The sequence below is a fragment of the Rhizobium sp. GCM10022189 genome, from assembly GCF_042656325.1.
GTDB lineage: Bacteria > Pseudomonadota > Alphaproteobacteria > Rhizobiales > Rhizobiaceae > Rhizobium.
In genome coordinates, this window is the sequence record NZ_JBHSOR010000047.1 from 765 (window position 1) to 55,470 (window position 54,706).

Genomic DNA, 54,706 nt, shown 5'->3' on the forward strand with positions numbered 1-54,706 from the left:
CGGCACCAGAACCGAAATGGCCCTCTCAATCCTCGCCTACAACATCATGCGCACCATCAACACCAAGCCGACACCCGCGTAGACGAAACACCCAATGCAAATAAGGCCCCGGTCAAAACCGAGGCCCCAAGAGGTTTTCACACAGCCTGATTGGCCGCCTTTCCGTTTTCAATGCAAGCCGCTTATTTCCGGTTGCCCATGAACTGCAGCAGGAACATGAAGAGGTTGATGAAGTCGAGGTAGAGCGTGAGCGCGCCTATGATGGCCTTGCGGCCGGCGACGTCATAACCGTCTGCCTCATAGTACATTTCCTTGATGCGCTGCGTATCGTAGGCGGTAAGGCCCGCGAAGATCAGCACGCCGATCACGGAGATCGCGAACTGCAGGGCGGACGAGGCCAGGAAGATGTTGACCAGCGAGGCGATGATCAGGCCGAAGAGACCCATGATCAGGAACGATCCCATCGCCGACAGGTCACGCTTGGTCGTGTAGCCGAACAGCGACAGCGCGCCGAAGGAGGCAGCTGTCACGAAGAAGGTCTGCGTGATGCTCGACTGCGTGTAGACCAGGAAGATCGACGACAGGGACAGGCCGACCAGCGCAGCGTAGACCCAGAAGGTCGTCTGCGCGGCTGCCACGCTCATGCGGCCGATGCGGAAGCTCAGGAAGAAGACAACCGCGAGGGGCGCAAGAATGACGACCCAGCGCAGCGGCGACTGGAACAGCAGGTTGCCGAACTGCGTCAGACGGCCGTCCTGAACGGCGAAGGTGAATGCGAAATAAGCGGCCAAACCAGTGATCGCCAGACCCAGCGCCATCAGGTTGTAGACCTTGAGCATATAAGCGCGGAGGCCTTGATCAATCACTTCGCCGGTTTGCACGCGGCTTTGGTAGTTACGAAGATCAGCCATAGTTTCCTCTTACAAGCTCCGATGGAAATACGGTGTCGGGTTCACGACCCGGGCGCCGCTGCGGAGCTCCAGCATGCCTGCTGACAATATGAGGCTTTCGCCCTTTTCAAACAAGGCCTTTGCAATCAGTCGTTCGGTTAAATCGCCGTAAGGTGAGAGGATTTGAGCCTCCCGCCCTCACAGCTCGCGCAAAACGGGTGCTGCCTTCTGCCCGAGGATGCGCCAGGTGCCGATGAGGCCGATGCCGACCGTCAGGACAAGGGCGGTCACAAGGGTCAGGCCCGCGACGTCGGGCATGAAGGTGTTGGGCAGGCGCATGATGCGGCTGACGATGAACCAGGCCGCGATGCTGCCCGCAAAGAGCGCGAAGACGGCGGTGGCGGCCCCAAGGATCAGATATTCGTAGCTGAAGGCGCGGATGAGCATGGCGCGGGTCGCGCCGAGCGTCTTCAGCACGACAGCATCATGGGTGCGTGCCCGGTTGCCGGCGGCGAGCGCTCCCGCCAGCACGAGTACCGAGGCGATCAGGGCAACGGAGGCCGCGGCCCGGATGGCGGTCGCAAGTTCGCCGACCAACTGGTTGACGATATCGATCGCATCCTTGACGCGCACACTGGTGATCGTCGGATAGGTGTTGGTCACGGATTTCAGGATCGCAGCGTCCTCGGCTTCGGTCGATGCCGGATCTGTCAAGGTCGCCAGCCATGCGTGCGGCGCGCCGCGGAAGGTGTTGGGCGAGAAGACCATGACGAAATTGATGGAGAGCGATTCCCACTCGACCCGCCGCAGATTGGCGATCCTGGCGGTGATGTTGCGGCCGAGCACATTGACGGTGACGGTATCGCCGATCTTGAGACCTAATTCATGGGCCTCCTCGGCCGAGAAGGAGACAAGCGGCTCGCCGCTGTAGTCTTTCGCCCACCATTGACCCTCGACGAGGGCCGAACTCTCGGGCAGGCTGTCCTCATAGGTGATGCCGCGGTCACCGTTCAACACCCAGCGGCCGGCGGCCGGCACGTTCATCTTCGTCACGTCCTGGCCATTGAAGGCGAGAATGCGGCCACGCAACATCGGCACTTCCACCAGCTTGCCGTTCGGCGACCGTGTACGGATCAGGTCACGGAAGGCATCGACCTCGGCGCTCTGGATGTCGACGAAGAAAAAGTTCGGGGCGCCCTCACTCATGCGACCCGTGAGCTGCCGACGGAGATTGCCGTCGATCAGCGTCAGTGTCACGAGCAGTGCAAGACCGAGGCCGAGCGAGAGCACGACGGAGGGCGTGAGCGCACCAGGGCGGTGGATATTGCCGATGGCAAGCCTCAGCGCCGGCGAGTTGACGCGCGGGCTTCTGCGCGCAAGCCAGGCGATCAGGGCCGCGACGAGGCGCAGGATGACGAAGGCGAAGATGATCGCGCCGACGAAGACCACGGCGATGAAGCGGTCATAGGCGGTCAGAACGGCAAGGCCGGCGAGGGCTGCCATGAAGAGCGCAGCCAGCAGCACATAGGGCCAGGAAGGCAGGTGGCGAGCCTCGAAACCCTGTTCGCGGAAGAGCGCGGTGGCAGGCACTTCGCGCGCATGGCCAAGCGGCAGGATGGCGAAGGCAAGCGTCGTCAGCATGCCGAAGAGGGCGGCAAGCAGCAGCGCGCCGGGATAGAGCGTCGGGTCGGTGGAAACCGGCAGGAACTGGGCGAGGAACTGCGCCGCCAGCATCGGGGACAGGGCGCCGAGCACGAGGCCGGTCAGAATGCCGCCCGCCGCGATGATGGCAATCTGGAACAGATAGATCCAGACGACGACGGCTGCCGGAGCGCCCAGGCATTTGAAGGTTGCGATCGTTGTCCGTTTGGCATCGAGGAAGGCGCGCACCGCGTTGGCGACGCCGACACCGCCCACGATCAGCGCCGTCAGGCCGACCAGGGTCAGGAATTGGGTGAAGCGGGTGATGTTCTCCGTCAGCGAGGGCGCGGCGCGATCGCTCGTTCGGATCGACCAGCCGGCCGCGGGAAATTCCCTGGAGGCGCGCGCCTGGATGCCGTTCATCGTGCGGCGGTCTTCCAGCTTGATCTTGTAGGCATGCTCGACAAGGCTGCCGGTCTGGATCAGGCCGGAGGCCTGAAGTGCCTTGCGGCTGACAACCATGCGGGGCGCGAAGCCGAAGCCTTCCGACAGCGCATCCGGCTCGGTCTTGACCGTGCCTGTGATGCTGAGCTTGACGTTGCCGAGCAGCAACTCGTCGCCGATCTGCAACCCCAGCCGCTCCAGCAGCAGCGGCGCGACGACCGCGCCGTAAGTGCCGCCTTCTCCTGATAGCAGGGAGGAGAGCGGATAATTCGGCTCTGCTTCAAAAGTGCCGTAAAGCGGATAGGCGTCGTCGACAGCCTTGACTTCGACCAGGGCCTGGTCCGAACCGTCGGGCTTGCGGGCCATGGAGCGCAGACCGGTGGAAACGGAAACCTCGCCCAAGCCGCGGAGGAAATTCATCTCCTGCGGCGTGGTCTCGCGGTTGTTCAGTTCGAAGCGGACGTCGCCGGCCAGAAGCTCCTGTCCCTGCGAAGCGATCGTATCGGTGATCGACTGCGACACGGAATTGACCGCGGCAATCGCGGCAGTGCCGAGTGCGATGCAGGCGAGGAAGATATAGAAACCTTTCAGACCACCGCGCAGCTCGCGCAAGGCCAGTCGGAAGGCGAGCGAGATGCGCGGGCTGACGATCGTCATGCAATCGCCGCCTCCGACTGGCGGACGGCACTGTCGCCTTCGATGCGGCCTGAGCGGACGCGGATCTGGCGCGAGCAGCGGTTGGCAAGGCCGATGTCGTGAGTCACCAGCAGCAGGGTCATGCCGCGTTCGGCCTGTTTGGAAAACAGGAGGTCGGCGATCTGCCGGCCCGTATCGGTATCGAGATTGCCGGTCGGTTCGTCGGCAATCAGCAGTGCAGGCGAGGGCGCAAGGGCGCGGGCGATCGCCACACGCTGCTGTTCGCCACCCGAAAGCTGGCCGGGATAGTGTTTCAGGCGCTCGCCAAGCCCGACGGATGTCAGCTCGCGCTGGGCAATCTCGAAGGGATTGGGAATATTGGCGAGCTCGAGCGGGACGGCGACGTTTTCCAGCGCCGTCATATTGGCGATCAGGTGGAAGGACTGGAAGACGATGCCGATGTTGCGGCCGCGGAAATCGGCGACCTGATCTTCGCTCAGAGCATGCAGGGGCGTGTCGTTGATATTGATCTCGCCGCTATCGAGTTTCTCCAGGCCGGCAAGCACCATCAGCAGCGTGGACTTGCCCGAGCCGGAGGGGCCGACGATGCCGACGGATTCGCCGGCGGCAATCTGGAGATCGATGCCCTTCAGCACATGCACGGAGGCCGCCGCATTCCCGAGCGTCAAATCGGCGTGTTTCAGATCGATAATGGTTTTGGCCAACAGAAATCGCCCTATATAGTTCCGTAACCGAATGGCCGCATAACGGCACCTAGCCAATCTAGGGAAAGCATTATGAGATTTAAAGTTGCCGCCCTTCACTTCGCTGTCATCGTCTTCTCTCTGGTTTTCTCGACGGTTGCGCAGGCACGCACGATCAATCTGGTCGGATTCGGCGACAGCCTGATGGCGGGCTATCAATTGTCGCCGGGAGACGGCTTTCCCGAGAAGCTGCAGGCGGCGCTGAAGGCCAAGGGGATCGACGTTTCGATTACCAATGCCGGCGTTTCGGGCGACACTACCACGGGCGGGCTTGCGCGAATCGACTGGTCCATTCCCGACGGCACCGACGGCGTCATCCTCGAACTGGGCGCCAATGATGCGCTTCGCGGCATCCCGCCGGAGCAGAGTGAAAAAAATCTCGATCAGATGATAAGCCGGTTAAAAGAGCGCGGCATTGCGGTGCTGCTTGCCGGCATGATGGCGCCGCCGAACATGGGCGCGGACTATGCCGAACGCTTTAACCCGATTTACCAGAAACTTGCGGAAAAACATGGCGTTGAACTCTATCCGTTTTTCCTCGACGGGGTGGTTCTGGATGCCGGTCTGAAGCTTGACGATGGCATGCATCCGAATGCCAGAGGCGTGGACGTGATGGTGGACAGGATGGAGCCGGCTGTCACAAAATTCGTCGAGACGATTTCTTCTGTGAAGAAATAGGGGCTTGCACAGGTTTGTAATGCGTGATTCCGTGTGAGCACCTGCAAAAGATTCGGGGAGTGCTCGTTATGCCGAGACTATTTACCGCCCTCGAAATTCCGCGCAATGCGGCGATGAGCCTGTCATTGTTGCGCGGTGGTCTTCCCGGAGCACGATGGATCGATGTGGAGAACTACCACATCACACTTCGCTTCATCGGCGATGTCGACGGACGCACGGCAGACGAAATCGTCGAGCGTCTCGATCGTATCGACCGGCCGGAATTCCAGCTCCGGCTTGAAGGCATCGGCTCCTTTGGCTCCAAGAAACCGCATTCGATCTGGGCCGGGGTTTCTCCCTCTCCGGAAATGTATGCCCTGCAGGGCGAGATCGAGCGGATCTGCCAGCGCATCGGCCTGCCGCCGGACCCGCGCAAGTTCACTCCGCATGTAACGCTTGCCCGGCTGAAATATTCCCGCGTCGATGATGTCGTTCACTACCTCGCCGGCCGCGGCAACTTCCAGACCTCGACCTTCAGCGTGCCGCGCTTCGTGCTTCTGTCGTCGCGTGAATCGGTTGGCGGCGGACCTTACCTGACCGAAGAGGTCTTCCCGCTCCACGAGCCGCTGACGGTGCCGAGCCTCTCGAGCAGTTTGCTGCAGCCGCTGAAGAGCCTGGCATAAACGAACTCGAAGTCTTCCCGGTCGCCATAATACGGATCGGGAATGTCTTCGCCGGTGCCGAGCGCGAAATCGCCGAAGAGATGGACCTTGTCTGCGTGCGGTGAACGCCGGCGCAGTTCAGCGACGTTCGAGTGGTCCATGGCGAGGATCAGATCGAAATCGTCAAAATCCTCGGGCCGTATCTTCCGGGCGCTCTGCCCGGCAATGTCGATGCCGTGGGCGACTGCGGTGGCGATCGAGCGTCGATCGGGCCGTTCTCCCTGATGCCAGCCGCCGAGACCGGCGGAATCGATGCGAAAAGCATCGCCAAGCCCCGCCTCGTCCGCCACGTGGCCGAATATTCCCTCGGCCAGCGGAGAGCGGCAGATATTGCCCATGCAAACAAAGAGGATGCTGATACGTTTCATCTGAAGATCCGGTGGAAGGCTGAAAGGAACATGGCATGAAAATGGAAAAGCTGGAAAGGCCGGCGATCGACCGGTTGCTTGGCGAGATTGCGGGCTGGACGCTCGATGATGCGGCAGGCTCGATTTCGAAGACGTTCAAATTCGCGAATTTCGTGGAAGCTTTCGGTTTCATGGCGGAGTCGGCGCTTGCGGCCGAGAAGCTCAACCATCATCCGGAATGGTTCAACGTCTATTCCCGGGTCGAGGTGAAGCTCAACACGCATGATGCCGGCGGGCTGACCGAGCTGGATTTCAAGCTTGCAAAAGCCATGGAGAAAGCCGCGGCGCGGCGGGCTGGCTGAAACGGCCGATTGAAACGGCCTTGGCCGTCACCATATGTTCGGAGCGACCAAAAGGGATATCGGGATGGACGAGGTCAAATACGGAGAAATCCTGTTGCCGGGCGACGAGGATACGCAGAATCGCCGCGAGAAGACGGTGCGACAGAAATTCTGGCCGACCTTTCGCCGCGCCGTGCGGCAGATTCCCTTCTCCCGCGATGTCGTTGCCGGATTCTATTGCGCGCTCGATCCGCAGACGCCAGCCCGAGTGCGAGGTGTTCTTCTGGCGGCCCTTGCCTACTTCGTCCTGCCGGTCGATATCGTGCCCGATATCTTTGCCGTCATCGGCTTTTCGGACGATGTCGCCGTCCTGTCGGCAGCCTTTGCGATGGTGAGGGGCAATATCCGGCCCAGCCACTACGAGGCAGCCGACCGCATTCTCGCTGACCGTTTCGAAGACGGCATGAAGACGATCTGACGCGCGTCGCGATTCTTCATATCCGCTCGCTGCGGTGGAGGCCTTTGCTCTTGCGCATGTCTTTATCGCAGAGCGGCCTGACAGTTTTGTGCGACATGGTTTAGACCTGTTCCCGCTCCAGCAGGTTTCGGAGCTTGCCAAAGGCAAGCCTGATACGCGACTTCACCGTGCCCAGCGGAAGGCCGGTCGCATCGGCGATTTCGGAATGGGACTGGCCGAGGAAAAAGGCAGCCTGCAGCAGCGCCCGCTGCTCCTCGGGCAACTGGCTGACGGCATCGCGCACCTGCGCATCGCGGTCGTCGTTGGCGACGATCTCATCGGCGCGCATCTCCTCGGGCGGCTGCAGCGTCGGGTCCTCGCTGTCGAGAATACTGACCTGGGCACGGCGCTGCTGGTCGATGCGCCGGTTGCGGGCGATGCGGAAAAGCCAGGTGGAAAGCGAGGAACGGGCAGGATCGTAGAGAGCGGCCTTATGCCAGAGAACGATCATGATTTCCTGGACGAGTTCCTCGGCCTCGCCTGATGTCATCTTCTGGCGCATCAGCCAGGATTTCAGGCGCGGCGCGAAATAGTCGAACAGGACGGAGAATGCGGACTCGTCGCGCTGATCGGCGACAGCCTTTGCGAGGGCAGCGAAACGCTGTCTTTCCTCGGCATCCATATCCCCTCACGCACTCCCTACGGCGAAGATTTTGTCCTGAATTTCCACACTTTAATGAGGTACAACGGATTTGAGAAAGGTCAAACTCTTGCCTGAATCTTTGTGTCTTAAATTCACCCGAACCGATGGCTCAGCCCATCACGGCAGAACGCGGCACCCGCGTCGCTGCCGGGTTCGGAAAGTTGACAGTCGGGCGAAAATGAAACAGGCAGATACAATTCGCAGCTATTGTTGACCATTTGGTAACCTGAATTAAGTCAAAATAAAGCAGATCGTGATTATGCGCCGCCCGCAATGATCGCTTCGGGCCTTGAACCGCAAGAACCGGCAGGAATTCCATGTTTGTAAAAAGTATCGTATCCGCTCTCGCCCTCACCATTGTCACGGCTGGAGTGGCGGAAGCACAGCAGGCGGCTCCGACCCGCATTCAGCAGTTCCAGGCATGGGGCGCTTATTCTTACAAGTCCGGCAATGCGACCGTCTGCTATGTGCTGTCTGTTCCGACCACCAAGCAGCCGGCCAATGTCGACCACGGCGACAACTTTTTCATCGTTTCCCAGCGTCCGGGGCAGAACATCTCCTATGAGCCGCAGGCGATGATGGGTTACACGGTCCAGGAAAATTCCAAGATCAACGTCACCATCGACAACAAGACCTTCGTGATGTTCACCAAGGACAAGGCCGGCTGGGTCGAGAATGCAGCTCAGGAGCCGGCACTCGTCGCGGCGATGAAGAGCGGCCATTCGATGACCGTCAGCGCCACGTCGCGCAAGGGCACCGGCACCTCCTACAGCTATTCGCTGTCCGGCATCTCGGCGGCGCTGAAGCAGATCGAAAGCTGCAAGTAAGCCGACGCCATGAAGGCAATGTTTCGAAGGCCGGCCTTGTGCCGGCCTTTGCCGTTTCCATCTATAGTGACGTGCGACAAAAATGATGCTAAAGCGGCGCGCAACTGCGGAAGGATGGCGATCTGTCGCCGCTCCGCCATTCATTTTCTGCAATCATGCGTCACCGGCCCCGTAAGTCTTCCGGCTTTCCGGGATGGTTGCCATGTTGAGTTCGGGATTAGAAAACTATGTCCGTCATGGATGTGATGACCGTCACCAAGCCTGCTCAGCGGGCGCCTCTCGGCGTTGAGCTTTCGCCGAAACCGTCGCTGATCGGCCTGACGCGGGAGGAAATGGGTGCGGCGCTGCGCGAGAAGGGTGTGCCGGACAAGCAGATCAAGATGCGCGTTTCGCAGCTGTGGAACTGGATCTATGTGCGCGGTGTCTCCGACTTCGACCACATGACGAATGTCGCCAAGGACATGCGCGAGATGCTGAAGCAGCATTTCACCATTGCCCGGCCGGAGATCGTCGAAGAGCAGATTTCCAATGACGGCACGCGCAAGTGGCTGTTGCGCTTCCCGCCGCGCGGCGCCGGCCGTCCGGTCGAGATCGAGGCCGTCTATATTCCCGAGGAAGGCCGCGGCACGCTGTGCATTTCCAGCCAGGTCGGCTGCACGCTCACCTGCTCCTTCTGTCACACCGGCACGCAGCGGCTGGTGCGTAACCTGACGGCCGAGGAAATCCTCTCCCAGCTTCTGCTCGCCCGCGACCGGCTGGGCGACTTCCCGGATCGCGACGTGCCGGTCGGTGCCGTCGTACCCGCCGAAGGCCGCAAGGTCAGCAATATCGTGATGATGGGCATGGGCGAGCCGCTCTACAATTTCGATGCCGTCAAGCAGGCCCTGCTGATCGCCACGGATGGCGACGGCCTGTCCTTGTCCAAGCGCCGGGTCACGCTTTCGACGTCCGGCGTCGTGCCTGAGATTCTTCGCACCGGCGAGGAAATCGGCGTCATGCTGGCGATCTCGCTGCATGCGGTACGAGACGACCTGCGCGATATCCTCGTGCCGATCAACAAGAAATATCCGCTGAAGGAACTGATCGAAGCCTGCCGGAACTATCCGGGGCTGTCGAACGCGCGGCGCATCACCTTCGAATATGTGATGCTGAAGGACGTCAATGACAGCCTGGAGGACGCCAAGGGGCTGATCCAGCTTCTGAAGGGCGTGCCGGCGAAGATCAACCTCATCCCCTTTAACCCGTGGCCGGGAACAAACTACCAGTGTTCCGACTGGGCGCAGATCGAGAAGTTTGCCGATTTCATCAATTCGGCCGGTTACGCTTCGCCGATCCGCACGCCGCGCGGTCGCGACATTCTTGCGGCCTGCGGCCAGCTCAAGTCGGAATCCGAGCGCATGCGCAAGACCGAGCGACTGGCCTTCGAGGCGATGATGATCGCCAACCACGGCGCCGACGACTGATCAGCAAGTTTGATCCTCATTACAACTCTGCGCGATTGATTAACGGGGACGCTTTTCCTAAAAGTGCCGCCAAAATCATCCTGGAGGACACCCATGCGCTCAATTCTTCTGGCCTTTGCCGCAACTCTGGCTCTGACGCTGCCGGCCAGGGCCGATGACGTCACGGTTGCCGTAACCGCGATCGTCGAGCATCCGGCCCTCGACGCGGCGCGCAACGGCGTGCGCGATGCGCTGGCGGCTGCCGGCTACAAGGAAGGCGAAAACCTCAAGTTCGTCTTCGAATCCGCGCAGGGCAATCCCGCAACGGCCGCCCAGATCGCCCGCCAGTTCGCCGGCGACGAGCCCAATGTCATCGTGCCGATCTCGACACCGTCGGCGCAGGCCGTCGTTTCGGCGACCCGCGATATCCCCGTCGTCTTCACGGCCGTGTCCGATCCGCTCGGCGCGCAGCTTGTCAAGAACATGGACAAGCCGGGCGGCAACGTGACCGGCCTTTCGGACATGTCGCCGGTTGGCGAGCATATCGCGCTCATCAAGGAAATCCTCCCGAACGTGAAGACGATCGGCTACCTCTACAATTCCGGCGAGGCGAATTCGGTCTCGCTATTGGCTGCGCTGAAGGCCGAAGCCGAAAAGGCCGGCATCACGATCGTCGAATCGGCCGCGACGAAATCCGCCGAAGTGCAGGGTGCTGCCCGTGCTCTCGTCGGCCGCGCCGATGCCGTCTACATTCCGACCGATAATACGATCATTTCGGCGCTTGAAGGTGCCGTCGCGGTTGCCGAGGAAAGCAAGCTGCCGCTTTTCACCGCGGATACGGATTCCGTCTCGCGCGGTTCGATCGCAGCCCTCGGCTTCAACTACTACGATGTCGGCAAGCAGACCGGCGAGATCGTCGTTCGCGTGCTGAAGGGTGAAAATCCCGGCGATATCGCGGTGAAGACTGCGGCCGGCAGCGACCTCGTCATCAACAAGGCCGCTGCGGCCAAGATGGGTGTCACCCTGCCGGAGAGCGTCGTTTCGCGCGCCAACAAGGTCATCGAATAATCGGCTGTCGTTCCAAGGTCTTAGTCAGGATCAGCCGCTCCCGTTTGCACGGGGGCGGCTGAATATATTAAAAGGCTGCGGTTTCGCGACGGGCGGAACGGAAACAAAAAGGGGCTGAAAGCCTTGAGCCAAATCGCATTCTGGGGGGCCGTCGAGCTCGGCCTGGTCTATTCCTTCGTCGCTCTCGGCGTCTATCTTGCCTTCCGCGTCCTCGATTTTCCGGATCTGACGGTGGACGGTTCCTTCCCGCTCGGAGCAGCCGTGACCGCCGTGCTGATCATCGCCGGCGTCAACGCGTGGCTCGCAGCGCTGATTGCGATGGGCGCAGGGGCTGCAGCCGGCATGGTGACGGCGCTCCTCAACGTGCGCTTCAGGATCCTCAATCTTCTCGCCTCGATCCTGACGATGATCGCACTCTTCTCCGTCAATCTGCGGGTCATGGGCAAGCCGAACGTTGCGCTCATCAACGCCGATACGATGATCAGCCCTTTCTTTGGTCATGGGCTCCGGGACTTCTATGTCCGGCCGCTTTTCGTCGGGGTTCTGGTGGTCGCGGCCGTCATCGTCGTCTGGCGTTTCCTTGAGAGCGATGCCGGGCTTGCGATGCGTGCAACGGGTGCCAACGCCCGCATGGCACGAGCCCAGGGGGTCGATACCAGCCGGCAGATCTATCTGGGCATGGCGATTTCCAATGCACTGGTGGCGTTTGGCGGCGCGCTCTTTGCGCAGACCAACGGGTTTGCCGATGTCACCTCGGGCGTCGGTACCATCGTCGTCGGCCTTGCCGCCGTCATTATCGGCGAGACATTGCTTGGCCGCCGCGGGCTGCTGATTGCGCTTGTCGGATGCGTGTTCGGCTCGATCATCTATCGCATCGCCATCCAGCTGGCGCTGTCGAGCGATGTCATCGGCCTGCAGGCCTCCGACCTTAATTTTGTGACGGCGGTTCTCGTGACTGTCGCGCTCATTCTTCCCCGCCTTCGCGGAGGTGCCGCATCATGATCAGCGTCAAGGACATCAAAGTCGTCTTCGGTCGCGGCACGCCGCTGCAGAAACAGGCGCTGAACGGCGTCAGCCTGACGATCGAGGAAGGTTCCTTCGTCACCGTCATCGGTTCCAACGGCGCGGGAAAATCGACATTGCTCGGCGTGCTCGCAGGCGATGTCCTGCCGAGCGAAGGCTCGGTGCTGATCGGCAAGACCGATGTTACGCGCAAGTCCACGTCGGCACGCGCCGGTCTGGTCGCCCGCGTCTTCCAGGACCCGCTGACGGGAAGCTGCGGCGCGCTGTCGATCGAGGAAAACCTTGCGCTTGCCGCCCGCCGCGGGGAGAAGCGCGGCCTTGCTCCGGCGCTCGGCGGCAACAGGCGCGATTATTTCCGGGAACGGATTGCCGAGCTGAATCTCGGTTTGGAAAACCGGCTGAAGGACCGTATGGATCTTCTGTCCGGCGGCCAGCGGCAGGCGGTTTCGCTCGTCATGGCGACGCTCGCCGGTTCGGAGGTGCTGCTGCTCGACGAGCACACGGCGGCACTCGATCCGGGCATGGCGGAATTCGTGATGAACCTCACGCAGAAGATCGTTTCCGAGCGCAAGCTGACGACGATGATGGTCACGCACTCGATGCGCCAGGCGCTGGACTACGGCCACCGCACAATCATGCTGCATGGCGGCGAGATCGTTCTCGACGTTGCCGGCGACAGCAGGAAGAACCTGCAGGTCGAGGATCTGATCGCCATGTTCCGCAAGATGCGCGGCCAGACGCTTGACGACGACGCCCTGCTGATCGGCTGACCGGGCCGCGTCGCAATCTTCGGATCGCCACGCGCTTCAGGTCTTCGTTTCACCCATGTCGTGCAGAACCGCCGCGCGCTTCTGCGCGACATGCCTAGCGTGCCTGGGTAAGCAGGATCTTGGCGGCGAAGACCGAAAAGACGCCGGCAAACGTATAATCCATGCCGCGCAGCACCTTCCTGTTGTTCTGCAGCCAGCTCGACAGCCAGTCGGCCGCCATGACGACGGCTGCGTTAACCGGCATGCCGATGACGATGAAGCAGAAGCCGAGGAACAGCAGCTTGTGAGTGACGGCGGGATCGTTAGCGCTGACGAACTGCGGCAGGAAGGTCATGAAGAAGATGATGACCTTCGGGTTCAGGAGGTTGACCCAGAAGCCCGAGGAAATGTTCGACAGGATCGTGCCCTTCGGGCCTTCCACCTTGGCGACGGTCAGCTTCGAGCCGTAGCGGATCGCCTGCACGGCCAGCCAGAAAAGATAGGCCGCACCACCGGTTTTCAGGATGAGGAAGGCGGTCGGCGAGGCGGTGATCAGCGCAGAGATGCCGAAAGCGACCAGCATCGTGTGCACGACGATACCAAGGCTGGTGCCGAGGACGACGAAGAGGGCCGCCTTCTTGCCCTGCGCCAGGGCACGGCTGATCGACAGCGTCATGTCGGGGCCGGGAGTTGCCGCCAGCAGCAGCGTGGCGGCGGCGAAGGCGACAAGCGTCGGAAAGCTCGGCAGGAAATCCATGGTCTACTCTGAAAGCCGGAAAAGATCTGACGATGTCTTACCCGGCTTTCAAAAAATTACCAATCAAACCTTCTGATGGCGCCGATTACTTCTGTTCGAGGAAGGCCTTGAACTTGTCGGCATAATCCTTGTGCCAGCGCGACAGGGGCGGGCGGTTCTCGATGATATCGCCGATTGCCCAGGCCATGCGGCGCTCGTCCACGGGACGGGCGACGTCGTTGTCCGGGCAGAGGATGTAGAAATCGCCGCGCTCCAGGCTTTCGACCATGAAGTCGACGGTCTGTTCCGGCGTCCAGGCGCCGGCAGGCTTTTCGAGGCGGTCGCCCTTGGTGAGGCCGGTGAAGACGAAGCCGGGAATCAGAAGATGCGCCGATATCTGTGAGCGATCGGTGTTGCGCAACTCGTGTTCGAGCGCTTCGGTGAAGACCTTCACGCCGGCCTTGGAGACGTTGTAGGCGGGGTTTCCGGGCGGCGTCGTGATACCCTGTTTGGAACCGGTATTGATGATGAGGCCGGGTTCGCCATGAGCGATCATGCCGGGGCCGAAAACTCTGGTGCCGTTGATGACGCCGAGGAGATTGACGGCGAAGATATTGTCCCAATTGGCCTGGGCGCTGAAGATCGAGGTTTCCGGGCCGATACCGGCGTTGTTCATCAGCACATGCACGCGGCCGAAGCGCTGGATGACGGCGCGCTCAAGTGCCTCGATCTGTTCTTTCTGGGAGACGTCGGTTTCAACGGCCATCACATGTTCCTGACCGGCGATCGCCTCCAGCTCGGCGCGGGCATCTGCCAGCCTGTTGCCGCCGAGATCGGCAATGACAACGCTCATGCCGGCCCTGGCAAAGTACTTTGCGGCGGCAAGGCCGATGCCGGAAGCGCCCCCGGTGATGACGGCAACATTGGATTTCTTGAAAATGGCTTGAATATTCGTCACGGGACTGGCCTCTCCTCTCAGCATTGTTCGGACGATGCCGAATATGGGCTGCCGTTTGCCACTGTCAAACCCTATCGGCCCTTATCGGCCCGGTTGCTGTCCTCGTTGCCCTTGCGTCACGCGCCAATCTCGCTAAAAGTGCCGCGATACCGGGCCTTGCGGGTTTGCCGCGGCCTCTATGCAACGGATCTCATCATCATGGCATCATACAAAGACGTGAAGAAAGTCGTGCTCGCCTATTCGGGCGGCCTCGATACCTCGATCATCCTGAAGTGGCTGCAGACCGAGCTCGGCGCTGAAGTCGTCACCTTCACGGCCGATCTCGGCCAGGGCGAAGAGCTGGAGCCGGCGCGCAAGAAGGCCGAGATGCTCGGCATCAAGGAGATCTATATCGAGGACGTGCGCGAAGAATTCGTGCGCGATTTCGTCTTCCCGATGTTCCGTGCCAATGCCGTCTACGAGGGCGTCTATCTGCTCGGTACCTCGATCGCCCGCCCGCTGATTTCCAAGCACCTCATCGATATCGCCAAGAAAACCGGCGCCGATGCGATCGCGCACGGCGCGACCGGCAAGGGTAACGACCAGGTTCGTTTCGAGCTTTCGGCCTATGCGCTGAACCCCGATATCAAGATCATTGCGCCGTGGCGCGACTGGGCCTTCAAGAGCCGTACCGAACTGCTCGAATTTGCCGAGAAGCACCAGATCCCGGTTGCCAAGGACAAGAAGGGCGAGGCCCCCTTCTCGGTCGATGCCAACCTGCTGCACTCCTCTTCCGAGGGCAAGGTTCTGGAAGATCCGGCGCAGGAAGCGCCTGAATACGTGCATATGCGCACGATCTCGCCGGAAGCTGCGCCCGACAAGGCGACCATCATCAAGGTCGGTTTCCGCAAGGGCGATGCCGTCTCCATCAATGGCGTCGAAATGTCTCCGGCCACGCTGCTCGCGACGCTCAACAATTACGGCCGCGACAACGGCATCGGCCGCCTCGACCTCGTTGAAAACCGCTTTGTCGGCATGAAGTCGCGCGGCGTCTATGAAACCCCCGGCGGCACGATCCTGCTGGCGGCGCACCGCGCCATCGAGTCGATCACGCTCGACCGCGGCGCTGCCCACCTCAAGGACGAGCTGATGCCGCGTTATGCCGAACTGATCTATTACGGGTTCTGGTTCTCGCCCGAACGCGAAATGCTGCAGGCCCTCATCGACAAGAGCCAGGAGCATGTCGAAGGCGAAGTGACGCTGAAGCTCTACAAGGGCAATGTCATGGTCATCGGCCGCGAGAGCGAAAAGTCGCTCTATTCCGACAAGCTCGTTACCTTCGAAGACGACCAGGGCGCTTACGACCAGAAGGATGCCGCCGGCTTCATCAAGCTCAACGCGTTGCGGCTGCGCACGCTCGGCAAGCGTAACCTGAAGAAGTAAGCCTCCTCGGATTGATCATCCATAAAGGCCCGCCGGTTTGAATTGCCGCGCGGGCCTTTTCTTGCCGTTTGATGCGCTGCCGACGCACGGCTTGACGCGGCAGGGGCATTGCATAAGCTGGACCTGTCATCACTGGAGCCTCTCCATGCCGCTTTCCCTGCTTCTCGGCGCCTTTCTGGCGGCGCTTTTCTATGTGCTCATCCCCGGTCCGGCCTTCCTGCAGCTCCTCGGCATCGGCGCCGGGCAGGGCCGCAAGGCGGGCGCTTTCTTCATGATGGGGCATCTCGTCGGCGATCTCGTCTGGTCCGGACTGGCTCTGGTTGCGATTGTCGGGGCCAAGACGATCGGCACCTTCGTCTTCGACCTGCTTGGGCTCGCCTGCGGTTTCTACCTCGCCTGGATCGGCTGGAGCGCCGTCAACGCCAGGCCGAAAGCCGGAGGGCAGGCGCTGCTGGTCGTGGAGCGGCCGTTCCGGCGCGGGCTGATTTTCGGCGTCACCAATCCGAAGGGTTATCCGGTGGCGCTTGCCACTTTCACCGCGCTGGTCGCGGGTTCGGCAAGCGCGCTCGATTTTGAAGCCCTGCCGATGTTGCTCAGCATTTCCTTCGTGGGCTTCGTCACCGCTGACGTCATCCTGATCGGCATCATCGGCGCCGGCGTCGTTCGCCGTTTCTACCGCGCCCATGAACGGCTGATCGTACGCTGCTCGGGGGTGCTCTTCATGGGCTTCGCCGTGCAGGCGCTGTGGCACGCCACACCCGGCCTGCTCGGCTGGCGCAAAGCCTGATCAGGCCTCGCTGGCAAGGAAACCGACGACCGATTTCAACGTCTGAACTTCGTTCGGGTCGCCGATCGACATGGCGATCTGAAGCTGGTTCTTGTAGTAGTCCAGGAAATTGAAGCTCGTGCCGTCCGTGACATTGGAGAGATCGATGACATTGCCGCGCGGATCGATCGCGTGCATGGGCAGGGGCTCGGATATCGCTGCAAAAGTATTCGGATCGATCAGGCCGTTGTCAAAGCTCTGGCGCGCATAGCTGCGCAATTCACCCGCGCTGACGGCTGTGAAATCGATCGTCTTGCGGCTGTCGAAATCTTCGATCTGAAATGAGCCCTGAGCGACAGTCTGTTTGGGCTCGATGGTAATATCAGCGGTCTTCGAACTTTTTGCGTTATTGTTTGTATTATTTTTGAATAGCAAACTCTGAGAAGACCGCAGGGAAAAAATTTCCATGCGCATGTCCTCTTACTTGAAGATTAAGGGGAAACTAGCGTCTTGGGCTGATTCGCGTCAATCGTTAACGATTGGTTAATTTTTATGTATCAATTCTTGCCCACAAGATTTAGCGGGGCGAGCAAAAGTCCAAGCCAACCACATATCAATTCTGTGGCGACCTTCCTATATTACCGATCCACTTGCCGGCATAAAGGACTCTCATATGTCTTCTCCCACTCCATTTAATCAGGCACTTGTCAACTGGAATGGCCTTCACGGCCTGCCGCGTTTCGATGCGGTTGCCGATAGCGATTTTGCCGCCGCCTTTGAAGCTGCCCTTGCCTCGCACGAACGGGAGATCGACGAGATCGCCGGCAACGGGCAAGAGCCGACATTCGAGAATACCATCGTTGCGCTCGAAATTGCGGGAGACGAGCTGTCCCGTGTTTCGGCACTCTTCTGGAACCGGGCGGGCGCTCACACCAACGAGGTCATTCAGGCGCTGGAGCGGGACATCTCGCCGAAGATGTCGCGGCACTATTCGAAGATCGGCATGAATGCCGATCTCTTCAAGCGCATCGACGCGCTCTGGGAGGCGCGCGAAACGCTTGGCCTGACACTGGAGCAGACGCGCGTGCTGGAGCGGCACTGGAAAGGTTTCGTCAGATCGGGCGCAAAGCTGCCGAAGGCGGAGCAGGAGAAGCTTGCGGCGATCAATGAAAAGCTTGCCGGCCTCAGCACCAGCTTCGGGCAGAATGTGCTTGCCGACGAAAAGGGCTGGTCGCTGATCCTCTCCGCAGAAGAGGAGCTTGCCGGCATTCCCGATTTCCTGCGCGACGCCATGGCAGCGGCCGCCCGCGAACGCGGCGAGGACGGCAAATATGCGGTGACACTTTCACGCTCGATCATCGAGCCCTTCCTGACTTTCTCCGAACGCCGGGATCTTCGCGAGCAGGCTTTCAAGGCCTGGGTGGCGCGCGGTGAAAATGCCGGCGCTACCGATAACCGCGGCATTATCCGTGAAACGCTTGCCCTGCGCGACGAAGTGGCAAAGCTCCTCGGATACGGTAATTTCGCAGAGCTGAAGCTCGACAACACGATGGCAAAGACACCCGAGGCCGTAAACGACCTGTTGCGCGCGGTCTGGGCCAGGGCGGTGAAGCGCGCCCGTGAGGAGGAAGCCGATATTGCCGGATTGATTGCCGCCGAGGGCAAGAACCATGAGGTCATGCCTTGGGACTGGCGCCACTATGCGGAGAAGATCCGGGCACAGCGGTTCAGTTTCTCCGAAGCGGAGCTCAAGCCCTATCTGCAGCTCGAAAAGATCATCGCCGCCTGCTTTGACGTTGCCGGCCGGCTGTTCGGCATTCGCGCCATCGAGAAGAAAGGCATCGCCGCCTATCACCCGGATGTGCGGGTCTTCGAGATCCGTGACCGGGACGACAAGCTGGTCGCGCTTTTCCTTGGCGATTATTTCGCCCGCAGTTCGAAGCGTTCCGGCGCCTGGATGAGCGCCTTCCAGTCGCAGCACAAGCTCGCGCTGAAGAACGGCCATCATGGCGAGTTGCCGATCATCTACAATGTCTGCAATTTCGCCAAACCCGCCGAAGGCAAGCCGGCGTTGCTCTCGCTCGACGATGCGCGCACGCTGTTCCACGAGTTCGGCCATGCCTTGCACGGCATGCTCTCCAACGTCACCTATCCCTCGGTGTCGGGAACGGCCGTCTCTCGCGATTTCGTGGAACTGCCCTCGCAGCTTTACGAACACTGGCTGACGGTTCCCGATATCCTGAAGGAATATGCGGTGCATTTCGAGACCGGGGCGCCGATGCCGCAGGCGTTGCTCGACAAGGTGCTGGCCGCCCGCACCTTCAATTCCGGCTTCAACACGGTGGAGTTCACCTCCTCGGCGCTGGTCGACATGGCCTTCCACACGCGTGATACGGTGGACGATCCGATGGCCGTACAGGCCGAGGTTCTCTCCGAAATCGGCATGCCGAAATCGATCGTCATGCGCCATGCCACGCCGCACTTCCAGCATATCTTCTCCGGCGGTTATTCGGCCGGCTACTATTCCTACATGTGGTCGGAAGTGCTCGATGCCGATGCCTTCGCCGCCTTCGAGGAAACCGGTGACGCCTTCAATGGGGAAATGGCAAGGAAGCTTCGGGAGAATATCTATTCGACCGGCGGTTCCGTCGATCCTGAAGACGCCTACAAGGCGTTCCGCGGCAAGCTGCCGAGCCCGGATGCGATGCTGGTCAAGAAGGGGCTTGCGACCTTCGAGGAATTGACAGGCAGCGACGCTTAAGACAGTTTGATGACATGGAGCCAAGCGGCATGGTGGACGCCATGCCGCAGCTTTCGCGTGCCACCCCCTTTCGCAAACGCGAAAAAAACGGTAAGAGCGCGCCAAACGTAAATGGCGCGTCCACTTGGCGTAGCGCCCCAGCCTCAGAGATTATGACATATGGCACTTCGCAACATCGCGATCATCGCGCACGTTGACCATGGCAAAACCACCCTCGTCGACGAGCTTCTGAAACAGTCCGGTTCGTTCCGCGAGAACCAGCGCGTCATGGAACGCGTCATGGACTCCAACGACATCGAAAAAGAGCGCGGCATCACCATTCTCGCCAAGGCGACCTCGATCGAGTGGAAAGACACGCGCATCAACATCGTCGACACGCCCGGCCACGCCGACTTCGGCGGTGAAGTCGAGCGCATCCTCTCGATGGTGGATGGCGCAATCGTTCTCGTCGACGCTGCCGAAGGCCCGATGCCGCAGACCAAGTTCGTCGTCGGCAAGGCGCTGAAGGTCGGCCTGCGCCCGATCGTTGCGATCAACAAGATCGACCGTCCGGATGCACGCGCCGAAGAAGTCGTCAACGAAGTCTTCGACCTCTTTGCCGCGCTCGACGCAACCGACGAACAGCTCGACTTTCCGATCCTTTACGGCTCCGGCCGTGCCGGCTGGATGAATTTCGACCCGGCAGGCCCGACCGATGAAGGTCTGGCACCGCTGCTCGACCTCGTCGTCAAGCACGTTCCGGCGCCGACGGTCGAAGAAGGTCCGTTCCGCATGATCGGCACGATCCTGGAAGCCAACAACTTCCTCGGCCGCATCATCACGGGCCGCATCGCCTCCGGCTCGATCAAGCCGAACCAGGCCGTCAAGGTTCTTGGTCAGGACGGCAAGCTGATCGAACAGGGCCGTATCTCCAAGATCCTCGCCTTCCGCGGTATCGAGCGCCAGCCGATCGAAGAGGCCCATGCGGGCGACATCGTCGCGATCGCCGGCCTCTCCAAGGGCACAGTCGCCGACACGTTCTGCGATCCCTCCGTTGCCGAAGCCATGAAGGCGCAGCCGATCGATCCGCCGACCGTCACCATGTCCTTCATCGTCAACGACTCGCCGCTTGCCGGCACGGAAGGCGACAAGGTCACGAGCCGCGTCATCCGCGACCGTCTGATGAAGGAAGCCGAAGGCAACGTCGCCCTGAAGATCGAGGAAAGCGCCGACAAGGACTCGTTCTTCGTTTCCGGCCGCGGCGAACTTCAGCTGGCGGTTCTGATCGAAAACATGCGCCGCGAAGGCTTCGAGCTTGCCGTTTCGCGTCCGCGCGTCGTCATGCACAAGGACGAGGCCGGCCAGCTGCTGGAGCCGATCGAAGAAGTCCTGATCGACGTTGACGAAGAACATTCCGGTGTCGTCGTCCAGAAGATGTCGGAGCGCAAGGCCGAGATGGTCGAGCTTCGTCCGTCGGGCGGCAACCGCGTCCGTCTCGTCTTCTACGCGCCGACCCGCGGCCTCATCGGCTACCAGTCGGAACTGCTGACCGATACGCGCGGCACGGCGATCATGAACCGTCTGTTCCACAGCTACCAGCCCTACAAGGGCGAGATCGGCGGCCGTGTGAACGGCGTGCTGCTCGCCAACGAAGCCGGCGAAGCCGTAGCCTATGCCCTGTTCAACCTGGAAGACCGCGGCCCGATGATCATCGACGCCGGCGAGAAGGTCTATATGGGCATGATCATCGGCATCCATTCGCGCGACAACGACCTCGAGGTCAACGTGCTGAAGGGCAAGAAGCTCACCAACATCCGCGCTGCCGGCAAGGATGAAGCCGTGAAGCTGACGCCGCCGATCCGCATGACGCTCGAGCGCGCGCTCTCCTGGATCCAGGAGGACGAGCTGGTCGAAGTGACGCCGAAGTCCATCCGCCTGCGCAAGATGTATCTCGACGCCAACGACCGCAAGCGCTTCGAAAAGTCGAAGGCCGCCCTCTAAGCGTTCCTCGTCATATCCTTCGAAAACCCCGGCCTTTGCGTCGGGGTTTTTTATTGTGCGCTGCGTCGATTCCGGCTTGTGACAATCGTTAAAAAAGCGTTAAAATTTGCTTGTCGTCCACATATCAAGCCTGTGGGCAATCGATCACCATGCGCTCGCCGCATATGGTTAATTGCCTCCGGCAGGACCAGAGTAAGCGTTATGAAGACGTTGTCGATCGATGTCCGGCGGGCCGAACCGCACGATGCCCGAGCCATTTCGGAAGCTCACCGGCTTTCCTGGCAGCATACTTATGCGGGTATCATTCCGCATCGCGCTCTGACCCAGATGATCGAGCGGCGCGGGGAGAACTGGTGGCGCAAAGCCACGCGCGGCCCGGCGACGCTGCTCGTTCTGGACGTGGCGGGAACCGTTGCCGGTTATGCCACCCTCGGTCTCAATCGCGCGCGCGCATTGCCTCAGGAAGGCGAAATCTACGAGCTTTATCTGCGCCCGGAATATCAGGGCATTGGCCTCGGCAAGCTGCTTTTCGGTGAGGCCCGCAGGCTGTTGAAGTCCCTCGGCTGTAATGGCCTGGTCGTCTGGTGCCTGGAAGAAAACGAAAATGCCGCCAGCTTTTATCGCGACCATGGCGGAATCGATTTCTGCGAAGGCATGGAAAATTTCGACCATAAGCAGATCAAAAAGATCGGCTTCATCTGGAACTGATTGCGGACGGCGCGGTCACCACATCTTCCATTAGAAAATATAGATATTGTAGCCCCTCGCATGTTAAGCATTGCTTGCGAGGTATGTTGCGTTGCGTCATGAAACCGATTAACTGGCTTCGAGCAATTCAACCTCCCGGGAGTTTCCTATGCGCATCGACGCCGTTTCAATCGGTAAGAATCCACCTGAAGACGTCAACGTTATCGTCGAGGTTCCGGTCGGCGGTCATCCGATCAAGTATGAAATGGACAAGGAAGCCGGCACGCTGGTCGTTGACCGTTTCCTCTACACGCCGATGACCTATCCGGGCAACTACGGCTTCGTTCCGCACACGCTTTCCGAAGACGGCGACCCGATCGACGTTCTCATCGCCAGCACCCGCCCGCTGGTCCCGGGCTGTGTGATCAACGTCCGCCCGATCGGCGTTCTGAAGATGGAAGACAATTCCGGCAAGGACGAGAAGATCATTGCCGTTCCCTCGCCGAAGCTGACGCTGCGCTACGAGAAGGTCAAGGATTACACCGACCTTCCGGAAATCACGCTGAAGCAGATCGAGCACTTCTTCGAGCACTACAAGGATCTGGAACCCGGCAAGTGGGTGAAGATCTACGGCTGGGGCGATTCCAAGGAAGCCGGCGCGCTCATCCTGGAAGCGATCGAGCGGGCCAAGAAGGAAAAAGCCTGATCTTCAGGCTGAGAGTGCTTCGAGCTTTCTGATCAAATCCTCCGGGTCGCCATCGATCCGGAGGATTTTTTTACGCGACGTGCCGCCGGAGACGAGTTCGATTGAGGATTTGGCGATGCCGAGCGATTTGGCGATGAATGCGATGAGCGCCTTGTTGGCTTTCCCCTTTTCCGGGACGGCGGTGACGCGCGCCTTTAGCAGCATTCCGCCTTCGCCATCGGATTCGATACCGTCGATGGCATCCCGCTCGCCGTTCGGCGTCAGCCGGACGGCGAGGCGGATATGATCGTCAAATTTCTTCCAGGGCGGGCTCAAACGACCAGCGGATAGATTGTCGTCCAGAGGAAGGAGCGCAGGAAGAAGATGATCAGCAACAGGATGATCGGCGAGATGTCGATGCCGCCGAGATTGGGCAGCAGGCGACGGATCGGGCGCAGTACAGGTTCGGTGACATTATAGAGGAACGTCCCGACCTGATTGACGAACTGGTTGCTGGAATTGATGACGTTGAATGCATAGAGCCAGGAGAAGATAGCGCTGGCGATCAGGATCCAGGTATAAATTTGCAAAGCCAAATCAATGGTTTGAAACAGCGCAATCATCGTCGTCTCCAATTCGTTGTTGACAGACATGTAGACATTGGCGACTAAACGAGCAAGTGCCGTGTGGAAGCCCACGGTGAATCATGTTTAACGGCCGCTTTTGCATGGCTTTTGGCGCCCGTTTCCTCGGAAAAAGCTTCATGCCGCTTTCGTCCTCCGGAGATCGTTTTGCCGCGTTCCGGCATCCGTCCTACACCCGCTTTTTCTTCGCGCGGTTCCTGCTTTCCTTCTCGCAGCAGATCGTCAGCGTTGCGGTGGGCTGGCAAATGTATGACCAGACGGGGAGCGCCATCTATCTCGGCCTGATCGGCCTTGTGCAGTTCCTGCCGTCTCTGGTGCTGATCCTTGTCACCGGTTCGGTGGCCGATCGGCACAATCGGCGCGCCATCGCTTCGATCTGCTCGCTCGTCAGTGCGCTCTGCACGCTGGCGCTCCTGGGGATGACGATTACTGGCAGCTTTTCACCGATCCCCGTCTTCGTCGTGCTCTTGATCTTCGGTGTCGAACGCGCCTTCATGACGCCGGCGGTGCAGTCGCTTGCGCCGAACCTCGTGCCGGAAAAGGATCTCTCCAACGCGATCGCCTGGAATTCGTCGTCCTGGCAGCTGGCGGCGATCACCGGCCCCGTGCTCGGCGGCCTGCTCTACGGCGTCAGCGCTTCGACGGCTTATTGGGTTGCCGTCATCTTCTCCGCGCTCGGCGCGATCCTGCTCTACATGATTCCCAAGCCGCCGCAGAAGACGACGGGCGAGGCCAAGAGCTGGGACATGATCCTCGGCGGCTTCCGTTATATCAGGGAGGAGAAGGTGGTGCTTGGCGCCATCTCGCTCGATCTCTTCGCTGTCCTGCTGGGCGGCGCGACCGCATTGATGCCGATCTTTGCGCGCGATATCCTGACGCTCGGTCCCTGGGGCCTCGGCCTGCTGCGCTCGGCGCCGGGTGTCGGTGCCATCATCATGGCGATCTTCCTTGCAGCCTATCCGCTCAAGCACAAAGCCGGCCTATATATGTTCATCGGCGTGGCGACATTCGGCCTGGGTACGATCGTGTTCGGGCTGTCGACCAATACCGAGGTTTCCATCGCGGCACTCGCCATCATGGGCGCTGCAGATATGATTTCCGTTTATGTCCGCGAGAGCCTGATCGCGCTCTGGACACCGGATCATCTGCGGGGACGCGTCAATGCCGTCAATACGGTCTTCGTCGGCGCGTCTAACGAGCTTGGTGAATTCCGGGCGGGTACCATGGCCTCGGTCTTCGGCGCCGTCCCGGCCGTCATCATCGGCGGCATCGGCACGCTTGCCGTGGCCGCCATCTGGGCAAGCAGTTTTCCCAAGCTCAGGAAGATCGATACTCTCGACGCGCCTATACGAGAAGCGGCGTAGCCGCTGCCGTCCTGCTCTCGAAAACGATATCCAGGAAATCGTCGAGCCAAGCCTTCAGCGGCGCATCGAACAGCATGCGGCCTTCAAGGTGTTCTCGTCCCTGTTGCGCGTTCGGCAGGATGAAGCGGTGGGCGCCGTGGACGACCCAGCGGTGCATCATTGCCCGCGTCAGCTCCGCGTGGAATTGCAGACCCCAGGCATTGCCATTGTAGCGGAAAGCCTGATTGGGATAGGCGTCGCCGGATGCCAGCAGCTCGGCGCCATGCGGCAGCTCGAAACCTTCCCGGTGGAAGTGGTAGACCATTTTCGGCCAGCGCATCAAAAGCCGGCCCTTCTCGGTGGAATGCAGCGGATACCAGCCGATTTCGGTCGATCCGTCACGATTGGCCGCGACCTTGCTGCCGAGCTGGCGCGCCAGCATCTGTGCGCCGAGGCAGATGCCGAGATAGGGACGGTTTTCCTTGAGCGGCACCTCCAGCCAGTCGATCTCGGCCTTGACGAATTCATCGGGATCGTTGGCGCTCATCGGGCCGCCGAAAATCACCGCGCCGGCATGGTCGTCGAGCGTGGAGGGCAGGCTGTCGCCGAGGACCGGACGGCGGATATCGAGATCGTAGCCTTTCTCGACGAGAAGCTGGCCAACACGACCGGGGCTGGAGCGCTCCTGATGAAGAATGATGAGAATGGGGCGCCTGTCGCCCCTTACGATCCTGTCAGTCGGCATCGTCCTGCACCACCTGTGCATCCGTGACCCGCGCGGCAGCCTCCTGCCGCTTCTGGATACGCTCGCGCGAGGAAACGCCCAGGAGATCGGCGATCCGCCAGATCACGTGATCTTCCATTTCGCTGCGCTCGCCATCGGCATAGACGATATCCCAGAGAATGCCGATCAGTTCCAGCCGCTGTTCGGTATCGAGATGTCTCTTCAGATCGGACGTGAAACGGAAATAGTCGACCGCCGTGCTTTCGGCTTCCAGTCCGGCGGCCATCAAGGCGTCGAGCTGTTTGCCGTCGAGCGCATATTGCTCCTTGAGCAGTTTGCGCAGCCGTTTCTTCTCGCTGTCCTTGATCTGGCCGTCGGCCTCCATGACCTGCATGCAGAGCGCGGCGACCGCGATACGCGGGTCATCGGGGGCAAAGCCTGATTTCGGACGGTCGGCGGTCAGATTCTGGAAGAATGCCTGAAAGCGTTCGAACATACGGTTTTTCGTTCCAATTCAGAAGAGGCGGAGCCGCGTCCTGGGTTCCGGTTCCATCTTGGGATCGCGGACGCCAGGGTCATCCGGCAGGCCGCCAAAGAAAGGTTTCGGTTCGGGCGCGGCGGGAGCCGGCCGGGAGGTGGACGGTTCGGAAGCCTTTGCCGATGCCGGCGTCGGTGCTGCGGGGCGAACGGCTTCGGCGATCGTCGCGGCCCGTTCGAGCTCGATGATGCGGTGGTCGTTGACCACGCTTTCCGGGCGGGTTTCACGCAGCGGCGGCAAGGTCTTCAGTGCCGTCTCGATCGAAACGGCCGACCCTTCCTCGACGGGGCCTTCGAGCTGGCCGAAAGGTGCCCTCCATTCGAATGCGTCGAGGCGACCGGTCACTGGCGAGACCGGCAGCCATTTGTCGGAAACAAAACCATCGGCAACCCAGGCCGGATCGCGCGGCGCCTTCAGCGCCTGTGCCAGCCAGTGGCGGACGCGGCCCTGATCGCCGGTTTCGGCTTCCTCGATATCGGCAAGCAGAAGGAAAGCGGCTTCGCGCGGTTCGATGCGGGCAGCGGCCTCTGCCTTGGCGCGGGCCTTGGCGAATTCCTGTGCGTCGAGCGCGGCTTGGGCAACAACGAGAAGGGCGTCGACATTGTTCGGCCGCATGCCTTCCAACCGCTCGGCGCGCTTCAGTCGATCGAGCGTGGAATCGCCGCTGCGGGCGCGGACATAGACGCGGCCGATCTCCGGATGCGGTCCGGCCTTCCACGCCTGCTCGAGGATGGAAGCGGCCTTGCGGATGCCGCCTTCGCGAAACAGCGCCTTTGCGGCGATAAGGGCGGCGGGCACGAAATCCGCGGACAGTTTCAGCGCTTGCAAGGCGTTATCACGGGCGCCGGCGGGATTGCTTTCCAGCTGGTCATCGGCGCGTGCAGTCAATAGCACCGCATGGAGACGGTTTGCCTCGGCCTTTTCGATCACCTTGGCAGCCTTCTGCTGTTCCAGCAGGCGGATGGCATCGTCCCAGCGGCCGGACTGGCTGCGATATTCGAGCGTCGCCTGCGCGGCCCAAGGCAGATAGGGCGCGTTGTCGGCGGCCTTTTCCGCATATTGGCGGGCGGCCTCGTTGGCGCCGAGGCGCTTGGCTTCAAGATAGAGGCCGCGCAGACCGAGCTCCCGGGTCTCCGGGTCGTTGGCCATGGCCTCGAACTTGGAGCGCGCCTCGTCGTGGCGGCCTTCGATAAGGGCGGCCTGCGCCTCCAGGAGATTGATCAGCGGCTCCTGATCGGCGCGGATGAGGCCGCGCGAGCGGGCCGCCATCTTGCGGGCGAGCAGCGCATTGCCGGCGCCGGCGGCAATGAGGCCGGTCGACAGGGCCTGGTAGCCGCGATCACGTTTGCGGGCGCGGAAATAGCGCGTCACGGAATGCGGCGAGGTCCAGATCAGTCGAACGAGCCACCAGGCCACCATGACGGCCGCGACCAGCGCAATGATGGCGCTTGCCGCGACGATCAGCTTGGTCTGATAGATCTGGCCCTCCCAGATCAGCGACAGATCGCCGGGGCGATCGGCAAGCCAGGAGAAGCCATAGGCGAGAATGAGGACGAGGAGTGCAAAGACAACCAGGCGGACCATGCTCATCCTTCCTTGCCGGTGCCGGAAACGGCCTTGGAGAGTGCGCTGCCGACGAGATCCTCGACGCGGATGCGGGCCTCGAGCGATTGTTTGAAGGCCGCGGACGCCTGTTTGGCGGCGGCGGGCAGGCTGTTCCATTCGGTGGCTGCACCGGGCAGATCGCCGTTCTTCACCTTGTCCTCCATGCGCGCTGCAATCGCCTCCACGCTTTCACCTTCGACATTGCCGACGGGGCGGACCGACACCAGGGATTTGGCGCTCGACATCAACCGGTCCGACCAGCTCTGGTTGGGATCGGGCTGGTTGACGGATTCGACGATGGCAGTGGCGACATCGGGCACCTGGCGGATCAGCTCGGCGCGCGAGGGCACGCCGGTTTCGGCAAAGCCGCGCAGATCGGTCGCGGCCGGATCATCCGGCGCGACGCCGGCGAACGTATCGAGTTCGGCGATGAAGGGACCGCCGCGGTCGATTGCGGCCTTGAGGGCCGCGGCTGCGATGGCGCGGGCGACCGCAACATCCTCGCGCGGCTCGTTCAGCTTCTTTTCGGCTTCGGCAAGACGGCTGGAAATATCGGCACCGCTGGAGGCCTGCTGCTCGGTGGTCTGCGCAAGGCTCGTCTTCAACTGGTCGATCTGAGCGGTCAGATCTGCAATCTTCCGGTTGAGTGCTTCGACATCGGCCGAGCCGGGCGATGCCCCGGGCACCGATGCCGGAGGGGCCGTTTCGAGGGCCGCGATACGCCTTTCGAGGGCGCTGTTATCGGCAGCCGGCGGATTGGCGGCAAGGCTTGCGACGGATTGCTTGAGGCCCTCGATCTCGCCGGAAAGATCGGCCATCTCGACCGCGTTGTCCGGCCGGGTGGAGGAGCCCGGCAGATAACCGGCATATTGAATGGCGCCGGCGCCAACCAGCGCGACGAGGCCGCCGAAGATGCCCGCGGCGATCAGGCCGGATGTCACCGCGCCCCTTTGTGGCGCAAGCGACTGCGCCGCTTCCGATGGTGGCGGCTCCTTGGACGCGGGCTCTTCCTGTGCGCCTGCCGCGCGCTCGCTCTCATGTTCCGACAGTGGTTCCCCCTGGGCTTGCGCGGTGGTTACGGCTTCGGTGGCAGGGGCACTTTCGGCCGCTTGCGGGGCTTCGTCGGCAGGTTTCCCAGGATCGTTCGCCGAGGCGAAGTCCTGCGCGTCCAGGTCGATCGTGACCGGTTCGTCGGAGCTCTTCGAGTGGCGTGGCGGATTTCCCGATACCATGAGGTCCTCATTATCCTGCATTGCAACGAAACTAGACAGGGATGGCAATTAAGGGAAGAGGTTAGATCAAATTTGGGCGGCTAAAGCCTTCAAAGCAGCGACAAAAGGCTTTTTTCATCCGGCAGCGGCGAAATCTCCAGGGCTCTCCTCAAAAGCGGTGGAACAGCTTCCGCAACAGTGTTGCTGAGGCAGATGAGACGGATCTTCGGCAGCCGCAGCAGAAGGGGTTCCACCTGCGGGATATTAAACAGATTTCCGGCCGTCTGACGCGAGTAGAAAAGAACCGCATCGGGAGGGTTGTTCGTCAGAAGAGCCGTCACGGTTTCCGGGTTGGGAGCAAGCGGCTCCATCCGGTAACATTCGGCCACGGAGAAATGCCGCCCGAGCTCCTTCAGTCGCGCCTCGAAGGTTTCGGCGCGGGGATTGCCGGCGAGATAGACGAGTCCGTCGATATTGTCTGCCGCGATCAAGTCGGCCAGTTCGCGGCCGCTGCCGGATGACGCCGTGACCGAGCGGAACCCCAGCCTGCGGGCCTCGTCGGCTGTCGTTTCGCCGACGGCAAAGACATGGCGCGAAAGGTGGCGTGAAAGTGCCTCGCCCAGGGGCTCCAAGCTGCGCACCGCTTCGGCGCTCGTTGCGGCGATCGGCCCGGCGGTTGTTTCCAGAGCCTGGCGCGCGGCTGCCATGTCGTGCACGGGGCGGGTAAGCGGCAGCAAGAGCGGTTCGTGGCCCAGCTCGCGTAAACGTTGAGCGGTTCGCTCGCCCGAATGCGCCGGACGGGTGACGAGCACGCGCATAAGGACTAGCTCCAGTCCTCGAAGAAGCTGCTGCCGGCCCTTGCACGCACATCCTGTCCGGCGCGGGTGCCGAGTGCAGCCGCATCGCGGCGATGACCGTCGATGGTGATCGCATGCTGGTGGCGGCCGTCCGGCGTGAGGATGAGGCCAGAGAAGCGGAGCTGATCGCCCTCGCAAACGGCATAACCGCCGATCGGCGTGCGACAGGATCCGTCAAGAGCGGCAAGGAAAGCGCGCTCGCAGGAGACGGTGTCGAAGGTCGGCGCATCGTTGATTGGCGCCAGCAGCTCATCGATCCTGGCATCGCCGATGCGGCTTTCGAGACAGATGGCGCCCTGTGCCGGGGCGGGCGGGAAACTGTCCGGATCGAGAATGTCGGTGATGACCTCGACCTTGCCGAGACGCTTGAGACCGGCAAGCGCCAGAAGCGTCGCGTCAACCTCGCCTTCCCGTAGCTTGCGCAAGCGTGTGTCGACAAGGCCGCGGAAGGTGATGACGTTGATATCGGGCCGCATGCGGCGGATGAGGGCCTGGCGGCGAAGCGAGGACGAGCCGACGGTTGCGCCATGCGGCAGGTCGATCAGCTTTGGTGCCGTGCGCCCGACGACGGCGTCGCGGATGTCTTCGCGCGGAAGGTAGGCGGAAAGGTAGAGGCCTTCCGGAAGGACCGTCGGCATGTCCTTGCTGGAATGCACGGCGAAATCGAGATCACCGGCGACGAGCTGCTGCTCCAGTTCCTGGGTGAAAAGTCCCTTGCCGCCGATCTCGGCCAGCGAACGATCGGTGATGCGGTCGCCCTTGGTCGTCAGCACGACGATTTCGAACATCTCCTCCGGCAGGTTGTGGGCTGCCATCAGCCGATCGCGGGCTTCGTGTGCCTGTGCCAGCGCCAGCGGGCTGCCGCGCGTGCCGATCCGGAAAGGTTTTGTTTGCATCCGCTTTGATCCGTTGTTACCGGAGTTCTCGTAAACGGGTTTAATCCCTATCGCAATCAACGAACAGGTTTCATGGCTCCCTTTCTGCGCATTCTCGGCATCGAGACAAGCTGCGACGAGACGGCCGCCGCAGTCGTCGAGCGCGATGCGGAAGGCCGCTCCAACGTGCTGTCGGATGTCGTTCTTTCCCAGCTGGACGAGCACAGCGCCTATGGCGGCGTGGTGCCGGAGATCGCCGCACGCGCCCATGTCGAGGCGCTGGACGAGCTCATCGACGAGGCGCTGAAGCGCGCCAATGTGTCGCTCTCGGATGTCGATGCGATCGCGGCGACCTCAGGTCCCGGCCTGATCGGTGGCCTGCTTGTGGGGCTTATGACCGGCAAGGCGATCGCCAGGGCGGCCGGCAAGCCGCTTTATGCGGTCAACCATCTGGAAGGCCATGCGCTGACGGCGCGGCTGACGGACGGGCTTTCCTTTCCCTATCTGATGCTGCTCGTCTCCGGCGGCCATACGCAGCTCATCCTCGTGCGGGGTATCGGCGATTATGAACGCTGGGGCACGACGATCGACGATGCGCTCGGCGAGGCCTTCGACAAGACGGCAAAACTGCTGGGCCTTCCCTATCCCGGCGGTCCGGCGGTGGAGCGGATGGCGCAGGCAGGCAATGCCGATCGTTTCAATTTCCCGCGGCCGCTGGTCGGCGAAGCACGGCTCGACTTTTCCTTTTCCGGCCTGAAGACGGCCGTGCGGCAGGCGGCGACCGAAATCGCGCCGCTGACCGATCAGGATGTCGCCGATATCTGCGCCTCTTTCCAGAAGGCGATCTCCCGCACGATGAAGGATCGTATCGGCCGCGGTCTGCAGCGGTTCAAGGCGCAATTCGCCAATCTGCCGCAAAAGCCGGCGCTGGTGGTTGCCGGCGGTGTCGCCGCCAATCAGGAAATCCGCAGCACCTTGCAGGCGCTGTGCGACACGAACGGTTTCCGCTTCATCGCGCCGCCGCTCAGGCTCTGCACCGACAATGCCGTGATGATCGCCTGGGCGGGACTGGAGCGTATGGCCAAGGGAGTTGCGCCTGACGATCTCGACGTGCAGCCGCGCTCGCGCTGGCCGCTCGATTCCAGGGCCGAGACGCTGATCGGCTTCGGGAAGCGAGGAGCCAAGGCATGAGCGAGCGCATCGCGGTCGTCGGATCGGGGGCTTTCGGCACGGCGCTTGCCGCCGTCATCGCCCTGACCGGGCGAAATTCGGCCGTTCTCGTCGGCCGCAATCCCGCGCTGATGGAAGATCTGAAGACCGAACGACGGCACGAGGCTGTGCTGCCCGGCATTCCGCTGCCTGAAGCATTGGAATTTTCCGCCGATGCGGACGCGATCGGAAGGGCCGGCATTGTGCTTTTTGCCGTGCCCTCGCAGGCACAGGCGGATGCCGCACGGCAGTATGGTCCTTATCTGGCTAAGGATGCGGTTGTCGTCACCTGCGCCAAGGGCATCGAACGCAAGACCGGCGCGCTTTTGACGGACATGCTGGAGCAGGAACTGCCCGATCATCCTGTCGGCGTGCTGTCAGGCCCGGGCTTTGCCGCCGATATCGCCAAGGGGCTGCCGACGGCCATGGCGATTGCCGCCGCCGACATGCAGGTGGCCGAGCGGCTGGCGCAGGCGATCTCCGGCCGCACGTTCCGGCTCTATGCTTCGGCGGACCGTATCGGCGTGCAGCTTGGCGGCGCTTTGAAGAACGTTCTGGCGATTGCGTGTGGTATCGTCGAAGGCAGCGGCATTGGCGATTCGGCGCGTGCCGCGCTGATTGCCCGCGGGCTTGCCGAGATGTCGCGCCTCATCGTTGCCAAGGGCGGCCATGCCGATACGGCACGGGGGCTTTCCGGCCTCGGCGATCTGGTGCTGACGGCAACCAGCCATCAGTCGCGCAACCTGCGTTTCGGCATTGCGCTCGGGCGCGGCGAAAAGGTCGATCCGTCCCGTGGCGAGCTGGTGGAAGGCGCTTTTGCAGCGGCGGTTGCCTCGCGGCTTGCCGGAGAACTCGGTGTCGAGATGCCGATCACCGATGCGGTTTCGGCGATCATCGAGGGCAAGCTTGGCATTTCCGAAGCCATCGAACAATTGATGACACGTCCGATTACGACCGAATAGGAGACAGACATGCTTTTTGCCCTTCTCTGCAAGGACAAGCCCGGCCATCTCAACGTGCGTATGGAAACGCGCCCGACCCATCTCGATTATCTCAACAGGCTGAATGCCGAGGGCAGGCTTGCCATGGCCGGCCCGTTCCTCGACGCGGAAGGCAAGCCGAACGGCAGCCTCGTAATCGTCCATGCCGAAACGGTTGACGAGGCCAAGGCGCTTGGCGCGGCCGACCCTTACGCGCTGGCCGGTCTTTTCGAAAGCGTCGAAGTGAAGCCCTTCAACTGGGTCTTCAACAAGCCGGAGGCTTGAGCGGGATGGCACACTGGCTTTACAAATCCGAGCCTTCGGCCTGGTCCTGGGAACAGCAGAAGGCGGCGGGCGAGAAGGGCACCGAATGGACCGGCGTGCGCAACTACCTGGCACGCAACAATATGCGGGCCATGCAGATCGGCGACAAGGGTTTCTTCTATCATTCCAATGACGGGCTGGAGATCGTCGGTATCGTCGAGGTCTGCGCGCTGTCGCATCCGGATTCGACGGCCAAGGGCGACGACCGCTGGGATTGCGTCGATATCCGCGCGGTTATGGATGTGCCGAAGCCGGTGACGCTGAAGGACATCAAGGCAAACGAGAAGCTGTCCAAGATGTCGCTGGTCACGTCGATGCGGCTTTCCGTGCAGCCGGTGACGGACGAGGAATGGGTTGAAGTCTGCCGTATGGGCGGCCTCGACAACCCGCCGCGCTGAGCAGCCGTGAAAACCGATCCGGAAATCTTCATCCGCGCCAATACCAGCCTGCTTGCGCCGCCGCATGTGCCGGAAATCCGGCTCTACCTGGCGAGCGAAGCTCATGAGCTCTGGCTGAAGACGGAAGAGGAGCTGGAGGCAATCGGCCTGCCGCCGCCTTTCTGGGCCTTCGCCTGGGCGGGCGGGCAGGGGCTGGCCCGCTATGTTCTCGATCATCCCGAGACGGTTCGCGGCAAGCATGTCCTCGATTTTGCGAGCGGTTCCGGACTGGTGGGAATTGCCGCGGGCAAGGCAGGAGCCGCAAAGGTGCTGGCGGCCGATATCGATCCGTGGGCGCAGACGGCGGTGCGGCTGAATGCGGCGGCCAATTCAGTTTCGCTGGATTTCACCGGCTCCGATCTCATCGGCCAGAACATAGACGCGGATGTCGTGCTTGCGGGCGATGTCTTTTACGACAAGGCTTTCGCTGCCGCGCTGATACCGTGGTTCGAGGCGCTGGCAGACGCTGGCAAGGACGTGCTTGTCGGCGATCCGGGGCGAGCTTATCTGCCGAAAGACAGGCTGGAATTGCGGGCAGTCTATGAAGTGCCGGTCACACGAGCGCTGGAAGACAGCGAGATCAAGAAGACGAGTGTCTGGCGGTTCAGGCCTCAGGGCCTGATGACGCAGACATTGGCTTCATAAGAGCAGGGATCGTCGGCAATCCCGACATCGATGACCTTGGCTCTCGGCACAAGCTCCCGTACGGGCGCGGCCGCACGATAGTACCCGTCGCCCCCGACATAGGTTCCGCCATCCGTCTGATAGGCATAGGAGGAACCGGCGTAGAGACCGTTGCCTGGGGTATTCCGATCATAGTTCGCAGACGGGGACGCGATGACGACGATATTGCCGCGGCCGTAACGGCTTACCCCCGGATAGTTGAACTGCTTCAGAAAAGGCGTTCGGGGGCGATAGCGGACGACGTGGTTGCGGGTGAAGTGCAGGCCATTCTCCCAATGGGTATGCCTGCCAAGGAACACGCCGTCGTTAAAGCCGCGATGGCGCGGAAAACGATGATCGGCATTGCGCTCTCCGGCCGCGGCAGGCAGTGCCGTCAGCACCGCAAGGACAACAAGGGCGGTCTTGGACAGACTGCGAAACATGGGCCAAACTCCGAAACGCTAACAAATCGTTAACGCCAGATTGCGCCAAAAGCCTGATCTTGTCCACGCAGGCGTGTGGTCAGCTTAAAAATTGAGCGAAAGAGACGAGTTTCGCGGTCATGAAAACTTCCCGGTAACGCGAATCGATTAAATTAAAAGCAGGCAGCAATTATGCTTGTCGTCAGGGATTTCGGTGATTAAACGTCGAGATTGATGCAACGCACACAGAATTTTGTCATTCGTGTGGTTGACAGAGAAAAGCCCCTGACATCAAGGGCAAAGAGAAGACGCCGCGAGGTTCTGATGGCGAATGTGACAAACCGGCCCCTGTCGCCGCATCTGCAAATTTACAAGCCAATTCCCACCATGGTCATGTCCATCGTTCACCGTATCACCGGTGGCGCTTTGTACTTCGGTACGCTGCTGGTCGCCTGGTGGCTGATCGCGGCCGCCACCGGCCAGGCCTATTACGACTGGGCCAACTGGGTGCTTGGCAGCCTTATCGGAAAGCTTGTCCTGCTCGGTTATACCTGGGCGCTGATCCACCACCTGCTCGGCGGCTTCCGTCACTTCATGTGGGACCTCGGATATGGCTTCGAGAAGGAATTCTCGACCAAGCTCGCCATCGCCAATATCATCGGATCGCTCTGTCTGACCGTGCTGGTCTGGGTGATCGGCTTCATCATTCGCTTCTGAAGGTCGCACTCATGGATATGCGCACTCCTCTGGGCAAGGTTCGCGGCCTCGGCTCCGCCAAGGAAGGGACGGACCATTTCTGGCGCCAGCGCCTGACGGCCGTCGCCAACGTGCCCCTCATCATCTTCTTCGCGATCTTCATGATCGTCTATGCCGGCGCGCCTTATGCCGATGTGGTTCGAGCGCTTTCGAACCCGTTCGTTGCCGTCGTCATGGGTCTGGTGGTCATCTCCGGCACCATTCACATGAAGCTCGGCATGCAGGTCATCATCGAAGACTACGTTCACGGCGAGATCGGCAAGCTGCTGCTCCTGATGCTGAACACGTTCTTTGCGGTTCTCGTCGCCGGCCTCTGTCTCTTCGCCATTCTGAAAATTGCATTCGTAGGATAACCGTATCATGGCACCGTCTTCACCCGCTCAGAATGGGAAGGCCTACACCTATGTCGACCATTCCTATGACGTCATCGTCGTCGGCGCCGGCGGCGCCGGCCTGCGCGCCACGCTCGGCATGGCCGAACAGGGCTTCCGCACCGCCTGCATCACCAAGGTGTTCCCGACCCGTTCGCACACGGTTGCCGCCCAGGGCGGCATTGCCGCCTCGCTGCAGAACATGACGCCAGACAGCTGGCAGTGGCACCTCTACGACACCGTCAAGGGTTCCGACTGGCTCGGCGATGTCGATGCCATGCAGTATCTCACCATGGAAGCGCCGAAGGCGGTCTATGAGCTGGAGCATTACGGCGTGCCCTTCTCGCGCAACGAGGAAGGCAAGATCTACCAGCGCCCGTTCGGCGGTCACATGCAGAATTACGGTGAAGGTCCGCCGGTGCAGCGCACCTGCGCTGTCGCCGACCGTACCGGCCACGCGATCCTGCACACGCTCTATGGCCAGTCGCTGCGCAACAACGCCGAATTCTTCGTCGAATATTTCGCGCTCGACCTCATCATGTCCGACGATGGCAGCCGCTGCACCGGCGTCGTTGCCTGGTGCCTCGACGACGGCACGATCCATCGCTTCGCCGCCAAGATGGTGGTGCTTGCGACCGGCGGTTACGGCCGCGCCTATTTCTCGGCAACGTCGGCCCATACCTGCACCGGCGACGGCGGCGGTATGATCGCACGTGCCGGCCTGCCGCTGCAGGACATGGAATTCGTGCAGTTCCATCCGACCGGCATCTACGGCTCCGGCTGTCTGATCACGGAAGGTGCGCGCGGCGAAGGCGGTTATCTCGTCAATTCCGAGGGCGAGCGCTTCATGGAGCGCTATGCGCCGTCGGCCAAGGATCTGGCGTCGCGCGACGTCGTTTCGCGCTGCATGACGCTGGAAATTCGCGAAGGCCGTGGTGTCGGCAAGAACAAGGACCACATCTTCCTGCATCTCGACCATCTTGATCCGGCCGTTCTGCACGAGCGCCTGCCGGGCATTTCCGAGAGCGCCAAGATCTTCGCCGGCGTCGATGTGACCCGCGAGCCGATCCCGGTCCTGCCGACCGTCCACTATAACATGGGCGGCATTCCGACGAACTACTGGGGCGAGGTCCTGAATGCCGACAGCGCCAATCCGGAACGCGTCATTCCCGGCCTGATGGCTGTCGGCGAAGCCGGCTGCGCCTCGGTTCACGGCGCAAACCGCCTCGGCTCCAACTCGCTGATCGACCTCGTGGTCTTTGGACGCGCCGCCGCTATCCGCGCCGGCGAGATCATCGACCGCAACGAACCCGTGCCGGCGCTGAATGTTGCTGCCTGCGACAAGATCATGGACCGTTTCGACGGCCTGCGCTACGCCAATGGCGGTACGCCGACGGCGGTGCTGCGCGAGAAGATGCAGCGCGCCATGCAGGAAGACGCCGCCGTGTTCCGCACGCAGGAATCGCTGGAATCCGGCTGCCGCCGCCTTTCGGAAATCTGGGGCGAACTCAAGGACATCAAGGTCACCGACCGCTCGATGATCTGGAATTCCGACCTTGTCGAGACGCTGGAACTGCAGAACCTGATGGCCAATGCCATCACGACGATCTACGGCGCCGAGGCGCGCAAGGAAAGCCGCGGTTCGCATGCCCGCGAAGACTATACGTCCGGTCCGTTCGCCGGCCGCGACGACGTCAACTGGCGCAAGCACACGCTCGCCTGGGTAAACGAGGCAGGCGACGTGAAGCTCGACTACCGGCCTGTCCACACCGACCTCATCGCAGACGGCATCGATCCTCACAAGATCGAGCCGAAGGCGCGCGTATACTGATCAGAGGAACCTGACATGGTTGAACTCGCTCTCCCCAAGAATTCCCAGATGCGCGAAGGCAAGGTGTGGCCGAAACCGGCGGGTGCCAAGAACACCCGCGAGTTCCGCGTCTATCGCTGGAGCCCGGATGACGGCCAGAACCCGTCGATCGACACGTTTTATGTCGATGTCGACGATTGCGGGCCGATGGTTCTCGACGCGCTCCTCTACATCAAGAACAAGATCGACCCGACGCTGACGCTGCGCCGTTCCTGTCGTGAAGGTATCTGCGGTTCCTGCGCGATGAATATCGACGGCACGAACACGCTTGCCTGCACCAAGGGCATGGACGATATCAAGGGCACGGTGAAGATCTACCCGCTGCCGCACATGCCCGTCGTCAAGGACCTGGTGCCGGATCTCAGCAATTTCTATGCCCAGCATCGCTCGATCGAGCCCTGGCTGAAGACGGTTTCGCCGACGCCGGCCAAGGAATGGAAGCAGAGCCATGAGGACCGTCAGAAGCTCGACGGCCTCTACGAGTGCATTCTCTGCGCCTGCTGCTCGACCTCCTGTCCGAGCTACTGGTGGAACGGTGACCGTTACCTCGGTCCGGCCGTGCTGTTGCAGGCCTATCGCTGGCTGATCGATTCCAGAGACGAAGCCACGGGTGAGCGTCTCGACAATCTAGAGGATCCGTTCCGCCTTTATCGTTGCCACACGATCATGAACTGCGCCCAGACCTGCCCGAAGGGTCTGAACCCGGCCAAGGCAATCGCCGAAATCAAGAAGATGATGGTCGAGCGCCGCGTGTGAGTGCCGCCATATCAGCCGGCATCGATGGTTTTGATCCCGAGGCGGTTGCCGAAATTCGTTCGCGGCTCGCCTCGGTCAAACAGCAGGGCATCCGCATCGGTTTCGCGATCGAAAGCGGAAGCCGTGCCTGGGGCTTTTCCTCGCCCGACGGCGATTATGACTGCCGGTTCATCTATGTCCGCCCGATTGGCGATGAACATGATGGAATGTCTGTCAGGCGTCGTTATCGATGAGGCATTGCGCGAGGCAATCCACGATCTGGTGATCGTCAAGGGCCGGACGCGGGAGATGGGCGAGGGCCTGCCGCCCAAGCGCATCCAGTCCTTTCTGGCCGCGTCGATTGAACGCCATGCAGATCTTGCCGAGCGTATCAAACCTGATCAGGATGCGGACAGTCGGGCACATCACCGTGCTGACATATTTTATCAGCAAGAAGTCCAGCGCGCGCTTGGTTGAATTGTGCCGGTTTCGCCATAGGTGTCACGAAGGCCGATTTGCATTGTGCTGACTTGATTAACCAAAGTGAAATACGGTAATTCGAACCCAGAATTGAAATATCTCTGCGGTTGAAGCGGACATTCGGGAGCTTGATGATGCAGTTTCGATATGTGGTGACGGGTCTAACGGCCGCTCTGGCCCTGGCGGGATGCCAACGCACCTCATATGATTACAGCAGTAACAGCGCACCTCCACCGCTCACCGCGCAGCCCGTACCTTCCGTGCAGGGCGGCCAGCTTCCGCCTCCGACCGGGCAGTTTCCTGCCGCCCCGACCTCGACAGCGCCGATGGCCGGTGTCCAGCCGGGCGGTGCTGCACCTGCGACCGCCATGGACGTCACCAAGGAATCGATGGTCGGCAGCTGGCGCGTCAACGGCAGCTGCGACATGTTCCTGACGCTGACCAATCTCGGCAGCGGCTCGCGCGGCGGTACGCGCGGCTGTGTCGGCGAATTGACGGCGATGGGCTCCTGGGAAGTGTCCGGCAAGCAGGTTCTGCTCAAGGACCGCAGCGGCAACCAGATCGGTTCCGTCTACAAGGTCGCCGACAACAGCTTCAGCGGCCAGACTTCGACCGGGCAACCGATCAACCTCAGCCGGTAAGACAATCCGGCGGGTTCCCGCCGGTTACGCATAGGCGGACAAGCCCTCATGCAGCCAATGCCAGACTATTCGCTCAGCGTCACCGAGCAGCTCAAATCGCTAACGGTTTCGGGGACGTTGCAGGTCGATTCCGCCCAGATGGATGTGGCCAAATGCCTCGACCGGGTGCTCGCTTCCCTTAAACAGAAGCGGCCGGCCGCCAAGAGCAGCGCGCTCGGCTGGCTGTTTGCCTCCAAGAAGAAGAACGAGGCCGGCATCCGGGGCCTCTATATTCATGGCAGCGTCGGGCGCGGCAAGACGATGCTCATGGACATGTTCTTCCAGATGGCGCCCTGCCGGAAAAAACGACGGGCGCATTTCCATGAATTCATGGCCGACGTGCATAACCGCATCGCTGCCCACCGCCAGAAGCTCAAGAACGGCGAGGCGAAGCAGGCCGATCCGATGCCGCCGGTTGCCGCCCAGCTTTTCGAGGAAGCGGAACTGCTCTGCTTCGACGAATTCACCGTCACCGACATTGCCGATGCGATGATCCTGTCGCGGCTGTTTTCCGAGCTTTTCGCGCGCGGCTGCGTGCTGGTGGCAACCTCGAATGTCGAGCCTGACAATCTCTACAAGGACGGTCTCAATCGCGGGCTTTTCCTGCCCTTTGTCGGCCTCCTCAAGAAACATGTCGAGATCGTCACGCTCGATTCGCCGACCGACTACCGGATGGAAAAGCTGGACAGCCAGCCGGTCTATCTCGTCCCGATTGACGAGCGCACCGACATGGCCATGGATGCCTCCTGGACGCAGGCGCTGCATGGCCGCAAGGCGCAGCCGATTGAGATTGCGATGAAAGGGCGGGCGATCCATGTGCCGCTCGCCGTCGATCGCATGGCGCGCTTTTCCTTCTCCGATCTCTGCGACAAGCCGCTGGGTGCGGCCGACTTTCTGGCCATCGCCGAAAGGTTCGACACGGTCTTCGTCGATCACGTTCCCTTGCTTGGCCCGGAAAAGCGGAACCAGATCAAGCGTTTTATCATTCTCATCGATACGCTCTACGATCACGGCGTCCGCCTTTGCGTTTCCGCCGCCGCCATGCCCGAAGACCTGCTTGTCGAAAGACGCGGCACGGAAGGCTTCGAATTCGACCGCACGGCATCGCGCCTGTTCGAGATGAGAAGCGCGGAATATCTGGCGGCGCACCATGAGCGGCGGGCTGCCGAGTAACAGTTTGGTGACAATTTGTCTTACGTTTACGTAAGAATTTTAGTATCTAAACGATTGAAATTGCTGCACCAAAAATAATGGATTGCCATTTTTGGGCTTTAGGTCTATGCGATTGCGGCATTGGGCGATGCCCGCGCGTCGCCCGACGGATTTTGATCGCAAAGGAAAAGCGAAATGGCGCGTAACAAGATCGCACTCATCGGTTCTGGCATGATTGGTGGCACGCTGGCGCATCTCGCCGGCCTGAAGGAGCTGGGCGATATCGTCCTCTTCGACATTGCCGACGGCATTCCCCAGGGCAAGGGCCTCGATATCGCACAGTCCTCCCCGGTCGAAGGCTTCGACGCCAATCTGACGGGCGCCAGCGACTATTCCGCGATCGAAGGTGCCGACGTCTGCATCGTCACCGCCGGCGTTCCGCGCAAGCCGGGCATGAGCCGCGACGACCTTCTCGGCATCAACCTGAAGGTCATGGAGCAGGTCGGCGCAGGCATCAAGAAATATGCCCCGAACGCTTTCGTCATCTGCATCACCAACCCGCTCGACGCCATGGTCTGGGCGCTGCAGAAGTTCTCCGGCCTTCCGGCCAACAAAGTCGTCGGCATGGCCGGCGTTCTCGACTCCTCGCGCTTCCGCCTTTTCCTCGCCAAGGAATTCAACGTTTCCGTCCAGGACGTCACGGCCTTCGTTCTTGGCGGCCACGGCGACACGATGGTGCCGCTTGCCCGCTATTCGACCGTTGCCGGCATTCCGCTGACCGACCTCGTCACCATGGGCTGGGTTACCAAGGAGCGCCTCGAAGAGATCATCCAGCGCACCCGTGACGGCGGCGCCGAAATCGTCGGCCTGCTGAAGACCGGTTCGGCCTATTACGCTCCGGCCGCTTCGGCGATCGAAATGGCTGAATCCTACCTCAAGGACAAGAAGCGCGTTCTGCCCTGCGCGGCCCATCTCTCGGGCCAGTACGGTGTCAAGGACATGTATGTCGGCGTTCCCACCGTCATCGGTGCCGGCGGTGTCGAGCGCATTATCGAGATCGATCTCAACAAGACCGAGAAGGAAGCCTTCGACAAGTCCGTCGGCGCCGTTGCCGGTCTTTGCGAAGCCTGCATCAACATCGCGCCTGCCCTCAAGTAATCGGCGCGCTGACCCAATCGAAATAGGGACAAACCCATGAATATTCATGAATATCAGGCCAAGGCTCTGCTGAAGAGCTACGGTGCGCCGGTTGCGGAAGGCGTTGCTATCCTCAAGGCTGACGAAGCCGAGGCTGCCGCCAAGTCGCTTCCCGGTCCGCTCTACGTGGTCAAGAGCCAGATCCATGCCGGCGGCCGCGGCAAGGGCAAGTTCAAGGAACTGTCGCCCGAAGCCAAGGGCGGCGTGCGTCTCGCCCGCTCCATCGAAGACGTCGTTGCCAATGCCAAGGAAATGCTCGGCAATACGCTGGTAACGGCCCAGACCGGCCCGGCCGGCAAGCAGGTCAACCGCCTCTACATCGAAGACGGCGCCGACATCGCTCGCGAACTCTATTGCTCGCTGCTGGTCGACCGCTCGGTCGGCAAGGTCGCTTTCGTCGTTTCGACCGAAGGCGGCATGGATATCGAGGCGGTTGCCCATGACACGCCGGAGAAGATCCACACGATCGCCATCGATCCGGCTGCGGGCGTCACCGCTGCCGATGTCGAGAAGATCTGCAAGGCGCTGGCTCTTGACGGCGCTGCCGCCGAAGATGCCAAGTCGCTCTTCCCGATCCTCTACAAAGCCTTCGACGAGAAGGACATGTCGCTTCTCGAAATCAACCCGCTGATCGTCATGACCAACGGCCACCTGCGCGTTCTCGACGCCAAGGTTTCCTTCGACGGCAACGCGCTCTTCCGCCATGACGACGTCAAGGCGCTGCGTGACGAGACCGAAGAAGACACCAAGGAAATCGAGGCCTCCAAGTGGGATCTCGCCTATGTGGCGCTCGACGGCAACATCGGCTGCATGGTCAACGGCGCAGGCCTTGCCATGGCGACGATGGACATCATCAAGCTCTACGGCAAGGAGCCGGCGAACTTCTGCGACGTCGGCGGCGGCGCCGGCAAGGAGAAGGTTGCTGCGGCCTTCAAGATCATCACGGCCGATCCCAAGGTCGAAGGCATTCTCGTCAACATCTTCGGCGGCATCATGAAGTGCGATGTCATTGCCGAGGGCGTCATTGCCGCGGTCAAGGAAGTCGGCCTCAAGGTTCCGCTCGTCGTGCGCCTTGAAGGCACCAATGTCGAGCTCGGCAAGAAGATCCTGAACGAGTCGGGTCTGGCCATCACCGCGGCCGACGACCTGGACGACGCGGCCAAGAAGATCGTCGCAGCGATCAACGGCTAATTTGAAGGATCTGAAAGAATGTCTATTCTCGTCAACAAAGACACCAAGATCCTCGTTCAGGGTCTGACCGGCAAGACCGGCACTTTCCATACCGAACAGGCGCTCGCCTATTACGGCACGCAGATGGTCGGCGGCATCCATCCGAAGAAGGGCGGCGAAACCTGGACCGGCGCCAAGGGCGAAAGCCTGCCGATCTTCGCGACCGTTGCCGAGGGCAAGGAAAAGACCGGCGCAGACGCGACCGTCATCTACGTTCCGCCGGCAGGCGCAGCCGATGCGATCATCGAAGCGATCGACGCCGAGATCCCGTTCATCACCTGCATCACCGAAGGCATTCCGGTCATGGACATGGTTCGCGTCAAGGCTCGCCTCGACCGTTCCAAGTCGCGCCTGCTCGGACCGAACTGCCCGGGTATCCTGACGCCGGAAGAATGCAAGATCGGCATCATGCCGGGCTCGATCTTCCGCAAGGGTTCGGTCGGCATCGTTTCCCGTTCGGGCACGCTGACCTACGAAGCCGTCTTCCAGACCTCCAACGAAGGTCTCGGCCAGACGACGGCAGTCGGTATCGGCGGCGACCCGGTCAAGGGCACCGAATTCATCGACGTGCTCGAAATGTTCCTGGCCGACGAAGCCACGACCTCGATCATCATGATCGGCGAAATCGGCGGTTCGGCTGAAGAAGACGCTGCCCAGTTCCTCAAGGACGAAGCCAAGAAGGGCCGCAAGAAGCCGATGGCCGGCTTCATCGCCGGCCGCACCGCGCCGAAGGGCCGCACCATGGGCCATGCCGGCGCTGTGGTTTCCGGCGGCAAGGGCGATGCGGAATCGAAGATCGCGGCGATGGAATCGGCTGGCATCAAGGTGTCGCCCTCTCCGGCGCGCCTCGGCAAGACGCTGGTTGAAGTCCTCAAGGGCTGAGCCAACCTATATATCCCGGGCGGAGGAATGGCATCCCGGCCTCCGCCCGGCTCTCCATTTTAATGCGGATGCGCCGCGGACAGGCGGCAATCGGAATGCGGCAGCCGGCGATGAAGCCGGCAAATTCATCTAAGTCAGGAGGCGGGCGGAAGCGTCCGCATATCACCATGGCACGGCAAGAAGCCAACGAGCAATTTCAGATCACTTCGTTTCTGGATGGCGCCAATGCTGCCTATATCGAGCAGCTTTACGCCCGCTATGAAGACGATCCCAACTCGGTCGACGACCAGTGGCGGTCCTTCTTCAAGGCGCTGGAGGACGATCCGAACGATGTGAAGAAGGCGGCCAAGGGCGCTTCCTGGCGCAAGAAGAACTGGCCGCTGCAGGCAAGCGGCGATCTCGTCTCGGCGCTCGACGGCGACTGGGGCATCGTCGAAAAGGTCATCGAGACCAAGGTGAAGGCCAAGGCCGAAGCTGCCGGCCAGCCGGCCAGTACGACCGACGTGCTGCAGGCGACGCGCGATTCCGTCCGCGCCATCATGATGATCCGCGCCTATCGTATGCGCGGCCACCTTCATGCCAAGCTCGATCCGCTCGGCATCGCCGCTCCGGTCGAGGACTATCACGAGCTTTCGCCTGAAAATTACGGCTTCACGGAGGCCGACTACGATCGCAAGATCTTCATCGACAACGTGCTCGGCCTCGAATACGCGACCATCCGCGAGATGATCGAAATCCTCGAGCGCACCTATTGCTCGACGCTCGGCGTCGAATTCATGCACATCTCCAATCCGGAAGAAAAGGCATGGATCCAGGAACGTATCGAAGGTCCGGACAAGGGCGTTGCCTTTTCGGCCGAAGGCAAGAAGGCGATCCTCGCCAAGCTCGTCGAAGCCGAGGGCTACGAACAGTTCCTCGACGTCAAGTTCAAGGGCACCAAGCGTTTCGGCCTCGACGGCGGTGAATCGCTGATCCCGGCGCTGGAACAGATCCTGAAGCGCGGCGGTTCTCTCGGCCTCAAGGAGGCCGTGTTCGGCATGGCCCATCGCGGCCGCCTGAACGTGCTCTCCCAGGTCATGGGCAAGCCGCACCGCGCCATCTTCCACGAATTCAAGGGCGGCTCCTACGCACCGGACGAAGTCGAAGGTTCCGGCGACGTGAAGTACCATCTCGGTGCTTCCTCCGACCGCGAATTCGACGGCAACAAGGTGCACGTCTCGCTGACGGCCAACCCGTCGCATCTCGAAATCGTCGACCCCGTCGTCATGGGCAAGGCGCGCGCCAAGCAGGATATGAGCGCCACCGTCTGGGACGGCGACATCATTCCGCTGTCCGAACGCGCCAAGGTTCTGCCGCTGCTGATCCACGGCGACGCGGCCTTTGCCGGCCAGGGCGTCATCGCCGAAATCCTCGGTCTCTCGGGTCTGCGCGGCCATCGCGTCGCCGGCACGATGCACGTCATCATCAACAACCAGATCGGCTTCACCACGAACCCGGCCTTCTCGCGCTCGTCGCCCTATCCGTCCGATGTCGCCAAGATGATCGAGGCGCCGATCCTGCATGTCAACGGCGACGATCCGGAAGCCGTCGTCTATGCAGCCAAGATCGCGACCGAATTCCGCATGAAGTTCCACAAGCCTGTTGTGGTCGACATGTTCTGCTATCGCCGCTACGGCCACAACGAGGGCGACGAGCCGTCCTTCACCCAGCCGAAGATGTACAAGGTCATCCGCGGCCACAAGACGGTTCTGCAGCTCTATGCGGAACGTCTCGTTCGCGAAGGCCTTCTTACCGACGGCGAAGTCGAGAAGATGAAGGCCGACTGGCGCGCCCATCTCGAGCAGGAATTCGAGGCCGGCCAGCATTACAAGCCGAACAAGGCCGACTGGCTGGACGGTGAGTGGTCCGGCCTGCGCACGGCAGACAATGGCGACGAACAGCGCCGCGGCAAGACCGCCGTGCCGATGAAGACGCTCAAGGATATCGGCCGCAAGCTGTCGGAGATCCCCGAGGGCTTCAATGCGCACCGCACGATCCAGCGCTTCATGGAAAACCGCGCCAACATGATCCAGAGCGGCGAAGGCCTGGACTGGGCGATGGCGGAAGCGCTTGCTTTCGGTTCGCTCGTGGTCGAGGGCCACAAGATCCGTCTGTCCGGCCAGGATTGCGAGCGCGGCACCTTCTCGCAGCGCCATTCGGTTCTCTACGATCAGGAAACCGAAGAACGTTACATCCCGCTTGCCAACCTGTCGCCGACTCAGGCCCGTTACGAAGTCATCAACTCGATGCTTTCGGAAGAAGCCGTTCTCGGCTTCGAATACGGCTATTCGCTGGCTCGCCCGAACGCGCTGACGCTCTGGGAAGCCCAGTTCGGCGATTTCGCGAACGGTGCGCAGGTCGTCTTCGACCAGTTCATCTCGTCGGGCGAACGCAAGTGGCTGCGCATGTCGGGTCTCGTCTGCCTGCTGCCGCACGGCTACGAAGGACAGGGTCCGGAACATTCGTCGGCCCGTCTGGAGCGTTATCTTCAGCTCTGCGCCGAGGATAACATGCAGGTCGCCAATGTTACGACGCCGGCGAACTACTTCCACATCCTGCGCCGCCAGCTGAAGCGCGACTTCCGCAAGCCGCTGATCCTGATGACGCCGAAGTCGCTGCTGCGCCACAAGCGCGCTGTCTCGACGCTTGCCGAACTGGCCGGCGAATCCTCCTTCCACCGTCTCCTGTGGGACGATGCGGAGGTCATCAAGGACGGTCCGATCAAGCTGCAGAAGGATGCCAAGATCCGCCGCGTCGTCATCTGCACCGGCAAGGTCTATTACGACCTGCTGGAAGAGCGCGAAAAGCGCGGCATCGACGACATCTACCTGCTGCGCATCGAGCAGCTCTATCCGTTCCCGGCCAAGGCGCTCATCAACGAGCTGTCCCGCTTCCGGAATGCAGAGATGGTCTGGTGCCAGGAAGAGCCGAAGAACATGGGCGCCTGGTCGTTCATCGACCCGTATCTGGAATGGGTGCTGGCCCATATCGATGCAAAGTACCAGCGCGTTCGTTACACCGGTCGCCCGGCAGCCGCCTCGCCGGCAACGGGCCTGATGTCCAAGCATCTGTCGCAGCTTGCCGCGTTCCTCGAGGATGCGCTGGGCGGCTAACAACAAGGAGAGGCGCGATGGCATATTTCTTCATGAGACTTGTGCCGCCGCGCCCCACTTTCCCGCATGACGGGACCGGGGAGGAGATGGCGGCGATGAAGCGCCATGCCGAATATTGGCACCAGAACGCTCTTGCGGGATCGGCGGCTGTCGTCGGTCCCGTCTTCGAGGGTGAAGGGGCTTTCGGCATCGCGATCGTCGAGGTTGCGGATCAGGCGGCAGCGCAGGCGCTTGCCGATGCGGACCCGATCATCACTTCCGGCTTCGGTTTCCGTTTCGATGTCTTGCCAATGCCCTCAATCATTTTCCGGCCGCAGGCCGGTACCGCTACCTAACACGATAACAAGCACAATCAGGATTTGAACAATGGCCACAGAAATCCGCGTTCCAACACTCGGTGAATCCGTCAGCGAGGCAACCGTCGGCACCTGGTTCAAGAAGGTCGGCGACGCCGTGAAGGCCGACGAGCCCATTCTCGAGCTTGAAACCGACAAGGTGACCATCGAAGTTCCGGCTCCGACCTCCGGCACGCTTTCGGAAATCGTCGCCCAGGCTGGCGAGACCGTGGGCCTTGGCGCGCTTCTCGGCCAGATCGCTGCAGGTGCGGCCGCCGCTGCCGCTCCTGCCGCCGCAGCCCCGGCCGCTGCACCCGCCGCTCCGGCTCCGACGCCTGCAGCACCGGCAGCTGCCGCGGCTGCTCCGGCCGCCTCCGTATCGTCCATGCCGCCGGCTCCGGCTGCGGCAAAGATGCTCGCAGAAAACAATCTCTCGGCCGATCAGGTCGACGGCTCCGGCAAGCGTGGCCAGGTCCTGAAGGGCGATGTCATCGCCGCCGTCGCCAAGGCTGCGGCCGCTCCGGCTGCTGCCCCGGCGGCACCTGTTGCGGCGCGCGGCCCGTCGACCGTCGAGGATGCGGCTCGCGAAGAGCGCGTGAAGATGACCCGCCTGCGCCAGACGATCGCCAAGCGCCTCAAGGATGCACAGAACACGGCTGCCATGCTGACCACCTATAACGAGGTGGACATGAAGGCCGTCATGGACCTGCGCAACAAGTACAAGGATGTCTTCGAGAAGAAGCATGGCGTGAAGCTCGGCTTCATGGGCTTCTTCACCAAGGCCGTCACGCACGCGCTCAAGGAACTGCCGGCCGTCAACGCCGAGATCGACGGTACCGACATCATCTACAAGAACTACTGCCATGTCGGCATGGCCGTCGGCACGGACAAGGGCCTCGTCGTCCCGGTCATCCGTGACGCTGACCAGATGTCGATCGCCGAAATCGAGAAGGAACTCGGCCGCCTCGCCAAGGCAGCCCGTGACGGCTCGCTCTCCATGGCCGAAATGCAGGGCGGCACCTTCACCATCACCAACGGCGGCGTCTACGGTTCGCTCATGTCCTCGCCGATCCTCAACGCACCGCAGTCGGGCATTCTCGGCATGCACAAGATCCAGGAGCGTCCGGTCGCCATCGGCGGTCAGGTCGTCATCCGCCCGATGATGTATCTGGCGCTCTCCTACGATCACCGCATCGTCGACGGCAAGGAAGCCGTGACCTTCCTCGTGCGCGTCAAGGAAAGCCTGGAAGATCCGGAACGTCTGGTTCTGGACCTCTAAGCGGAGCGATCTGCCATGCGAGACCGGATCATGCGAGCGGCAGGCGCGGCACTCTGCGCCACGGCTACCTTCATGCCGGTCTCGGCTCTTGCCTTCGACGTGAACAAGGCGAGCAGCAATTTCGACCTCGTGTCGCTCAGCGATGCGGAGCTTTCCGCACGCTCCATCAAAACCGTCGACATAGGCAATGTCGAACTCATCTCGGGCCGTATCGTTGCTGCCGATCCGCTGGCGCAGCCAGACCGGCAGGCCCTGGCAAGAACGGTTCCTGCTGGGGACTACCCGGTGCGGCTCTATGAGGCTGCCGGGCGGGTAGCCGCGGCCAGCATGCGCTTCGGCGAGGGGAGGCCTGATCACTGGGAGCTTGCCACTCTTGCAGGCCAGGATGTCGCCACGCTGAAGGATGACGAGATTTTCGGCTATCCCGTCGATGCCGGCCTCGGCAGTTACATGGATGCCGATACGCTTGCCCTCATCGAGGAACGCGAGCAGCAGGTGCAGGCGCAAAAGCCGGATTCCGACGTGAACTATTACGACGACGTGCTGGCTTCGGAACTCGACGCCAACAAGGGCGCCTATGACCTGCACCGCCCGGTCGCCGGCAAGAAGGGCAACGTCGCGATCTTCTGGAGCGGCTGGGGCGACGGCTTCTATCCGGTCTTCTGGGGGGTGGACAGAGACGAGCATCCGCTGGTGCTGCTCACGGACTTCCAGGTCATCGCGAATGCCGACGGGCGCAGAGAGCCGAGCCACCAATGAACGCGGCAGGACTGAGGCGGACAAAACGGAAGGGGCTGGCCGCGATTGCGATCGCCACGCTTTCCTATGCGCCGGTTTCTGCGATCGCCGCCGAGTGCAAGCAGGCTCAGGCGATTTACGGAGACCGTGACGGCGCTTATGAACTGCGGTTCTCGCCGATTACCTCCGAAGCCATGACGTCGAGCCACCGGTTCAGGCTCAGCGCGCTCAAGACCCCTGTCGTCATGGATGGTTATGTCATGGCGTCAGACGACCCGGTGCGGACGATGGGCATGGTGCTGTTCAATTGTCCGGACGGCGACGTTACCGGGGCCGATCTCGACGCCTGCACGGTCTGGCAGGGATTTATCTATCGCACGAGCGAAGGTGGGCTCGATAACCTCCAGTCCGGTGACAGTCCGGCAGCCGACAGAATCGTCTTTCCGGGTCTCGGTCCGGCGATCCGCCAGTCGTCTGCCTGGGGTGAGGGCAAGGCAGAGGTTGCACCCTGGGATGTCCTCGATTTGAAGGGATGCGCACAATGACCGACGGTCCCGTCCTGCTTGTTACCGGCGGCAGCCGTGGCATTGGCGCGGCGGCCTGCCTTGTCGCTGCGCGTCACGGCTGGCGCGTTGCGGTGAACTACGCTTTGAACGAGGTGGCGGCGAACTCCGTCGTTTCCGAGATCAAAAAGGCCGGTGGTGATGCGATCGCCATCAAGGGCGATGTCGGCAATGCCGGCGATATCGTCTCGATGTTTGCGGCAGTCGACAGTCATTTCGGGCGTCTGGACGGGCTTGTGAACAATGCCGGTGTCGTCGACCGCGTTGCGCGTGTCGATGAAATGTCGGCCGAGCGCCTCGAACGGATGATGCGGATCAACGTCACCGGCTCGATCCTTTGCGCCGGCGAGGCCGTGCGGCGCATGTCAATCGCCCACGGCGGCAAGGGCGGCGCGATCGTCAACATCTCGTCCATGGCGGCCGTCATCGGCGGACCGGCGCAATATGTCGACTACGCCGCATCCAAGGCCGCCATCGACAGTTTCACGATCGGGCTTTCCAAGGAAGTCGCGGCCGAAGGCATCAGGGTGAATGCGATCCGGCCCGGCATCATCGAAACGGATATTCATGCCTCCGGCGGACAGCCGGACAGGCCGAAAGAAATGGCTTCATCGATTCCGATGAAGCGAACCGGACAGGCGCAAGAGGTGGCCGACGCGATCGTCTATCTGCTCTCGCCTTCGGCATCCTACATAACAGGCGCGATCCTCAATGTGAGCGGCGGGCGCTAGTCAATAACGCAAAGGGAAAAAGCAATGTCCTATGATGTGATTGTTATCGGAACCGGCCCCGGCGGCTATGTCGCGGCAATCAAGGCCGCCCAGCTCGGCCTCAAGGTCGCGGTCGTGGAAAAGCGCGCCACGTACGGCGGCACCTGCCTGAATGTCGGCTGCATCCCCTCCAAGGCGCTGCTGCATGCTTCCGAAATGTTCCATGCGACGCATCATATGGAAGAACTCGGCATCGAGGTCGCGGCTCCGAAGCTCAACCTCGACAAGATGCTGGCGCACAAGGACGCGACGGTGAAGTCCAACGTCGACGGCGTTGCCTTCCTCTTCAAGAAGAACAAGATCGATGCCTTCCACGGCACCGGCAAGATCGTTTCCGCCGGCAAGGTTTCCGTGACTGCCGAAGACGGCACGGTTCAGCAGATCGAAGGCAAGAACATCGTCATTGCCACGGGCTCTGACGTCGCCGGCATTCCGGGCGTCAAGGTCGATATCGACGAGAAGGTCATCGTCTCCTCGACCGGCGCCATCGCGCTGGAGAAGGTGCCGGAAACGATGATCGTCGTCGGCGGCGGTGTCATCGGCCTGGAACTCGGCTCGGTCTGGTCGCGCCTCGGCGCCAAGGTCACGGTCATCGAATTCCTCGACAAGATCCTCGGCGCCATGGATGCCGACGTTTCCAAGCAGTTCCAGCGCATGCTCGGCAAGCAGGGCATCGACATCAACCTCAGCTCCAAGGTGACGGGCGTCGAAAAGGGCGGCAAGGGTGCCAAGGTAACGTTTGAACCGGTGGCAGGCGGTGCTGCCCAGACGCTCGAAGCCGATGTCGTCCTCATCTCCACGGGCCGCATCCCCTACACGGCCGGCCTTGGCCTGGAAGAAGCCGGCGTCAAGCTCGACAATCGCGGCCGCGTCGAAATCGATGGTCATTTCAAGACCAATGTCGAGGGCATCTATGCGATCGGCGACGTCGTGAAGGGTCCGATGCTGGCGCACAAGGCTGAAGACGAAGGCGTGGCGCTTGCCGAAATCCTCGCCGGCCAGCACGGCCATGTGAACTATGACGTCATTCCGAGCGTCGTCTACACGCAGCCGGAAGTCGCGTCCGTCGGCAAGACCGAGGAAGAGCTGAAGGCTGCAGGCATCGCCTACAAGGTCGGCAAGTTCCCGTTCTCGGCCAATGGCCGCGCCCGCGCCATGCTGGCAACGGACGGTTTCGTGAAGATCCTGTCGGACAAGGAAACCGATCGCGTGCTTGGCGGCCACATCGTCGGCTTCGGCGCCGGCGAGATGATCCACGAGATCGCCGTATTGATGGAGTTCGGCGGCTCGGCCGAAGACCTCGGCCGTACGTGCCATGCGCATCCGACCATGTCGGAAGCCGTGAAGGAAGCGGCGCTCGCCGCCTTCTTCAAGCCGATCCATATGTAAGATTAAATATCAGCAATCATTCATAATGCCGCTTGCTTTCGAGCCAGCGGCATTTTTATTTGGTGGGCAAGCTTCGCTAACTCTTTGACGAAAGCCAAGAAAATGAATGATCGCGTTGTCGTCGGCTATAGTTTCTCCCAGCGTTTCCTTCACTGGGCAACCGTGCTCCTGGTTCTCTTCAATCTTCTTTTGCCCGATGGCATGAATGCCTGGTACCGGATTGTCCGCCGTGGCGGCATGCCTTCGCCGGAGCAGATTGCCTCAGCCAATATCCACGCCTATGTCGGGATCGCAATCCTGCTCGTGACGATCATCAGGCTCGGCCTGCGTTTCGTGCAGGGCGTGCCGCCGGAAGCCGCAGACGAGCCGGCGACACTTCGGCTCGCTGCGCGGCTTGTGCATGCGAGCCTCTATCTGCTGCTGCTTGCCCTGCCGGTTTCAGGCATTGCCACCTACTATTTCGGTGTCGATGCGGCGGGTTCGCTACATGCCGATGTGCTGAAGCTCATCCTGTGGATCGTTATCGCTGCGCATGTCCTCGGTGCTCTGGCCCACCAGTTTTACTGGAAGACGGATGTCTTGCGGCGGATGACAGTCGGTTAAGGCTTCAGGTGATCAATTGACCGCCGTTACCGTGAAACCCTGCCGGCGCAGCAGTTCGACGACGCCATCCTTGCCCGGCAGGTGCAGGGCGCCGACGGCCATGAAGACACTGCCGTTGGCGAGAATGGGGGCGGCGCGCTCGGCCATTACCTTGTTGCGGTCGAGGATGATGCGCTGCTCGAAGGCGGCGTAGTCGCTGTCCTCGTCGCTGCCTTCGGGCGTCACGGTCTTCAGCATCGGCATGGTCATGCCGATGTCGCCGGAGAGATAGATATCGGTCATGGTCTCGACGACGTCGTTCATCTTGGCTCCAAGCTCCAGCGTCTCGATCAGCGACTTCAGATGAAATTCGACCGGCAGTTCGGCCATGGCCTGCAGTTGCTCGGCCAGGGTTTCCAGGCCCTTGACCTGTTTGCCTTCGGCAGCCGCATCGGCGGCGATCTTCTGGTCCAGGAACTGGACGCCTTGTGCCTTGCGGGAGATCTCGCAGGCGGGCAGCGCCACGGCGCTCGAAATCATCCAGGGGCGCATGCGGGACACGGCGGAGAGCGGGATGCCACGCTGCTTCAGGCCGGCTTCGAGACGGCTGTAATCTTCAGGTGAGAGAAGCTTGTCGATGGTGGTCCCGTCCGTGAACATCATCAGGTCGGGCTTCATCAGAAGGGCGGCAGTTGCTTTCTTCTCGTCGAGGATTTCGTCGGATTCGATGACGATCGTGTCGGCGCCGTCATGGGCAAGCTGCGCACGTGTCGGCAGGTTCAGGACGCGCGGATCGGTAACATGCATGGTGCCGAGCAGCCAGGACGGCCTGACGCCCGGTTTTTCGATCTTCCAGAAAATACCTTTGCCGTTGGGCGTCGCATCCGCTTCCTTCACGGCTTCGGCATAGCGGGCAGGATCGTTCTGCTGCAGTTCGGTGAGCAAGTTTTTCCCGGTGCAGCCGTCTTCCGCAGCATCGGCCGGCGTGACGGAAAAGACGGCGGCGAGCAATGCGGCGGCGAGCAGCACATGAAAGGCCGCCGCGAGCCAGAGCAGGATATTGCCCGGCTGGACGATGTGAAAGGTCCGGTGGCCGATGGAAATGGTCATGCTGGTAATCCGGTCACAAGTGCTTCAAGGCTCATGCTCTACGCCGGGCTTGCGCATATTCCTTTAAGAGACAGTGTTAACGAAGGATTACGCGCGAGGATGCGCCTTATCATACACTTCAAGAAGCCTGGATGCATCGACGCCGGTATAGACCTGCGTGGTGGAGAGGCTGGCATGGCCGAGCAGTTCCTGAATGGTGCGCAGGTCGCCGCCACCGGCCAGCAGATGCGTGGCGAAGGAGTGGCGCAGCGCGTGCGGGGTGGCGCTCTCCGGCAAGCCAAAGGCACTGCGCAACTTCTGCATGGCGCGCTGGATGATGGCCGGCTGCAGCTTGCCGCCACGGGCGCCGCGAAACAGCGGCTCGCCCTCGTCAAGATCGAAGGGGCAGAGCTGCCTGTATTTGTCGACGGCTTCGAAAACGATAGGCAGCAACGGAACGAGGCGCGTCTTGTTGCCTTTTCCGGTGATGCGCAGCGTCGTTGTCCCGGCCCTGATATCGGCGGGCGTCAGGTCGAGCGCTTCGGAAATGCGCATGCCGCAGCCATAGAGCAGGGTCATGACCGCCGCGTCACGTGCGGCAATCCACGGTTCGTCGTGAAGCTGCGCATCGCTGCTGACGACGGCAATCGCCTGCCTGTCCGACAGGGGCTTCGGAAGAGATTTCGGCTGCTTCGGCGAGCGGATCGCAGCGGCGCCCGCCGCGTTGACCAGGCCCTTGCGTTCCAGGTGCCGCAGGAGCGAGCGAAGGCCGGCGAGGTTCCGGCCGAGCGAGCGGGCGCCGGCTCCGTCCCGTCGGCGGGCGGCCAGAAAGGCGCGAAAGTCGGCCGGGCGCAGCGTCTCGATGTCGCGCAGCGTCGCCGGACCGCCGAGATGGCCGGTCAAAAAGGTCAGGAACTG

59 protein-coding genes (1 of these 59 running past the window's edge) are annotated in these 54,706 nt (G+C 61.5%); 40 read left to right on the plus strand and 19 right to left on the minus strand.

Annotated features, from left to right (window positions below):
• Nucleotides 1–182: 182 nt before the first annotated feature.
• The 3 genes from ACFPWW_RS20030 to ACFPWW_RS20040 all read right to left on the minus strand — a co-directional run bounded on the left by ACFPWW_RS20030 (nt 183) and on the right by ACFPWW_RS20040 (nt 4,336).
• Nucleotides 183–911, minus strand: coding sequence for a Bax inhibitor-1/YccA family protein (locus ACFPWW_RS20030; protein ID WP_377313046.1), 729 nt, complete (start codon nt 909–911; stop codon nt 183–185).
• A gap of 177 nt (nt 912–1,088) precedes the next feature.
• Complete coding sequence (locus ACFPWW_RS20035; protein ID WP_377313047.1) at nt 1,089–3,632, minus strand: ABC transporter permease; 2,544 nt, start codon at nt 3,630–3,632, stop codon at nt 1,089–1,091.
• The gene (locus ACFPWW_RS20040; protein WP_112756477.1) at nt 3,629–4,336 is read right to left on the minus strand and encodes an ABC transporter ATP-binding protein; all 708 of its coding nucleotides are present in this window, start codon (nt 4,334–4,336) and stop codon (nt 3,629–3,631) included. The genes ACFPWW_RS20035 and ACFPWW_RS20040 overlap by 4 nt, the downstream gene beginning before the upstream one ends.
• A 72-nt stretch (nt 4,337–4,408) precedes the next feature.
• Here ACFPWW_RS20040 and ACFPWW_RS20045 point away from each other — a divergent pair, with 72 nt between their 5' ends.
• On the plus strand, nt 4,409–5,053 hold the full coding sequence (locus ACFPWW_RS20045) for an arylesterase (protein ID WP_112572924.1): 645 nt from the start codon (nt 4,409–4,411) through the stop codon (nt 5,051–5,053).
• A 68-nt stretch (nt 5,054–5,121) separates the two neighbouring features.
• On the plus strand, nt 5,122–5,715 hold the full coding sequence (gene thpR / locus ACFPWW_RS20050) for an RNA 2',3'-cyclic phosphodiesterase (RefSeq protein WP_112572922.1): 594 nt from the start codon (nt 5,122–5,124) through the stop codon (nt 5,713–5,715).
• On the opposite strand, the gene ACFPWW_RS20055 is transcribed toward thpR, so the two are convergent.
• Nucleotides 5,622–6,122, minus strand: coding sequence for a low molecular weight protein-tyrosine-phosphatase (locus ACFPWW_RS20055; RefSeq protein WP_377313048.1), 501 nt, complete (start codon nt 6,120–6,122; stop codon nt 5,622–5,624). The genes thpR and ACFPWW_RS20055 overlap by 94 nt on opposite strands.
• A 35-nt stretch (nt 6,123–6,157) precedes the next feature.
• On the opposite strand from ACFPWW_RS20055, the gene ACFPWW_RS20060 reads away from it, so the two are divergent.
• A complete protein-coding gene (locus ACFPWW_RS20060) occupies nt 6,158–6,463 on the plus strand; it encodes a 4a-hydroxytetrahydrobiopterin dehydratase (RefSeq protein WP_112756479.1) in 306 nt (101 codons plus the stop codon).
• Between the two features lie 64 nt (nt 6,464–6,527).
• Nucleotides 6,528–6,920, plus strand: a complete 393-nt coding sequence (locus ACFPWW_RS20065; protein WP_377313049.1) for a YkvA family protein — start codon at nt 6,528–6,530, stop codon at nt 6,918–6,920.
• A 100-nt stretch (nt 6,921–7,020) separates the two neighbouring features.
• On the opposite strand, the gene ACFPWW_RS20070 is transcribed toward ACFPWW_RS20065, so the two are convergent.
• Nucleotides 7,021–7,581: a sigma-70 family RNA polymerase sigma factor gene (locus ACFPWW_RS20070; protein ID WP_377313050.1), complete on the minus strand. Its 561-nt coding sequence runs from the start codon at nt 7,579–7,581 to the stop codon at nt 7,021–7,023.
• Nucleotides 7,582–7,919: 338 nt separating this feature from the next.
• Between ACFPWW_RS20070 and ACFPWW_RS20075 the strand changes: the two genes are divergently transcribed.
• The 5 genes from ACFPWW_RS20075 (at nt 7,920) to ACFPWW_RS20095 (ending at nt 12,732) form a co-directional block, all read left to right on the plus strand.
• Nucleotides 7,920–8,429, plus strand: a complete 510-nt coding sequence (locus tag ACFPWW_RS20075; protein ID WP_112572914.1) for an invasion associated locus B family protein — start codon at nt 7,920–7,922, stop codon at nt 8,427–8,429.
• Nucleotides 8,430–8,656: 227 nt separating this feature from the next.
• A complete protein-coding gene (gene rlmN / locus ACFPWW_RS20080; protein WP_377313051.1) occupies nt 8,657–9,892 on the plus strand; it encodes a 23S rRNA (adenine(2503)-C(2))-methyltransferase RlmN in 1,236 nt (411 codons plus the stop codon).
• A 93-nt stretch (nt 9,893–9,985) separates the two neighbouring features.
• Complete coding sequence (locus ACFPWW_RS20085) at nt 9,986–10,939, plus strand: ABC transporter substrate-binding protein (protein ID WP_112704806.1); 954 nt, start codon at nt 9,986–9,988, stop codon at nt 10,937–10,939.
• A gap of 123 nt (nt 10,940–11,062) precedes the next feature.
• The gene (locus ACFPWW_RS20090; RefSeq protein WP_112756483.1) at nt 11,063–11,941 is read left to right on the plus strand and encodes an ABC transporter permease; all 879 of its coding nucleotides are present in this window, start codon (nt 11,063–11,065) and stop codon (nt 11,939–11,941) included.
• Nucleotides 11,938–12,732 carry an ABC transporter ATP-binding protein gene (locus tag ACFPWW_RS20095; protein WP_112572906.1) on the plus strand — a complete coding sequence of 265 codons (795 nt, stop codon included), beginning with the start codon at nt 11,938–11,940 and terminating at the stop codon, nt 12,730–12,732. The genes ACFPWW_RS20090 and ACFPWW_RS20095 overlap by 4 nt, the downstream gene beginning before the upstream one ends.
• Before the next feature lie 94 nt (nt 12,733–12,826).
• On the opposite strand, the gene ACFPWW_RS20100 is transcribed toward ACFPWW_RS20095, so the two are convergent.
• Together ACFPWW_RS20100 and ACFPWW_RS20105 are read right to left on the minus strand one after the other, a co-directional pair.
• The gene (locus tag ACFPWW_RS20100; protein WP_112704808.1) at nt 12,827–13,468 is read right to left on the minus strand and encodes a LysE family translocator; all 642 of its coding nucleotides are present in this window, start codon (nt 13,466–13,468) and stop codon (nt 12,827–12,829) included.
• A gap of 85 nt (nt 13,469–13,553) precedes the next feature.
• Nucleotides 13,554–14,405 carry an SDR family NAD(P)-dependent oxidoreductase gene (locus ACFPWW_RS20105; protein WP_112756487.1) on the minus strand — a complete coding sequence of 284 codons (852 nt, stop codon included), beginning with the start codon at nt 14,403–14,405 and terminating at the stop codon, nt 13,554–13,556.
• A gap of 198 nt (nt 14,406–14,603) precedes the next feature.
• Here ACFPWW_RS20105 and ACFPWW_RS20110 point away from each other — a divergent pair, with 198 nt between their 5' ends.
• A complete protein-coding gene (locus tag ACFPWW_RS20110) occupies nt 14,604–15,827 on the plus strand; it encodes an argininosuccinate synthase (protein ID WP_112572933.1) in 1,224 nt (407 codons plus the stop codon).
• A gap of 145 nt (nt 15,828–15,972) precedes the next feature.
• Entirely contained in the window at nt 15,973–16,614 is a 642-nt protein-coding gene (locus ACFPWW_RS20115) for a LysE family translocator (RefSeq protein WP_377313052.1), read from the plus strand.
• Here the strand turns inward: ACFPWW_RS20115 and ACFPWW_RS20120 are convergent, their stop codons facing one another.
• Nucleotides 16,615–17,061, minus strand: coding sequence for a hypothetical protein (locus ACFPWW_RS20120; protein WP_377313053.1), 447 nt, complete (start codon nt 17,059–17,061; stop codon nt 16,615–16,617).
• 205 nt (nt 17,062–17,266) lie between these two features.
• On the opposite strand from ACFPWW_RS20120, the gene ACFPWW_RS20125 reads away from it, so the two are divergent.
• From ACFPWW_RS20125 to ppa, 4 genes are all read left to right on the plus strand, one after another.
• Complete coding sequence (locus tag ACFPWW_RS20125) at nt 17,267–19,354, plus strand: M3 family metallopeptidase (protein ID WP_377313054.1); 2,088 nt, start codon at nt 17,267–17,269, stop codon at nt 19,352–19,354.
• A gap of 159 nt (nt 19,355–19,513) precedes the next feature.
• Nucleotides 19,514–21,334, plus strand: coding sequence for a translational GTPase TypA (gene typA, locus ACFPWW_RS20130; protein WP_112572893.1), 1,821 nt, complete (start codon nt 19,514–19,516; stop codon nt 21,332–21,334).
• Nucleotides 21,335–21,535: 201 nt separating this feature from the next.
• The gene (locus tag ACFPWW_RS20135; protein WP_112572891.1) at nt 21,536–22,042 is read left to right on the plus strand and encodes a GNAT family N-acetyltransferase; all 507 of its coding nucleotides are present in this window, start codon (nt 21,536–21,538) and stop codon (nt 22,040–22,042) included.
• A gap of 148 nt (nt 22,043–22,190) precedes the next feature.
• A complete protein-coding gene (ppa, locus tag ACFPWW_RS20140) occupies nt 22,191–22,727 on the plus strand; it encodes an inorganic diphosphatase (RefSeq protein WP_112572889.1) in 537 nt (178 codons plus the stop codon).
• A gap of 3 nt (nt 22,728–22,730) precedes the next feature.
• On the opposite strand, the gene ACFPWW_RS20145 is transcribed toward ppa, so the two are convergent.
• Nucleotides 22,731–23,042, minus strand: a complete 312-nt coding sequence (locus tag ACFPWW_RS20145) for a DUF167 domain-containing protein (protein WP_377313055.1) — start codon at nt 23,040–23,042, stop codon at nt 22,731–22,733.
• Nucleotides 23,039–23,329 carry a YggT family protein gene (locus ACFPWW_RS20150; RefSeq protein ID WP_112572932.1) on the minus strand — a complete coding sequence of 97 codons (291 nt, stop codon included), beginning with the start codon at nt 23,327–23,329 and terminating at the stop codon, nt 23,039–23,041. Before ACFPWW_RS20150 ends, ACFPWW_RS20145 begins: the two co-directional genes overlap by 4 nt.
• Before the next feature lie 140 nt (nt 23,330–23,469).
• Between ACFPWW_RS20150 and ACFPWW_RS20155 the strand changes: the two genes are divergently transcribed.
• Nucleotides 23,470–24,714, plus strand: a complete 1,245-nt coding sequence (locus ACFPWW_RS20155) for an MFS transporter (protein WP_377313056.1) — start codon at nt 23,470–23,472, stop codon at nt 24,712–24,714.
• Here the strand turns inward: ACFPWW_RS20155 and ACFPWW_RS20160 are convergent.
• The 6 genes from ACFPWW_RS20160 to hemC form a co-directional block, all read right to left on the minus strand.
• A complete protein-coding gene (locus ACFPWW_RS20160) occupies nt 24,695–25,438 on the minus strand; it encodes a glutamine amidotransferase (protein ID WP_377313057.1) in 744 nt (247 codons plus the stop codon). The genes ACFPWW_RS20155 and ACFPWW_RS20160 overlap by 20 nt on opposite strands.
• On the minus strand, nt 25,428–25,913 hold the full coding sequence (locus ACFPWW_RS20165; RefSeq protein ID WP_112572882.1) for a TerB family tellurite resistance protein: 486 nt from the start codon (nt 25,911–25,913) through the stop codon (nt 25,428–25,430). Before ACFPWW_RS20165 ends, ACFPWW_RS20160 begins: the two co-directional genes overlap by 11 nt.
• Before the next feature lie 18 nt (nt 25,914–25,931).
• On the minus strand, nt 25,932–27,539 hold the full coding sequence (locus tag ACFPWW_RS20170; protein WP_377313058.1) for a heme biosynthesis protein HemY: 1,608 nt from the start codon (nt 27,537–27,539) through the stop codon (nt 25,932–25,934).
• A 2-nt stretch (nt 27,540–27,541) separates the two neighbouring features.
• Entirely contained in the window at nt 27,542–28,813 is a 1,272-nt protein-coding gene (locus tag ACFPWW_RS20175; RefSeq protein ID WP_377313059.1) for a mitofilin family membrane protein, read from the minus strand.
• Between the two features lie 68 nt (nt 28,814–28,881).
• On the minus strand, nt 28,882–29,589 hold the full coding sequence (locus ACFPWW_RS20180) for a uroporphyrinogen-III synthase (protein ID WP_377313060.1): 708 nt from the start codon (nt 29,587–29,589) through the stop codon (nt 28,882–28,884).
• A gap of 5 nt (nt 29,590–29,594) precedes the next feature.
• On the minus strand, nt 29,595–30,524 hold the full coding sequence (hemC, locus tag ACFPWW_RS20185) for a hydroxymethylbilane synthase (protein WP_377313061.1): 930 nt from the start codon (nt 30,522–30,524) through the stop codon (nt 29,595–29,597).
• A gap of 72 nt (nt 30,525–30,596) precedes the next feature.
• Between hemC and tsaD the strand changes: the two genes are divergently transcribed.
• Genes tsaD through ACFPWW_RS20210 form a run of 5 tightly spaced genes read left to right on the plus strand, consistent with a single transcriptional unit; the run spans nt 30,597 to nt 34,098 of the window.
• Nucleotides 30,597–31,694, plus strand: a complete 1,098-nt coding sequence (gene tsaD / locus ACFPWW_RS20190; RefSeq protein ID WP_377313062.1) for a tRNA (adenosine(37)-N6)-threonylcarbamoyltransferase complex transferase subunit TsaD — start codon at nt 30,597–30,599, stop codon at nt 31,692–31,694.
• Entirely contained in the window at nt 31,691–32,674 is a 984-nt protein-coding gene (locus ACFPWW_RS20195; RefSeq protein WP_377313063.1) for an NAD(P)H-dependent glycerol-3-phosphate dehydrogenase, read from the plus strand. The genes tsaD and ACFPWW_RS20195 overlap by 4 nt, the downstream gene beginning before the upstream one ends.
• A gap of 9 nt (nt 32,675–32,683) precedes the next feature.
• A complete protein-coding gene (locus ACFPWW_RS20200) occupies nt 32,684–32,977 on the plus strand; it encodes a YciI-like protein (RefSeq protein ID WP_377313064.1) in 294 nt (97 codons plus the stop codon).
• Nucleotides 32,978–32,982: 5 nt separating this feature from the next.
• Entirely contained in the window at nt 32,983–33,414 is a 432-nt protein-coding gene (locus ACFPWW_RS20205) for an EVE domain-containing protein (RefSeq protein ID WP_112572867.1), read from the plus strand.
• A gap of 6 nt (nt 33,415–33,420) precedes the next feature.
• Nucleotides 33,421–34,098 carry a class I SAM-dependent methyltransferase gene (locus ACFPWW_RS20210; RefSeq protein WP_377313065.1) on the plus strand — a complete coding sequence of 226 codons (678 nt, stop codon included), beginning with the start codon at nt 33,421–33,423 and terminating at the stop codon, nt 34,096–34,098.
• Here the strand turns inward: ACFPWW_RS20210 and ACFPWW_RS20215 are convergent.
• Nucleotides 34,065–34,559 (minus strand): hypothetical protein, encoded by a 495-nt coding sequence (locus ACFPWW_RS20215; RefSeq protein ID WP_377313066.1) that lies wholly within the window; start codon nt 34,557–34,559, stop codon nt 34,065–34,067. The genes ACFPWW_RS20210 and ACFPWW_RS20215 overlap by 34 nt on opposite strands.
• 303 nt (nt 34,560–34,862) lie before the next feature.
• Between ACFPWW_RS20215 and sdhC the strand changes: the two genes are divergently transcribed.
• The 19 genes from sdhC (at nt 34,863) to ACFPWW_RS20310 (ending at nt 52,720) form a co-directional block, all read left to right on the plus strand.
• On the plus strand, nt 34,863–35,255 hold the full coding sequence (gene sdhC / locus ACFPWW_RS20220; protein ID WP_112756509.1) for a succinate dehydrogenase, cytochrome b556 subunit: 393 nt from the start codon (nt 34,863–34,865) through the stop codon (nt 35,253–35,255).
• Nucleotides 35,256–35,266: 11 nt separating this feature from the next.
• The gene (sdhD, locus tag ACFPWW_RS20225; RefSeq protein ID WP_112571911.1) at nt 35,267–35,647 is read left to right on the plus strand and encodes a succinate dehydrogenase, hydrophobic membrane anchor protein; all 381 of its coding nucleotides are present in this window, start codon (nt 35,267–35,269) and stop codon (nt 35,645–35,647) included.
• 7 nt (nt 35,648–35,654) lie between these two features.
• Nucleotides 35,655–37,496: a succinate dehydrogenase flavoprotein subunit gene (gene sdhA, locus ACFPWW_RS20230; RefSeq protein WP_162702949.1), complete on the plus strand. Its 1,842-nt coding sequence runs from the start codon at nt 35,655–35,657 to the stop codon at nt 37,494–37,496.
• 15 nt (nt 37,497–37,511) lie between these two features.
• Nucleotides 37,512–38,291 carry a succinate dehydrogenase iron-sulfur subunit gene (locus tag ACFPWW_RS20235; RefSeq protein ID WP_007822372.1) on the plus strand — a complete coding sequence of 260 codons (780 nt, stop codon included), beginning with the start codon at nt 37,512–37,514 and terminating at the stop codon, nt 38,289–38,291.
• Nucleotides 38,288–38,524 (plus strand): DNA polymerase beta superfamily protein, encoded by a 237-nt coding sequence (locus ACFPWW_RS20240; RefSeq protein WP_377313067.1) that lies wholly within the window; start codon nt 38,288–38,290, stop codon nt 38,522–38,524. The genes ACFPWW_RS20235 and ACFPWW_RS20240 overlap by 4 nt, the downstream gene beginning before the upstream one ends.
• Nucleotides 38,484–38,747: a hypothetical protein gene (locus tag ACFPWW_RS20245; RefSeq protein WP_377313068.1), complete on the plus strand. Its 264-nt coding sequence runs from the start codon at nt 38,484–38,486 to the stop codon at nt 38,745–38,747. Before ACFPWW_RS20240 ends, ACFPWW_RS20245 begins: the two co-directional genes overlap by 41 nt.
• A 137-nt stretch (nt 38,748–38,884) precedes the next feature.
• Complete coding sequence (locus ACFPWW_RS20250) at nt 38,885–39,391, plus strand: protease inhibitor Inh/omp19 family protein (RefSeq protein ID WP_112571929.1); 507 nt, start codon at nt 38,885–38,887, stop codon at nt 39,389–39,391.
• 48 nt (nt 39,392–39,439) lie between these two features.
• On the plus strand, nt 39,440–40,603 hold the full coding sequence (gene zapE / locus ACFPWW_RS20255; protein ID WP_377313069.1) for a cell division protein ZapE: 1,164 nt from the start codon (nt 39,440–39,442) through the stop codon (nt 40,601–40,603).
• A 174-nt stretch (nt 40,604–40,777) separates the two neighbouring features.
• Nucleotides 40,778–41,740: a malate dehydrogenase gene (gene mdh / locus ACFPWW_RS20260; RefSeq protein ID WP_112571905.1), complete on the plus strand. Its 963-nt coding sequence runs from the start codon at nt 40,778–40,780 to the stop codon at nt 41,738–41,740.
• A gap of 36 nt (nt 41,741–41,776) precedes the next feature.
• Entirely contained in the window at nt 41,777–42,970 is a 1,194-nt protein-coding gene (sucC, locus tag ACFPWW_RS20265; RefSeq protein WP_112571903.1) for an ADP-forming succinate--CoA ligase subunit beta, read from the plus strand.
• Nucleotides 42,971–42,988: 18 nt separating this feature from the next.
• On the plus strand, nt 42,989–43,891 hold the full coding sequence (gene sucD / locus ACFPWW_RS20270; RefSeq protein WP_112571901.1) for a succinate--CoA ligase subunit alpha: 903 nt from the start codon (nt 42,989–42,991) through the stop codon (nt 43,889–43,891).
• A 167-nt stretch (nt 43,892–44,058) separates the two neighbouring features.
• Nucleotides 44,059–47,043 (plus strand): 2-oxoglutarate dehydrogenase E1 component, encoded by a 2,985-nt coding sequence (locus ACFPWW_RS20275; RefSeq protein WP_112571899.1) that lies wholly within the window; start codon nt 44,059–44,061, stop codon nt 47,041–47,043.
• Between the two features lie 17 nt (nt 47,044–47,060).
• Nucleotides 47,061–47,378 carry a YciI family protein gene (locus ACFPWW_RS20280; protein WP_112571897.1) on the plus strand — a complete coding sequence of 106 codons (318 nt, stop codon included), beginning with the start codon at nt 47,061–47,063 and terminating at the stop codon, nt 47,376–47,378.
• 31 nt (nt 47,379–47,409) lie between these two features.
• Complete coding sequence (gene odhB, locus ACFPWW_RS20285) at nt 47,410–48,657, plus strand: 2-oxoglutarate dehydrogenase complex dihydrolipoyllysine-residue succinyltransferase (RefSeq protein WP_113412698.1); 1,248 nt, start codon at nt 47,410–47,412, stop codon at nt 48,655–48,657.
• Between the two features lie 15 nt (nt 48,658–48,672).
• Nucleotides 48,673–49,416 carry a DUF4241 domain-containing protein gene (locus ACFPWW_RS20290; protein WP_377313070.1) on the plus strand — a complete coding sequence of 248 codons (744 nt, stop codon included), beginning with the start codon at nt 48,673–48,675 and terminating at the stop codon, nt 49,414–49,416.
• On the plus strand, nt 49,413–49,940 hold the full coding sequence (locus ACFPWW_RS20295; RefSeq protein WP_377313071.1) for a hypothetical protein: 528 nt from the start codon (nt 49,413–49,415) through the stop codon (nt 49,938–49,940). Before ACFPWW_RS20290 ends, ACFPWW_RS20295 begins: the two co-directional genes overlap by 4 nt.
• Complete coding sequence (locus ACFPWW_RS20300; RefSeq protein ID WP_377313072.1) at nt 49,937–50,689, plus strand: SDR family oxidoreductase; 753 nt, start codon at nt 49,937–49,939, stop codon at nt 50,687–50,689. Before ACFPWW_RS20295 ends, ACFPWW_RS20300 begins: the two co-directional genes overlap by 4 nt.
• Nucleotides 50,690–50,713: 24 nt before the next feature.
• The gene (gene lpdA / locus ACFPWW_RS20305) at nt 50,714–52,117 is read left to right on the plus strand and encodes a dihydrolipoyl dehydrogenase (protein WP_112705783.1); all 1,404 of its coding nucleotides are present in this window, start codon (nt 50,714–50,716) and stop codon (nt 52,115–52,117) included.
• A gap of 102 nt (nt 52,118–52,219) precedes the next feature.
• Nucleotides 52,220–52,720 carry a cytochrome b gene (locus ACFPWW_RS20310; protein ID WP_377313073.1) on the plus strand — a complete coding sequence of 167 codons (501 nt, stop codon included), beginning with the start codon at nt 52,220–52,222 and terminating at the stop codon, nt 52,718–52,720.
• A gap of 12 nt (nt 52,721–52,732) precedes the next feature.
• Here ACFPWW_RS20310 and ACFPWW_RS20315 read toward each other — a convergent pair whose 3' ends face one another.
• Both ACFPWW_RS20315 and ACFPWW_RS20320 read right to left on the minus strand, forming a co-directional pair.
• Nucleotides 52,733–53,809 (minus strand): TraB/GumN family protein, encoded by a 1,077-nt coding sequence (locus tag ACFPWW_RS20315; RefSeq protein WP_377313074.1) that lies wholly within the window; start codon nt 53,807–53,809, stop codon nt 52,733–52,735.
• A gap of 87 nt (nt 53,810–53,896) precedes the next feature.
• Nucleotides 53,897–54,706, minus strand: partial view of a tyrosine recombinase XerC gene (locus tag ACFPWW_RS20320; protein WP_113412702.1) — the 3' portion only. 126 nt of this gene lie beyond the right edge of the window; only the last 810 of its 936 coding nucleotides appear in the window; its start codon lies beyond the right edge, outside the window; its stop codon occupies nt 53,897–53,899.

Bases quoted from the DNA above. Each gene is read 5' to 3' on its own strand.
- ACFPWW_RS20160 (WP_377313057.1), bottom strand. From the start codon at position 25,438: ATGCCGACTGACAGGATCGTAAGGGGCGACAGGCGCCCCATTCTCATC.
- ACFPWW_RS20170 (WP_377313058.1), bottom strand. From the start codon at position 27,539: ATGGTCCGCCTGGTTGTCTTTGCACTCCTCGTCCTCATTCTCGCCTAT.
- ACFPWW_RS20280 (WP_112571897.1), top strand. From the start codon at position 47,061: ATGGCATATTTCTTCATGAGACTTGTGCCGCCGCGCCCCACTTTCCCG.
- ACFPWW_RS20125 (WP_377313054.1), top strand. From the start codon at position 17,267: ATGTCTTCTCCCACTCCATTTAATCAGGCACTTGTCAACTGGAATGGC.
- ACFPWW_RS20205 (WP_112572867.1), top strand. From the start codon at position 32,983: ATGGCACACTGGCTTTACAAATCCGAGCCTTCGGCCTGGTCCTGGGAA.
- sucC (WP_112571903.1), top strand. From the start codon at position 41,777: ATGAATATTCATGAATATCAGGCCAAGGCTCTGCTGAAGAGCTACGGT.
- lpdA (WP_112705783.1), top strand. From the start codon at position 50,714: ATGTCCTATGATGTGATTGTTATCGGAACCGGCCCCGGCGGCTATGTC.
- ACFPWW_RS20215 (WP_377313066.1), bottom strand. From the start codon at position 34,559: ATGTTTCGCAGTCTGTCCAAGACCGCCCTTGTTGTCCTTGCGGTGCTG.
- ACFPWW_RS20290 (WP_377313070.1), top strand. From the start codon at position 48,673: ATGCGAGACCGGATCATGCGAGCGGCAGGCGCGGCACTCTGCGCCACG.
- typA (WP_112572893.1), top strand. From the start codon at position 19,514: ATGGCACTTCGCAACATCGCGATCATCGCGCACGTTGACCATGGCAAA.
- ACFPWW_RS20045 (WP_112572924.1), top strand. From the start codon at position 4,409: ATGAGATTTAAAGTTGCCGCCCTTCACTTCGCTGTCATCGTCTTCTCT.
- thpR (WP_112572922.1), top strand. From the start codon at position 5,122: ATGCCGAGACTATTTACCGCCCTCGAAATTCCGCGCAATGCGGCGATG.
- ACFPWW_RS20065 (WP_377313049.1), top strand. From the start codon at position 6,528: ATGGACGAGGTCAAATACGGAGAAATCCTGTTGCCGGGCGACGAGGAT.
- ACFPWW_RS20295 (WP_377313071.1), top strand. From the start codon at position 49,413: ATGAACGCGGCAGGACTGAGGCGGACAAAACGGAAGGGGCTGGCCGCG.
- ACFPWW_RS20300 (WP_377313072.1), top strand. From the start codon at position 49,937: ATGACCGACGGTCCCGTCCTGCTTGTTACCGGCGGCAGCCGTGGCATT.
- mdh (WP_112571905.1), top strand. From the start codon at position 40,778: ATGGCGCGTAACAAGATCGCACTCATCGGTTCTGGCATGATTGGTGGC.
- ACFPWW_RS20245 (WP_377313068.1), top strand. From the start codon at position 38,484: ATGAACATGATGGAATGTCTGTCAGGCGTCGTTATCGATGAGGCATTG.
- ACFPWW_RS20180 (WP_377313060.1), bottom strand. From the start codon at position 29,589: ATGCGCGTGCTCGTCACCCGTCCGGCGCATTCGGGCGAGCGAACCGCT.
- ACFPWW_RS20120 (WP_377313053.1), bottom strand. From the start codon at position 17,061: ATGGAAATTTTTTCCCTGCGGTCTTCTCAGAGTTTGCTATTCAAAAAT.
- ACFPWW_RS20070 (WP_377313050.1), bottom strand. From the start codon at position 7,581: ATGGATGCCGAGGAAAGACAGCGTTTCGCTGCCCTCGCAAAGGCTGTC.
- ACFPWW_RS20110 (WP_112572933.1), top strand. From the start codon at position 14,604: ATGGCATCATACAAAGACGTGAAGAAAGTCGTGCTCGCCTATTCGGGC.
- ACFPWW_RS20250 (WP_112571929.1), top strand. From the start codon at position 38,885: ATGCAGTTTCGATATGTGGTGACGGGTCTAACGGCCGCTCTGGCCCTG.
- ACFPWW_RS20075 (WP_112572914.1), top strand. From the start codon at position 7,920: ATGTTTGTAAAAAGTATCGTATCCGCTCTCGCCCTCACCATTGTCACG.
- rlmN (WP_377313051.1), top strand. From the start codon at position 8,657: ATGTCCGTCATGGATGTGATGACCGTCACCAAGCCTGCTCAGCGGGCG.
- ACFPWW_RS20135 (WP_112572891.1), top strand. From the start codon at position 21,536: ATGAAGACGTTGTCGATCGATGTCCGGCGGGCCGAACCGCACGATGCC.
- ACFPWW_RS20195 (WP_377313063.1), top strand. From the start codon at position 31,691: ATGAGCGAGCGCATCGCGGTCGTCGGATCGGGGGCTTTCGGCACGGCG.
- ACFPWW_RS20155 (WP_377313056.1), top strand. From the start codon at position 23,470: ATGCCGCTTTCGTCCTCCGGAGATCGTTTTGCCGCGTTCCGGCATCCG.
- ACFPWW_RS20310 (WP_377313073.1), top strand. From the start codon at position 52,220: ATGAATGATCGCGTTGTCGTCGGCTATAGTTTCTCCCAGCGTTTCCTT.
- sdhD (WP_112571911.1), top strand. From the start codon at position 35,267: ATGGATATGCGCACTCCTCTGGGCAAGGTTCGCGGCCTCGGCTCCGCC.
- odhB (WP_113412698.1), top strand. From the start codon at position 47,410: ATGGCCACAGAAATCCGCGTTCCAACACTCGGTGAATCCGTCAGCGAG.
- sdhC (WP_112756509.1), top strand. From the start codon at position 34,863: ATGGCGAATGTGACAAACCGGCCCCTGTCGCCGCATCTGCAAATTTAC.
- ACFPWW_RS20035 (WP_377313047.1), bottom strand. From the start codon at position 3,632: ATGACGATCGTCAGCCCGCGCATCTCGCTCGCCTTCCGACTGGCCTTG.
- tsaD (WP_377313062.1), top strand. From the start codon at position 30,597: ATGGCTCCCTTTCTGCGCATTCTCGGCATCGAGACAAGCTGCGACGAG.
- ACFPWW_RS20275 (WP_112571899.1), top strand. From the start codon at position 44,059: ATGGCACGGCAAGAAGCCAACGAGCAATTTCAGATCACTTCGTTTCTG.
- ACFPWW_RS20175 (WP_377313059.1), bottom strand. From the start codon at position 28,813: ATGCAGGATAATGAGGACCTCATGGTATCGGGAAATCCGCCACGCCAC.
- ACFPWW_RS20200 (WP_377313064.1), top strand. From the start codon at position 32,684: ATGCTTTTTGCCCTTCTCTGCAAGGACAAGCCCGGCCATCTCAACGTG.
- ACFPWW_RS20165 (WP_112572882.1), bottom strand. From the start codon at position 25,913: ATGTTCGAACGCTTTCAGGCATTCTTCCAGAATCTGACCGCCGACCGT.
- ACFPWW_RS20115 (WP_377313052.1), top strand. From the start codon at position 15,973: ATGCCGCTTTCCCTGCTTCTCGGCGCCTTTCTGGCGGCGCTTTTCTAT.
- sucD (WP_112571901.1), top strand. From the start codon at position 42,989: ATGTCTATTCTCGTCAACAAAGACACCAAGATCCTCGTTCAGGGTCTG.
- hemC (WP_377313061.1), bottom strand. From the start codon at position 30,524: ATGCAAACAAAACCTTTCCGGATCGGCACGCGCGGCAGCCCGCTGGCG.
- ACFPWW_RS20315 (WP_377313074.1), bottom strand. From the start codon at position 53,809: ATGACCATTTCCATCGGCCACCGGACCTTTCACATCGTCCAGCCGGGC.
- ACFPWW_RS20060 (WP_112756479.1), top strand. From the start codon at position 6,158: ATGAAAATGGAAAAGCTGGAAAGGCCGGCGATCGACCGGTTGCTTGGC.
- zapE (WP_377313069.1), top strand. From the start codon at position 39,440: ATGCAGCCAATGCCAGACTATTCGCTCAGCGTCACCGAGCAGCTCAAA.
- ACFPWW_RS20235 (WP_007822372.1), top strand. From the start codon at position 37,512: ATGGTTGAACTCGCTCTCCCCAAGAATTCCCAGATGCGCGAAGGCAAG.
- ppa (WP_112572889.1), top strand. From the start codon at position 22,191: ATGCGCATCGACGCCGTTTCAATCGGTAAGAATCCACCTGAAGACGTC.
- sdhA (WP_162702949.1), top strand. From the start codon at position 35,655: ATGGCACCGTCTTCACCCGCTCAGAATGGGAAGGCCTACACCTATGTC.
- ACFPWW_RS20055 (WP_377313048.1), bottom strand. From the start codon at position 6,122: ATGAAACGTATCAGCATCCTCTTTGTTTGCATGGGCAATATCTGCCGC.
- ACFPWW_RS20150 (WP_112572932.1), bottom strand. From the start codon at position 23,329: ATGATTGCGCTGTTTCAAACCATTGATTTGGCTTTGCAAATTTATACC.
- ACFPWW_RS20100 (WP_112704808.1), bottom strand. From the start codon at position 13,468: ATGGATTTCCTGCCGAGCTTTCCGACGCTTGTCGCCTTCGCCGCCGCC.
- ACFPWW_RS20085 (WP_112704806.1), top strand. From the start codon at position 9,986: ATGCGCTCAATTCTTCTGGCCTTTGCCGCAACTCTGGCTCTGACGCTG.
- ACFPWW_RS20030 (WP_377313046.1), bottom strand. From the start codon at position 911: ATGGCTGATCTTCGTAACTACCAAAGCCGCGTGCAAACCGGCGAAGTG.
- ACFPWW_RS20095 (WP_112572906.1), top strand. From the start codon at position 11,938: ATGATCAGCGTCAAGGACATCAAAGTCGTCTTCGGTCGCGGCACGCCG.